The organism is Herbiconiux sp. FW305-C-125, from assembly GCF_058783455.1.
Map to the genome: position 1 here is coordinate 1 of NZ_JBYSYO010000014.1, position 54,027 is coordinate 54,027.

64 protein-coding genes and 1 pseudogene (1 of these 65 only partly in view) are annotated in these 54,027 nt (G+C 64.3%); 38 read left to right on the forward strand and 27 right to left on the reverse strand.

The window, feature by feature from the left end; genetic code table 11:
* From AC3WLB_RS22190 to AC3WLB_RS22210, 5 genes and pseudogenes are all read left to right on the forward strand, one after another.
* The coding region (locus AC3WLB_RS22190) for a response regulator transcription factor (RefSeq protein WP_492509793.1) at positions 1-619 on the forward strand (619 nt) is incomplete at its 5' end.
* 44 nt (positions 620-663) lie between these two features.
* Positions 664-1,572 (forward strand): sensor histidine kinase, encoded by a 909-nt coding sequence (locus AC3WLB_RS22195; protein ID WP_492509795.1) that lies wholly within the window; start codon positions 664-666, stop codon positions 1,570-1,572.
* Positions 1,573-1,654: 82 nt separating this feature from the next.
* Positions 1,655-1,996, forward strand: coding sequence for a hypothetical protein (locus tag AC3WLB_RS22200; RefSeq protein ID WP_492509797.1), 342 nt, complete (start codon positions 1,655-1,657; stop codon positions 1,994-1,996).
* A 187-nt stretch (positions 1,997-2,183) separates the two neighbouring features.
* Positions 2,184-2,837 carry a VTT domain-containing protein gene (locus tag AC3WLB_RS22205; RefSeq protein ID WP_492509799.1) on the forward strand — a complete coding sequence of 218 codons (654 nt, stop codon included), beginning with the start codon at positions 2,184-2,186 and terminating at the stop codon, positions 2,835-2,837.
* Positions 2,834-3,571, forward strand: a pseudogene (locus tag AC3WLB_RS22210) (COG4705 family protein); the annotation flags it as partial. The gene AC3WLB_RS22205 and the pseudogene AC3WLB_RS22210, both read left to right, overlap by 4 nt.
* Positions 3,572-3,655: 84 nt before the next feature.
* On the opposite strand, the gene AC3WLB_RS22215 reads toward AC3WLB_RS22210, so the two are convergent.
* Positions 3,656-4,498 (reverse strand): phosphatase PAP2 family protein, encoded by an 843-nt coding sequence (locus AC3WLB_RS22215; protein WP_492510003.1) that lies wholly within the window; start codon positions 4,496-4,498, stop codon positions 3,656-3,658.
* 161 nt (positions 4,499-4,659) lie between these two features.
* Between AC3WLB_RS22215 and AC3WLB_RS22220 the strand changes: the two genes are divergently transcribed.
* The 4 genes from AC3WLB_RS22220 (at position 4,660) to lgt (ending at position 8,734) form a co-directional block, all read left to right on the forward strand.
* Positions 4,660-5,931: a COG4705 family protein gene (locus tag AC3WLB_RS22220; protein ID WP_492509801.1), complete on the forward strand. Its 1,272-nt coding sequence runs from the start codon at positions 4,660-4,662 to the stop codon at positions 5,929-5,931.
* Positions 5,932-6,249: 318 nt separating this feature from the next.
* Positions 6,250-6,615, forward strand: a complete 366-nt coding sequence (locus tag AC3WLB_RS22225; protein WP_492509803.1) for an ArsR/SmtB family transcription factor — start codon at positions 6,250-6,252, stop codon at positions 6,613-6,615.
* A complete protein-coding gene (locus AC3WLB_RS22230) occupies positions 6,612-7,658 on the forward strand; it encodes a cation diffusion facilitator family transporter (protein ID WP_492509805.1) in 1,047 nt (348 codons plus the stop codon). The genes AC3WLB_RS22225 and AC3WLB_RS22230 overlap by 4 nt, the downstream gene beginning before the upstream one ends.
* A 140-nt stretch (positions 7,659-7,798) precedes the next feature.
* Positions 7,799-8,734 (forward strand): prolipoprotein diacylglyceryl transferase, encoded by a 936-nt coding sequence (lgt, locus tag AC3WLB_RS22235; protein ID WP_492509807.1) that lies wholly within the window; start codon positions 7,799-7,801, stop codon positions 8,732-8,734.
* A gap of 25 nt (positions 8,735-8,759) precedes the next feature.
* On the opposite strand, the gene AC3WLB_RS22240 is transcribed toward lgt, so the two are convergent.
* From AC3WLB_RS22240 to AC3WLB_RS22250, 3 genes are read right to left on the reverse strand one after another with little or no spacing between them, the layout of a single operon-like run.
* Positions 8,760-9,083, reverse strand: a complete 324-nt coding sequence (locus AC3WLB_RS22240; protein WP_492509809.1) for a metal-sensitive transcriptional regulator — start codon at positions 9,081-9,083, stop codon at positions 8,760-8,762.
* Positions 9,080-9,385: a rhodanese-like domain-containing protein gene (locus AC3WLB_RS22245; protein ID WP_492509811.1), complete on the reverse strand. Its 306-nt coding sequence runs from the start codon at positions 9,383-9,385 to the stop codon at positions 9,080-9,082. Before AC3WLB_RS22245 ends, AC3WLB_RS22240 begins: the two co-directional genes overlap by 4 nt.
* Positions 9,382-11,055, reverse strand: a complete 1,674-nt coding sequence (locus AC3WLB_RS22250; protein ID WP_492509813.1) for an FAD-dependent oxidoreductase — start codon at positions 11,053-11,055, stop codon at positions 9,382-9,384. Before AC3WLB_RS22250 ends, AC3WLB_RS22245 begins: the two co-directional genes overlap by 4 nt.
* Positions 11,056-11,129: 74 nt before the next feature.
* Between AC3WLB_RS22250 and AC3WLB_RS22255 the strand changes: the two genes are divergently transcribed.
* Entirely contained in the window at positions 11,130-11,300 is a 171-nt protein-coding gene (locus tag AC3WLB_RS22255) for a DUF8730 family Cys-rich protein (RefSeq protein ID WP_492509815.1), read from the forward strand.
* A gap of 132 nt (positions 11,301-11,432) precedes the next feature.
* On the opposite strand, the gene AC3WLB_RS22260 is transcribed toward AC3WLB_RS22255, so the two are convergent.
* The 11 genes from AC3WLB_RS22260 to AC3WLB_RS22310 form a co-directional block, all read right to left on the reverse strand.
* Positions 11,433-12,413, reverse strand: coding sequence for a hypothetical protein (locus AC3WLB_RS22260; RefSeq protein WP_492509817.1), 981 nt, complete (start codon positions 12,411-12,413; stop codon positions 11,433-11,435).
* 162 nt (positions 12,414-12,575) lie between these two features.
* Complete coding sequence (locus AC3WLB_RS22265; RefSeq protein ID WP_492509819.1) at positions 12,576-13,484, reverse strand: AAA family ATPase; 909 nt, start codon at positions 13,482-13,484, stop codon at positions 12,576-12,578.
* Entirely contained in the window at positions 13,471-14,907 is a 1,437-nt protein-coding gene (locus AC3WLB_RS22270) for a TnsB C-terminal domain-containing protein (RefSeq protein ID WP_492509821.1), read from the reverse strand. Before AC3WLB_RS22270 ends, AC3WLB_RS22265 begins: the two co-directional genes overlap by 14 nt.
* 13 nt (positions 14,908-14,920) lie before the next feature.
* Positions 14,921-15,487, reverse strand: coding sequence for a recombinase family protein (locus tag AC3WLB_RS22275; RefSeq protein WP_492509823.1), 567 nt, complete (start codon positions 15,485-15,487; stop codon positions 14,921-14,923).
* Between the two features lie 159 nt (positions 15,488-15,646).
* Positions 15,647-15,904, reverse strand: a complete 258-nt coding sequence (locus AC3WLB_RS22280) for a hypothetical protein (RefSeq protein WP_492509825.1) — start codon at positions 15,902-15,904, stop codon at positions 15,647-15,649.
* A gap of 28 nt (positions 15,905-15,932) precedes the next feature.
* The gene (locus AC3WLB_RS22285; protein WP_492509827.1) at positions 15,933-16,520 is read right to left on the reverse strand and encodes a hypothetical protein; all 588 of its coding nucleotides are present in this window, start codon (positions 16,518-16,520) and stop codon (positions 15,933-15,935) included.
* A 27-nt stretch (positions 16,521-16,547) separates the two neighbouring features.
* Positions 16,548-16,883 carry a TraR/DksA family transcriptional regulator gene (locus tag AC3WLB_RS22290; protein ID WP_492509829.1) on the reverse strand — a complete coding sequence of 112 codons (336 nt, stop codon included), beginning with the start codon at positions 16,881-16,883 and terminating at the stop codon, positions 16,548-16,550.
* An 85-nt stretch (positions 16,884-16,968) separates the two neighbouring features.
* On the reverse strand, positions 16,969-17,127 hold the full coding sequence (locus AC3WLB_RS22295) for a hypothetical protein (protein ID WP_492509831.1): 159 nt from the start codon (positions 17,125-17,127) through the stop codon (positions 16,969-16,971).
* 66 nt (positions 17,128-17,193) lie between these two features.
* Positions 17,194-18,543, reverse strand: a complete 1,350-nt coding sequence (gene gdhA / locus AC3WLB_RS22300; protein WP_492509833.1) for an NADP-specific glutamate dehydrogenase — start codon at positions 18,541-18,543, stop codon at positions 17,194-17,196.
* Positions 18,544-18,699: 156 nt separating this feature from the next.
* On the reverse strand, positions 18,700-19,326 hold the full coding sequence (locus AC3WLB_RS22305; RefSeq protein ID WP_492509835.1) for a response regulator transcription factor: 627 nt from the start codon (positions 19,324-19,326) through the stop codon (positions 18,700-18,702).
* Entirely contained in the window at positions 19,323-20,507 is a 1,185-nt protein-coding gene (locus AC3WLB_RS22310) for a sensor histidine kinase (RefSeq protein ID WP_492510005.1), read from the reverse strand. The genes AC3WLB_RS22305 and AC3WLB_RS22310 overlap by 4 nt, the downstream gene beginning before the upstream one ends.
* 163 nt (positions 20,508-20,670) lie before the next feature.
* Here AC3WLB_RS22310 and AC3WLB_RS22315 point away from each other — a divergent pair, with 163 nt between their 5' ends.
* The 6 genes from AC3WLB_RS22315 (at position 20,671) to AC3WLB_RS22340 (ending at position 27,432) form a co-directional block, all read left to right on the forward strand.
* Positions 20,671-21,741 (forward strand): FtsX-like permease family protein, encoded by a 1,071-nt coding sequence (locus AC3WLB_RS22315; RefSeq protein WP_492509837.1) that lies wholly within the window; start codon positions 20,671-20,673, stop codon positions 21,739-21,741.
* Complete coding sequence (locus AC3WLB_RS22320) at positions 21,738-22,430, forward strand: ABC transporter ATP-binding protein (RefSeq protein WP_492509839.1); 693 nt, start codon at positions 21,738-21,740, stop codon at positions 22,428-22,430. Before AC3WLB_RS22315 ends, AC3WLB_RS22320 begins: the two co-directional genes overlap by 4 nt.
* A gap of 408 nt (positions 22,431-22,838) precedes the next feature.
* Positions 22,839-23,462: a TetR/AcrR family transcriptional regulator gene (locus AC3WLB_RS22325; protein WP_492509841.1), complete on the forward strand. Its 624-nt coding sequence runs from the start codon at positions 22,839-22,841 to the stop codon at positions 23,460-23,462.
* Positions 23,459-25,153, forward strand: a complete 1,695-nt coding sequence (locus AC3WLB_RS22330) for an MDR family MFS transporter (protein WP_492509843.1) — start codon at positions 23,459-23,461, stop codon at positions 25,151-25,153. The genes AC3WLB_RS22325 and AC3WLB_RS22330 overlap by 4 nt, the downstream gene beginning before the upstream one ends.
* 154 nt (positions 25,154-25,307) lie before the next feature.
* Positions 25,308-26,978, forward strand: coding sequence for a DHA2 family efflux MFS transporter permease subunit (locus AC3WLB_RS22335; RefSeq protein WP_492510007.1), 1,671 nt, complete (start codon positions 25,308-25,310; stop codon positions 26,976-26,978).
* Positions 26,968-27,432, forward strand: a complete 465-nt coding sequence (locus AC3WLB_RS22340) for a MarR family winged helix-turn-helix transcriptional regulator (protein WP_492509845.1) — start codon at positions 26,968-26,970, stop codon at positions 27,430-27,432. Before AC3WLB_RS22335 ends, AC3WLB_RS22340 begins: the two co-directional genes overlap by 11 nt.
* A 438-nt stretch (positions 27,433-27,870) precedes the next feature.
* On the opposite strand, the gene AC3WLB_RS22345 is transcribed toward AC3WLB_RS22340, so the two are convergent.
* The 3 genes from AC3WLB_RS22345 to AC3WLB_RS22355 are packed head-to-tail and all read right to left on the reverse strand — an operon-like array spanning position 27,871 to position 29,685.
* Positions 27,871-28,236 (reverse strand): ubiquitination-like system serine protease family protein, encoded by a 366-nt coding sequence (locus tag AC3WLB_RS22345; protein ID WP_492509847.1) that lies wholly within the window; start codon positions 28,234-28,236, stop codon positions 27,871-27,873.
* Positions 28,237-28,247: 11 nt separating this feature from the next.
* On the reverse strand, positions 28,248-29,444 hold the full coding sequence (locus tag AC3WLB_RS22350) for a DUF6791 domain-containing protein (RefSeq protein WP_492509849.1): 1,197 nt from the start codon (positions 29,442-29,444) through the stop codon (positions 28,248-28,250).
* Complete coding sequence (locus tag AC3WLB_RS22355) at positions 29,419-29,685, reverse strand: multiubiquitin domain-containing protein (RefSeq protein WP_492509851.1); 267 nt, start codon at positions 29,683-29,685, stop codon at positions 29,419-29,421. The genes AC3WLB_RS22350 and AC3WLB_RS22355 overlap by 26 nt, the downstream gene beginning before the upstream one ends.
* Before the next feature lie 151 nt (positions 29,686-29,836).
* Here AC3WLB_RS22355 and AC3WLB_RS22360 point away from each other — a divergent pair, with 151 nt between their 5' ends.
* Together AC3WLB_RS22360 and AC3WLB_RS22365 are read left to right on the forward strand one after the other, a co-directional pair.
* Positions 29,837-30,193 (forward strand): helix-turn-helix domain-containing protein, encoded by a 357-nt coding sequence (locus AC3WLB_RS22360; protein ID WP_492510009.1) that lies wholly within the window; start codon positions 29,837-29,839, stop codon positions 30,191-30,193.
* Positions 30,193-30,756: an ImmA/IrrE family metallo-endopeptidase gene (locus tag AC3WLB_RS22365; RefSeq protein WP_492509853.1), complete on the forward strand. Its 564-nt coding sequence runs from the start codon at positions 30,193-30,195 to the stop codon at positions 30,754-30,756. The genes AC3WLB_RS22360 and AC3WLB_RS22365 overlap by 1 nt, the downstream gene beginning before the upstream one ends.
* Before the next feature lie 133 nt (positions 30,757-30,889).
* Here the strand turns inward: AC3WLB_RS22365 and AC3WLB_RS22370 are convergent, their stop codons facing one another.
* Complete coding sequence (locus AC3WLB_RS22370; protein WP_259536890.1) at positions 30,890-31,066, reverse strand: hypothetical protein; 177 nt, start codon at positions 31,064-31,066, stop codon at positions 30,890-30,892.
* A 699-nt stretch (positions 31,067-31,765) separates the two neighbouring features.
* Here AC3WLB_RS22370 and AC3WLB_RS22375 point away from each other — a divergent pair.
* The 5 genes from AC3WLB_RS22375 (at position 31,766) to AC3WLB_RS22395 (ending at position 37,496) form a co-directional block, all read left to right on the forward strand.
* The gene (locus AC3WLB_RS22375) at positions 31,766-31,996 is read left to right on the forward strand and encodes a hypothetical protein (protein WP_368499913.1); all 231 of its coding nucleotides are present in this window, start codon (positions 31,766-31,768) and stop codon (positions 31,994-31,996) included.
* 314 nt (positions 31,997-32,310) lie between these two features.
* Complete coding sequence (locus tag AC3WLB_RS22380; protein WP_492509856.1) at positions 32,311-33,318, forward strand: hypothetical protein; 1,008 nt, start codon at positions 32,311-32,313, stop codon at positions 33,316-33,318.
* A gap of 665 nt (positions 33,319-33,983) precedes the next feature.
* Entirely contained in the window at positions 33,984-34,688 is a 705-nt protein-coding gene (locus tag AC3WLB_RS22385) for a hypothetical protein (RefSeq protein ID WP_492509858.1), read from the forward strand.
* Between the two features lie 55 nt (positions 34,689-34,743).
* The gene (locus tag AC3WLB_RS22390) at positions 34,744-36,690 is read left to right on the forward strand and encodes a type IV secretory system conjugative DNA transfer family protein (RefSeq protein ID WP_492509860.1); all 1,947 of its coding nucleotides are present in this window, start codon (positions 34,744-34,746) and stop codon (positions 36,688-36,690) included.
* 98 nt (positions 36,691-36,788) lie between these two features.
* Positions 36,789-37,496, forward strand: coding sequence for a DUF3800 domain-containing protein (locus AC3WLB_RS22395; protein WP_492509862.1), 708 nt, complete (start codon positions 36,789-36,791; stop codon positions 37,494-37,496).
* A gap of 427 nt (positions 37,497-37,923) precedes the next feature.
* On the opposite strand, the gene AC3WLB_RS22400 is transcribed toward AC3WLB_RS22395, so the two are convergent.
* Complete coding sequence (locus AC3WLB_RS22400; RefSeq protein ID WP_492509864.1) at positions 37,924-38,871, reverse strand: hypothetical protein; 948 nt, start codon at positions 38,869-38,871, stop codon at positions 37,924-37,926.
* 463 nt (positions 38,872-39,334) lie between these two features.
* Between AC3WLB_RS22400 and AC3WLB_RS22405 the strand changes: the two genes are divergently transcribed.
* From AC3WLB_RS22405 to AC3WLB_RS22435, 7 genes are read left to right on the forward strand one after another with little or no spacing between them, the layout of a single operon-like run.
* Positions 39,335-39,577 (forward strand): glutaredoxin domain-containing protein, encoded by a 243-nt coding sequence (locus AC3WLB_RS22405; protein ID WP_492509866.1) that lies wholly within the window; start codon positions 39,335-39,337, stop codon positions 39,575-39,577.
* Between the two features lie 29 nt (positions 39,578-39,606).
* Positions 39,607-40,044: a hypothetical protein gene (locus tag AC3WLB_RS22410; RefSeq protein ID WP_492509868.1), complete on the forward strand. Its 438-nt coding sequence runs from the start codon at positions 39,607-39,609 to the stop codon at positions 40,042-40,044.
* Complete coding sequence (locus tag AC3WLB_RS22415) at positions 40,041-40,673, forward strand: hypothetical protein (protein ID WP_492509870.1); 633 nt, start codon at positions 40,041-40,043, stop codon at positions 40,671-40,673. Before AC3WLB_RS22410 ends, AC3WLB_RS22415 begins: the two co-directional genes overlap by 4 nt.
* A gap of 3 nt (positions 40,674-40,676) precedes the next feature.
* The gene (locus tag AC3WLB_RS22420) at positions 40,677-40,892 is read left to right on the forward strand and encodes a hypothetical protein (RefSeq protein ID WP_492509872.1); all 216 of its coding nucleotides are present in this window, start codon (positions 40,677-40,679) and stop codon (positions 40,890-40,892) included.
* 42 nt (positions 40,893-40,934) lie between these two features.
* Positions 40,935-41,144 (forward strand): type II toxin-antitoxin system HicA family toxin, encoded by a 210-nt coding sequence (locus tag AC3WLB_RS22425; RefSeq protein WP_492509874.1) that lies wholly within the window; start codon positions 40,935-40,937, stop codon positions 41,142-41,144.
* Between the two features lie 16 nt (positions 41,145-41,160).
* A complete protein-coding gene (locus AC3WLB_RS22430) occupies positions 41,161-41,568 on the forward strand; it encodes a hypothetical protein (RefSeq protein WP_492509876.1) in 408 nt (135 codons plus the stop codon).
* 1 nt (position 41,569) lies between these two features.
* The gene (locus tag AC3WLB_RS22435; RefSeq protein WP_492509878.1) at positions 41,570-41,827 is read left to right on the forward strand and encodes a hypothetical protein; all 258 of its coding nucleotides are present in this window, start codon (positions 41,570-41,572) and stop codon (positions 41,825-41,827) included.
* A gap of 19 nt (positions 41,828-41,846) precedes the next feature.
* On the opposite strand, the gene AC3WLB_RS22440 is transcribed toward AC3WLB_RS22435, so the two are convergent.
* From AC3WLB_RS22440 to AC3WLB_RS22455, 4 genes are all read right to left on the reverse strand, one after another.
* Positions 41,847-42,305, reverse strand: a complete 459-nt coding sequence (locus AC3WLB_RS22440) for a ParB family protein (RefSeq protein WP_492509880.1) — start codon at positions 42,303-42,305, stop codon at positions 41,847-41,849.
* Entirely contained in the window at positions 42,302-43,180 is an 879-nt protein-coding gene (locus AC3WLB_RS22445) for a ParA family protein (protein ID WP_492509882.1), read from the reverse strand. Before AC3WLB_RS22445 ends, AC3WLB_RS22440 begins: the two co-directional genes overlap by 4 nt.
* 109 nt (positions 43,181-43,289) lie before the next feature.
* Positions 43,290-43,529: a glutaredoxin domain-containing protein gene (locus tag AC3WLB_RS22450; RefSeq protein ID WP_492509884.1), complete on the reverse strand. Its 240-nt coding sequence runs from the start codon at positions 43,527-43,529 to the stop codon at positions 43,290-43,292.
* A 238-nt stretch (positions 43,530-43,767) separates the two neighbouring features.
* On the reverse strand, positions 43,768-44,079 hold the full coding sequence (locus tag AC3WLB_RS22455) for a winged helix-turn-helix domain-containing protein (RefSeq protein WP_368499899.1): 312 nt from the start codon (positions 44,077-44,079) through the stop codon (positions 43,768-43,770).
* Positions 44,080-44,442: 363 nt separating this feature from the next.
* Between AC3WLB_RS22455 and AC3WLB_RS22460 the strand changes: the two genes are divergently transcribed.
* The 8 genes from AC3WLB_RS22460 to AC3WLB_RS22495 all read left to right on the forward strand — a co-directional run bounded on the left by AC3WLB_RS22460 (position 44,443) and on the right by AC3WLB_RS22495 (position 52,527).
* Complete coding sequence (locus tag AC3WLB_RS22460; RefSeq protein WP_492509886.1) at positions 44,443-45,636, forward strand: MinD/ParA family ATP-binding protein; 1,194 nt, start codon at positions 44,443-44,445, stop codon at positions 45,634-45,636.
* 17 nt (positions 45,637-45,653) lie between these two features.
* On the forward strand, positions 45,654-45,965 hold the full coding sequence (locus AC3WLB_RS22465) for a hypothetical protein (RefSeq protein ID WP_245741745.1): 312 nt from the start codon (positions 45,654-45,656) through the stop codon (positions 45,963-45,965).
* Positions 45,966-46,028: 63 nt separating this feature from the next.
* Positions 46,029-46,655: a hypothetical protein gene (locus AC3WLB_RS22470; protein ID WP_492509889.1), complete on the forward strand. Its 627-nt coding sequence runs from the start codon at positions 46,029-46,031 to the stop codon at positions 46,653-46,655.
* Positions 46,655-48,049, forward strand: coding sequence for a hypothetical protein (locus AC3WLB_RS22475; protein ID WP_492509891.1), 1,395 nt, complete (start codon positions 46,655-46,657; stop codon positions 48,047-48,049). Before AC3WLB_RS22470 ends, AC3WLB_RS22475 begins: the two co-directional genes overlap by 1 nt.
* Complete coding sequence (locus AC3WLB_RS22480; RefSeq protein ID WP_492509893.1) at positions 48,046-49,695, forward strand: SCO6880 family protein; 1,650 nt, start codon at positions 48,046-48,048, stop codon at positions 49,693-49,695. Before AC3WLB_RS22475 ends, AC3WLB_RS22480 begins: the two co-directional genes overlap by 4 nt.
* A complete protein-coding gene (locus tag AC3WLB_RS22485; RefSeq protein ID WP_492509895.1) occupies positions 49,692-51,188 on the forward strand; it encodes a putative type IV secretion/conjugal transfer ATPase in 1,497 nt (498 codons plus the stop codon). The genes AC3WLB_RS22480 and AC3WLB_RS22485 overlap by 4 nt, the downstream gene beginning before the upstream one ends.
* Positions 51,189-51,192: 4 nt before the next feature.
* Positions 51,193-52,278 (forward strand): hypothetical protein, encoded by a 1,086-nt coding sequence (locus AC3WLB_RS22490; protein WP_492509897.1) that lies wholly within the window; start codon positions 51,193-51,195, stop codon positions 52,276-52,278.
* A gap of 39 nt (positions 52,279-52,317) precedes the next feature.
* On the forward strand, positions 52,318-52,527 hold the full coding sequence (locus AC3WLB_RS22495; RefSeq protein WP_492509899.1) for a hypothetical protein: 210 nt from the start codon (positions 52,318-52,320) through the stop codon (positions 52,525-52,527).
* A gap of 39 nt (positions 52,528-52,566) precedes the next feature.
* Here the strand turns inward: AC3WLB_RS22495 and AC3WLB_RS22500 are convergent, their stop codons facing one another.
* From AC3WLB_RS22500 to AC3WLB_RS22510, 3 genes are all read right to left on the reverse strand, one after another.
* Positions 52,567-52,668 (reverse strand): DUF1508 domain-containing protein, encoded by a 102-nt coding sequence (locus AC3WLB_RS22500; protein ID WP_492510011.1) that lies wholly within the window; start codon positions 52,666-52,668, stop codon positions 52,567-52,569.
* Positions 52,646-53,701, reverse strand: coding sequence for an SURF1 family cytochrome oxidase biogenesis protein (locus tag AC3WLB_RS22505; protein ID WP_492509901.1), 1,056 nt, complete (start codon positions 53,699-53,701; stop codon positions 52,646-52,648). The genes AC3WLB_RS22500 and AC3WLB_RS22505 overlap by 23 nt, the downstream gene beginning before the upstream one ends.
* A gap of 158 nt (positions 53,702-53,859) precedes the next feature.
* Positions 53,860-54,027 carry the 3' end of a TerC family protein gene (locus AC3WLB_RS22510; RefSeq protein WP_492509903.1) on the reverse strand. Its footprint extends 594 nt past the window's final position, so only the last 168 of its 762 coding nucleotides appear in the window; its start codon lies beyond the right edge, outside the window — the gene reads right to left on this strand; it ends in the stop codon at positions 53,860-53,862.

Below are 54,027 nucleotides of genomic sequence, written 5' to 3' on the forward strand. Positions count from 1 at the left end.
GGGCTACCCGGTCGACATTCGGATGACCGCTCCGGATGCGTTGTTCGCGTTCGAGACGGACGTGTACGACCTCGTGATCCTTGACCTCATGCTCCCGGGGATGCCCGGTGGCGGTGTGGAACTCTGCCGGCGCATCCGGGAAACCAACACCGATGTGCCCGTGCTGATGGTGACCGCGATGGACTCAACCCAATCACGAGTGCGGGGCCTGGACGCCGGCGCCGACGACTACCTGATCAAACCGTTCCATCTCAGCGAACTGCTGGCCCGTGTGCGTGCCCTGCTGCGCCGAGCCCCACGCGCGATTGCCCCCGTTTTCACCGTGCGGGACGTCACCCTCGACACGGGGCTACGGCGCGCGTACCGGGGCGGTCGAACCATCCCGCTCACCGCGAAGGAGTTCGCTGTACTGGAGTACCTCATGCGCAACGCCGGCACCGTGGTCAGCGTCTCCGAGCTGATCGATCATGCCTGGGACACCAACAGCGACCGGTACAGCAACGTCGTGCAGACCTACATCCGGTATCTCCGAAAGAAGCTCGACCAACCTGGTGGTGCGGGCGCGGAATTCATCGAGACCCGGCGCGGCGCCGGATACCTGGTGCGGACCCACCTGTGATGTTCCGGCGAGCCATCCGCAGGCTCACCCTCCTTTTCTCTCTCGTGCAGCTCACTGTCTTCGCCACCTTGTCGATCGCGATCTACCTTTTCGTCACGACCACCTTCGACTACGACCCTCCCGAGGGTGATACCGTGGTTGCCGCAAATGCCGCCGAGATCGCGTTCGCCGGGCTCCGCAACGGACTCATTGTTGGATTCGTCGCACTCCTCCTCGTCGTGCCGGCGATCAGCTACCTCATGGCCCGTCGCACCCTGGCTCCCGTCCGACGCGCCTATCTGGCCCAAGAACGATTTGTCGACGACGCTTCACACGAGTTCCGCACACCACTGAGCGTGCTCTCCGGCGAAATCGAACTCGCACTGCTGCGACCCCGAACGCCACCCGAGTACGTCACCGCCCTCGAGCGCAGCCTCGACACCGTGGGCAGGATGGAACGACTCACCAATGACCTCCTTCTGCTCAGCCGGGAGGGCGATCAGCGGATCGAGGACAGCTTCTCCGTCATCCGGATCAAGGAGATCGTGCTCGCATCGCTTCCCCCTCGCCCAAGCGGCAGCAGCAACCGTGCCACGCTGGCCCTCGATTTCGAATCTGACCCTTCGGTGCGCGGCTCCCGCGAGCTCCTCACTCGCGCGGTCGGGAATCTGATCGAGAACGCCCTGAAGTTCACCCCCGCCACCGGCACGGTTCGTGTCCGCGTGGCAGAACGGCTCGGGATGGCAGTCATCGAGGTCGCCGACAATGGCCCCGGCTTTCCGCCCGGTACCGAGCAGCGAGCCTTCGATCGGTTCTGGCGTGCGGACACAAGCCAATCGATCCCTGGGCACGGCCTTGGACTGGCCCTCGTGAAACAGATCGTCGACGCCCACGCCGGCCGCGTCGGCGTCATCTCGTCCACCGGTAACGGCACCGATGCAACCATCGAACTTCCGAAGGTGAATGCGCGCTGAGCGCTCTCACACTCATCTCACACAGCCTTTCGTACGGTTCATGAATCAGGCACCCCGCCTGCCCCACAAAGGAGAACCCACCATGAACAAGCGCATCAAATGGACCCTCGGGTCGCTCGGCACGGCGGCCCTCATCGTCGGCGGCGGCGTCGCGATCGCCATCCCCGCACAGGCCGCCAACACCACCCCGCCACCCTCCACCAGCCAGACCGCAGTCGAGGACGGCACCAACGATGGCGAGACCGCCGACGACGTCACCGGAGTCGAGGACGGCACCAACGATGGCGAGACCGCCGACGACACCACCGCAGTCGAGGACGGCACCAACGATGGCGAGACCGCCGACGACACGACCGGAATCGAGGACGGCACCAACGACGGCGAGACCGCCGACGACACCCCCACCCCCGCTCCCACCAACTAGGCATCCCAGACAGGGGAGTCGGTCACTCGACCGACTCCCCTTGTCGTGCGCCTGGGACTCGCGAACGCACGACGCCCTGGAACTCTGTGAGCACTCTCACGAATCGAGCGCACCCAGGAGGACGTCTTAAGCGCTGAGCTGAATAGCCTGCGACCAGACCACTGCCCATCCCCGTTAGGTGCAACCCTTGCTGATTCAATCCACTGGCCTGCTCGACCCCACCGCTCTGCTGCAAGGCTCGGGGCCGTTCGTGCTACTGGTCATTATGGGCATCATCTTCATCGAGACCGGACTGCTGTTCCCATTCCTCCCCGGCGACTCGCTCATCTTCACCGCCGCGCTGCTCAGCAGTTCGCTGATGATCCCGCTGCCGGCGTTGGTGGTCGCCATCGCCGTGGCGGCGATCCTCGGCGATACCGTCGGGTACGCCATCGGAAAGCGGTTCGGGCGGCGCCTGTTCAAGCCGGATGCGCGCATCCTGAAAACCCGCTACCTCGAGAAAGCGGATGAGTTCTTCGCCAAGTACGGGCCGCACTCTCTCGTGCTGGCCCGATTCGTTCCCTTCGTGCGCACGTTCGTGCCACCTGTGGTGGGGATGTCCCGGATGCCCTACCGGCGGTTCATCCTCTGGAACGCGATCGGCGGCATCTCGTGGGCACTACTGCTCTGTCTTGCGGGCTACTTCCTGGGCCAGATCCCGGTGATCGCGAACAACGTCGACGTGATCGCCGTCATCATCGTGGCCCTGTCGATCATCCCTATCGTGATCGCCGTGTTCCGGGAACGCCGAGCCGACCGCCGCGCCGCCGCGCGGCTGGAATCGTCGGACGCGAACCGATGAAAGCACCTCGGCTGTTTCGCGATCGCGCCCCGCTCGCGAGTAAGGTGCCCGAGATCACCGGGCTGTTCTGGGTGACAAAGGTACTGACGACGGGGATGGGGGAGACGACATCCGATTTTATGGTCACCACGATCGAACCGGTCATCGCCGTGGGAGTCACTTTTATCCTGTTCGCCGTCTCCCTCGTGCTGCAATTCCGCACTCGCCGATACGTGCCCGGGGTGTATTGGCTGACCGTCGTGATGGTCAGTGTCTTCGGCACGATGGCCGCCGATGTCGCCCACGTGCAGTTCGGCGTCCCTTACGAGATCTCGACGATCGGCTTCGCCATCCTCCTGGCTGCCATCTTCGTGGTGTGGCATCGCACCGAGCGGACTCTGTCGATCCACTCGATCGACACTACGCGGCGGGAGGTTTTCTACTGGGCCACCGTGTTGACGACGTTCGCTCTCGGCACCGCCGCCGGCGACTGGACCGCGCACGATCTCGGTCTCGGCTACTTCCAGTCAGGTCTGCTATTCCTGGCCGCGATCCTCGTGCCGGCCGTCGCCTATCTCTTCCTGCGCCTGAACGCGGTGGTCGCGTTCTGGGTTGCCTACATCCTCACCCGGCCGCTCGGAGCATCCTTCGCCGACTGGCTTGGTGTGGGCCCGGAGCGCGGAGGGGTCGGTATCGGAACGGGCATCGTGAGCCTTGTGCTCGCTCTAGGGATCACGGTGTGCGTGGGCGTCCTCACACGGCTACAAGCCCATACCGTGGTCGCGGCGAAAGTGACCGTCGCGGACTTCCCGACCGGAGCGCCCGCCAGCCGTGCAGGGCTAGACAGCTACCGGCGGGTGGGCGCGTCGACGCTCGTGTCGTCGAGTTCGCACCGTCAAGTAGAGACGGTGCGCGGTAACGACCACCGCCAACCAGGCCGCACCGAGCACCCACCCGGCGAGGACGTCGGTGAACCAGTGATGCCCGAGGTAGACGCGGGTCAAGCCGATGGTGATGGCGAACAGCACCGCGGCACCGACCGTGAGAACCCGGGCGCGGGTGGTCTTCTGGCGAAGGATGAGCAGGTAGGCGATGACGCCAACGACGGCGACGGCATTGAGAGTGTGCCCGCTCGGGAACGACGGCGAGAACTCGAAGGGCGGCACAGCATCCGCCAGCGCCGGCCTAGCGCGGCCGATGAGGTCTTTACCGGCGACGGTCATCAGCAGGGAACCCCCGCCAGCGGCGACGATGAGGATGACCGGCGTCCACGACCGGCGATGGATGGCCAGCACAAGCAAGGCGGTCACTGCGATGATCGGCATCCCGATCGGTCCGGCGACCTCGGTGTAAACGACGACGATTGCGTTGAGAAACGGTGATCTGAGCGTCATCGCGAAGGCTAGAAGCGGCTTGTCGAGTCCGGCGGCCCCGTCGGCGTCGGTGACATTGTCGTAGACCTGCGCGGCGGCCACGCTCAGCGCGACCACCAGCAGTGCGCCGAACACGAGAGCGAGGATCAGGGCGCCGTTGGGCCCCAGCCGATCACTGAGCCAGTGCACGAGGTCAGCAAGGTGACGACCGAGGCGGCTGTGCCAGGTCGTGAGGCTCTGGTCGCCGATCCTGGTGTCCTGCGTCAGCTCACCGTCGACCCCTTCGTGTGTCTGGTCCCGGCGGCTCATGCCGCCTGCTTATTCGGTGAGATCAGTCGGCGCCCGGAATCTCACGGGTTGGACAGCGCTCTGCCAGCCTCGCTCAACAGGGGGAGCGTCTGTGAGAAGTTTCAGAACCGAGGAGCGATGCTCGCAGTTCGGCCGAAGCGCCAGCTGAGAACGTTCCGGTTATGAGCACATCTGAGACCGCATCGGCGCCCACCGCGCGACGGATGCTGAGCAAAGTCCCCGAGATCACCATCTGGTTCTGGATCATCAAGATCCTCTGCACCACCGTGGGCGAGAGCTTCGCCGACTGGATCAACATGGCCCTTGGCGTAGGACTCGTAGCCACGGCCCTGATCTTCATCGTCGTCACGGCGATCGTGCTCGTCGTGCAGATGAGGCTGAGGCAGTACCGGCCGGGTGCCTACTGGCTCACCGTGGTGGTCATGAGCATCACCGGGACACTACTCACGGACGTCCTGACCGACCTCGCCGGGGTGCCACTCTGGATCAGCTCCGCAGTGTTCTCTGTCATCCTTGCCGTGGTCTTCACGATTTGGTTCGTGAAGGAGCGCACCCTGTCAATCCACAGCATCACCACCGTGCCCCGGGAAGCCTTCTACTGGCTCGCCGTGCTCGTCACCTTCGCCCTCGGCACCGCCCTCGGCGACTGGACCCTCGAACTCACCGGATGGGGCCCGGGCCTGTCGATCCTGCTGCCTCTCGTCCTGATCGGCATCGTCACCGCCGTCTGGCGGTTCGGCGCCAACCCCGTGCTGACGTTCTGGATCGCCTACATCCTCACCCGCCCACTGGGAGCCAACATCGGTGACTGGCTCGGCCTCACCCCGGAGGAAGGTGGCCTCGGACTCGGCACCTTCACCACCAGCCTGATATTCCTCGCCGCCATCCTCGCCACCGTGGTGTACCTGACGATCAGCAAAGCCGACGTCGTAGAAAAGTACACCGAGAAATCTGAACACCCCGTCTCGCAGTCACGGAGACGAGCCTCGCTAGGAATCCTCGGGGGCGTGGCGGTCATGACCATCGCACTACTCACCTACACGAACAGCCTGCCGCACACCAGTGCGCTGGCCGCGGAAGGCCCGGCGCCGAGCTGCAACGCCGGGACGGCACCGCTCACCCAGACCGAAGCTCAGACCGCCGCCAAAGCAAACTTCCCCGCCGCCAACCTCACCGACCTTCGCACGATCACCTCCGACACCCTCACGCTCGTGCAAAGCGGCGACACCGCAGGCGCCGCGGCACGGGCGACCGACCTCGAAACCGCCTGGGACGACAGCGCGGATGCGCTCACCACAGCCGATTGCCAGGCATGGACATTCATCGACAAGCAGATCGATCCAGTCCTCTCGTCAGTGCGGTCAAGCACCCCGAACCCGACGGCGGAGAAGAAGGCGCTCGACGAGCTCCTGACCACGCTTGGTAGGGCGTGAGTTCCAGCAGACTCCTCGTAAGCCGATCTGTTTGGTCCCTCCGATAGGGGATTGGCTGCCGACCACTTGTCAAAGTGCTAGACCAGCCTGCGACTGTGAATTCGGGATGGCGGCAATCTTCCTGAATCGTGGCGACTCAGGCCATGCAGTGACTAGCAACCGCTCGAGGAAGATGTCAGCGCCGGGATGTCGCGCTCCCTCGTCACCGATCAACTCGACTGCGGTGGGGGTTCACGGCGCTACCGGGCTCGCTGCCGGCTGAGAATACGTCGATGCCACCGTGTTCGGCTCACGACAAGAATATGTAATAATCTGCGTATGGATGCAGATAGCGCGATTTGTGGGCGCCAGCCCGATAGCCAGTTCGTGGAGCTCGCCGTCGAGGTGTTCACGATGCTGGCCGACGCGACGCGGGTCCGGCTGATCCTGGCCCTTCGGGATGGCGAACGATCCGTGAACGCACTGGCTGAGGCGGTCGACAAGTCGCCGGCGGCGGTATCGCAGCATCTGGCCAAACTGCGACTTGCGAGGTTCGTCGCCACCCGCCAAGAGGGCACGCGCGTGTTCTACCGCTTAGAGAACGAGCACGCCAGCCAGCTCGTGTCGGACGCGATCTTCCAAGCGGAGCACTCGCTCGGAGGAACCCCGCGTCACCACCACGCTCGAGCTGAGGCCACGACGTGACCCAGCCACACTCGCACCATGACCACCCCCACGGCCAGCCGCAGCACGAGCACCACGGTGCCGACGGCCACACGCATAATCACTCCGACGAGCACGGACATGCTCATCCAGCCGGCATCAAGGGCTTCTTCTACGGCCTGTTCGTCCCCCATAGCCACGACGCGGCCGACTCCATCGACGATGCCCTCGAAGCGAGCAGCCAAGGTGTCCGCGCGCTGAAGATCAGTCTGTTCGTTCTGCTCGCCACGACGGTGCTGCAGCTCGTGGTCGTCATCATCAGCGGCTCGGTCGCCCTGTTCGCCGACACCATCCACAACTTCTCCGACGCGCTGACCGCCGTGCCGCTCTGGGTCGCCTTCGTGGTCGGTCGCCGCGTCGCCACGAAGCGGTACACGTACGGGTTCGGGCGGGCCGAGGATCTCGCCGGCCTCTTCATCATCGCCGTGGTTGCCCTCTCCGCCGTGGTCGCCGCATATCAGTCGATCGAGCGGTTCTTCAACCCGCAGCCCCTGAACAATCTCTGGTGGGTCATCGCAGCCGGGTTCATCGGGTTCGTGGGCAACGAAATCGTTGCCATCTACCGAATTCGAGTCGGTCAGAAGATCGGCTCTGCGGCACTCGTCGCTGACGGAGTGCACGCCCGCATCGACGGCTTCACGTCCCTCGCCGTCGTGGTCGGCGGCTTCGGGGTGATGCTCGGCTTCCCGCTCGCTGATCCGATCGTCGGGCTGCTCATCTCGGCCGCCATCATCGTTCTTCTCTGGGGCACGGTGCGCAGCATCGGCCGGCGCCTCATGGATGGCATCGAGCCTGAGCTCGTCGACCGGGCCCAGCACGCTATCGAGCACACCCCGGGCGTGCTCGCCGTGTCGCGGGTGCAGCTCCGCTGGGTCGGACACCGGCTGCAGGGCGCAGCGGTCGTCACCGTCGCGAACACCACCGTGGCCGACGCCGACGTGATCGCCCACGACATCGAGCACGAGCTCGCCCACGCTCTGCCCAACCTTGACTCCATCGCCATCACCACCACCGCTCGAACGTGAACCGGCCCCGGGATGCCACGGCACATGATCACGGCCATTGGCTTCTTCAGACCCGAACCGGGTCTACTGAGGGCCGGTCGAGGGGTAGGTCTAGCCTTGCCTAGTCTCATCATTCCTGTTGTTGAGTTGCGGAGGTCATGATGGTGCGGAGCATTCCCAGTCCCGACCCGGCGTGGGCACAATTCCAGCTCGGCCCGCTGACCGTGCACAGCTACGCGCTATGCATCCTCGCCGGTATCATCGCCGCCCTGCTGATCACGCAGCGTCGGCTCTCCCGCCGGGGAGCCGAGTCGGGCGTGGTGCTCGACATCATCATCTGGGCCGTACCGCTGGGCATTATCGGCGCGCGTTTCTATCACGTGTTCACCCACGTCGGCGATTACTTCTACCCCGGCGCGAATCTGTGGGATGTGTTCGCGATCTGGGATGGCGGCAACGCTCTCTATGGGTCATTGCTCGGAGGCGCTGTCGGTGCCTACATCGGCTGCCGCCGCGCCGGAATCCGGTTCTGGTCCTTTGCAGACGCTCTCGCCCCGGCGATGCTCGTCGCGCAGGCCATAGGTCGGCTCGGGAACTACTTCAACCACGAACTCTTCGGACTCCCCACCACCTTGCCGTGGGGGCTCGAGATCGAATCCAGCAACCCCAAATTCCCCGCCAACCTCCCGGATGGCACCTTGTTCCACCCGCTGTTTCTGTACGAGATCATCTGGAACCTTGCAGGGGTGGCAATTCTCCTGCTGCTCGAGCGGCGCTTGCGCCTGCAGTGGGGAAAGCTGTTCGCCCTCTACCTCGTCTGGTACGGGCTCGGACGAAGCTGGCTCGAAGCCATCAGGATCGACCCCACCAGTGACGGATTCCTCGGTATCCCCGCCAACGTGTGGGCTTCGTTTGCTGCGGTCGCCCTCGGAGTGATCCTCTTCATCGTCCAAACCCGCCGGCACTCCGGTGCCGAACCGTCCGTCTACCGAGACGGGCGGACATCACCAAACACGACGGTGACCGATGCTGCGGATGATCCGGCTTCTGAGATCGTGCACGACTCCGCGCGTCCGGCTCGAGATGGATCGCACTGACACGCTCTCGAGCACTCGAAGCATCTCAGGCGAGAGTGAGAAAGAGTTTCTCGAGTTCTGCGACGGTCAGTCGGCCACGCCCGTCGTCGTCGATGTGCTCGTCAGCTCCTGGTCCATCGGTGATGCACTCCCGGAGAGCTGTTGAGATGATGGCGAAGCCGGCGCGGTCGATCGCGCTGGACACGGCGGCGAGCTGTGTCACGACGTCGCGGCAGTCTCCGCCGTTCTCGACGGCCGCGATGACCGCGGAGAGTTGACCTTGCGCGCGTTTCAGGCGATTGGCGACCTTACGCACCGCTGCGGCGTCGTGGAGCCGACCGTCGTCTTTTTCCGGGGTGTCGCCAGTCATGCCTTGTCGCTTTCGGTGGGGTGTCCGTTGTTGATCCAGGCGTTGGTGCCGCCGGTGACGTCGATCGCGTTGATGCCGTTCTCGGTGAGGAATGCTGTCGCTCGAGCGCTGCGGCCGCCGGCCTGGCAGATGACGTGAACGGGTGCGTCGCGTGGAATCTCGCTCATGCGGCCGTGGAGTTCTGAGAGGGGGAGGTTGACCGTGGCGGGTGCGTGGGCGGTGGCGAACTCATCGCGTTCGCGGACGTCGATGAGGACGGGGCTGTCGAGGGCGGCGAGCTGGTCGACGGTGATCTGATTCATGCTGCTGTTTTCATGCTCGGTGTCTGGAGGGATGTGGAGGTGGTGCCGGCTATCCAGGTCAGGTAGCCGCCGTCGAGGTTGGCGACGTCACGCCCGAGCTGGGTGAGCAGTCGTGCGGCGGTATGGCCGCGCTGGCCGACTTGGCAGTGGACGATGAGCGGTCCGTCGGGAAGCTCGCTCTGCCGAGCGCGGAGTTCGTCGAGTGGAATGTTCACGGCGCCCGGGATTGAGCGGGATGCGTGCTCCGCAGGGCTCCGGACATCGATCAGCGTCACGCCCGAGGTCAGAGCCGTGTCGAGTTCGTGCCACTGGATCGTGCGCGTCGTGCCGGTGCGGATGTTGTCGGCGACGTAGCCGGCGAGATTGACGGGGTCTTTCGCTGAGCCGTATTGCGGCGCGTAGGCAAGCTCCAGTCGCGACAGTCCGGAGGCGGTGATGCCCCCGGCCATCGCGGTGGCGATGACATCGACGCGTTTGTCGACACCCTCGCGCCCGACGATTTGGGCGCCCAGGATGCGGTCGTCGTCGGGATCGATCAGCAGCTTGAGCGCCATCTGCTGGGCTCCGGGGTAGTAGCCGGCGTGTGAAGACGGGTGGGTGTGGACGACCGTGTGGGCGCGGCCCGCGGCCCGCAGCCGCTTTTCGCTCCAGCCCACAGACGCGATCGTGAGACCGAGAACCCCCACTATCCCGGTGCCGAGAGCAGGGGCCGCCGCATCAGTGTCTCCGACGGTGCCGGCGATGGCATCGGCCGCAGCACGGCCATGCCGATTGGCCAGACCCGCCATCGTGACCAGAACGGGTCGGCCATCGATCGCTCCCTCCTTCTCGACGCCGTCGCCGACCGCGAAGATCGAGGGATCACTCGTGCGCTGGTGATCATCGACGGCAATGCCTCCGGTCGGCCCGATCACCACTCCGGCCTCGCGAGCCAATCTCGCCTCCGGGTGTACCCCGCTTGCTTCGATCACGAGATCGGTGAGGATCTCAGAGCCGTCCGACAGGATCACCGCCCCCGCCCGCCCGCCCGTGACGGTGACTCCGAGACGGACGTCGACCCCGTGATCACGGAGGACCTGCTCCACGGGTGCTGCCATCTCGACATCGAGTGGAGCGAGCACCTGGGGGCCTCGCTGCACAAGAGCCACCTGTGCACCTCGCGCGAGGAGGTTCTCCACCGCCTCGAGCCCGATGTACCCGCCCCCAATCACCGTCACGCGTGCAGTTCCATCCACGTGTTGGAGCACGTCCATCACGTGATCGACGTCCTCGACGCTCCGGAGCGTGTGAGTGGGGACGATTCCTAGAGTGGGCCCAGGCGTTGTGGTGGAGCCTCCGGCGAGAATGAGGGTGTCGTAGGACTCGGCGAAATGTTGCCCTGAGTCGAGGTCGACCACCCTGACGGCCTTCGCGGAGGCGCCGATCGCGATGACCTCGTGCCGTACCCGAACATCCAGAGCGAACCGGGCGGCGAGCGACCCCGGGGTCTGCAGCAGCAACGAGTCACGATCCTTGATGACACCACCGACGTAGTACGGCAGCCCGCAGTTGGCGAACGAGACGTAAGAACCACGCTCGAACACGACGATCTCCCGCCGTTCGTCGAGACGCCTCAGGCGCGTGGCGGCGGACATGCCGCCTGCGACACCGCCCAGAATGATGGTCTTCATGGAGAAGATAATACCCCCAGGGGTATTGTGATGTCGATCGGTATCACTGGGATGGCGTCGAGGAGGAGAATCACATGTGCAGAGCGGTCACGTGCCGGACGTGCGGCAAAACGACGTGGGCCGGCTGCGGCCAGCACGTCGACGCAGTCATGAGGAATGTCCCGCGTAGCGAGCGTTGCGCTGGGCACGAGAAGGCTGCGCCTGAAGCTCGCAGCCTTCTTTCTAGACTGCTGGGCAGGCCGTGAGTAGCGCGTGTGCTTGAAGCCGCGTTCGGTCTCGATAGGGGATCGCTCACTGGAGGCTCTGACAGCGGAGCTCACCACGCCGACTGTCGCGTCTCGTTTGACCTGTCCGGTGAGGAGTTCGTTGAACGGGCGTCATACGGACGATTGAGCGCCTTGTGCCGTGTTGCCACGGACGTGGGAATTCAGGACTGAGCGCCGAGCCGCGCGCAATTGAGCTGGGGTTTGAGGAGTCGGCTCGGATGCGTCCTCGGGCTGCGCCCATGCGGCTTTAGACCGCTGCCCGTATAAGCGAAGGGCAGTCTCGAGTGCTTCCACCGACCTCTGCAGCGCTAGTGCAATCATGACTGTCGAAGACGTCATTTTCACGTGAGCACTCTCGTCTACAGAGTCGACCACTGCGTCGCTTCGTTCCAGTGCTGCGATCAGTGACCACTGTTTGCCATGACTCATTCCAGACATGAGCTGCCACCAGGCCAGGAGGGGCATTCCTTCGTTGGTCGGGATCGAGGGGTCGGCAGCTATTGCTTCGTCTGCCAGCGCCACCATGTCATCGTATTTGGGAGCGCCCAGCTTTACGGCTTTGGGGGATCCTAGGCTGGGCCGGCTCTTTATGAGATTTAGGATCTCGGCCTTGGACCGCATCCGCGTTACCCATGCATTTTCTTGTCCGAGCGTGGTTGCGAACACGCAGCGCCACTTCGCGTCGTCATCTGCTACCTGGTAGGTGCGTACTAGCCGAATGTCGCGTGCAGCTGGTGCGAGGAGGTAAATGGCTAGCGCGCTATTCTCTACCGCTGCCCGCAACAGAGGGTATAGCGCGGTCATGGGCACCTCGTTGGTTTCGAGAATGGCGCGAATTGTCCTGAGCGCGTCGGCTGCTGTCGCCATTGCTCCGCGGTGGAGTCCGCCTCCACGCCATGATCCGAGGTAGCGATCATCCAGTCGCAGGCTTGAGCGCTCTTCCACGACGGCTGTGTACGGGCCGTCTAGCTTTGCTTGGATCTCTGTTATGCGTGGGAACATCAGCCGCCACAGGGTCACTCCCTGCTCTTCGGTATGGGCATCGAGAGCGCGGTTGAAGTTGAACGGTCTTGATTCATCCGACGTGGTCATACTTCTCCGAGTGGTCGAGCTCACGGTATCGCGGCCTCCACCGCTTCGATAGTTCGACGGATCTGACGTCTCACAACCCTAGGGATACGAGGTGTTTCACCATCGTCCCGCAAACCGCTGGGCTGTGAGTCGCAGCGATAAGTGGCCGGAATCTGATCGCGGTTAGTGGCCGATCAAGAGGGCCTCGCGTGCAGCGTCGACGACCTCGGGTGTGACTTCGGTGAGCTCGTTCAGCGCAGTGACTCGTTCGATCTGCGTCAGGAGCCGGTCGACGAGGCGGAAGTTGCCACCGGTGATACGAACGATCCTAGCGACGGCGGTCGCGTGGGCGATGCCGCCGTCGGTCGAGTCCGGCGCGAGTGGTAGCCGGCTAGTGAGTACGGCGGTGAGTTCGTCTGGCGTGAGAGGTTTGAACTCGTGAGCGAAGCCGATCCGGCTGTAGAGCTGGGGGTATCTGGCGAGGCGTTTCTCGATGCCGGGCATGCCGATGAGGATGACGCCCATGTGGTGTCGGTCGAAGTAGTCGCGGACCTGCTCGAGACCGGTTGTGTTCAAGCGGTCGGCTTCATCGATGATGAGCAATTCGGTGCGGCCGCTCGAGCGGGACTCGGTGTGGACATATGGGTCAACTTCGCGGTGCTCGTCGTAGTCGACGGCGAAGGAAATCGCTTGGCACACTCGCGGGAGGCCTTGATCGATTTGCCGGACGGTGGCGGCGACGGTCGGTGTGAAGAATGCGGTCCGCGCCTCTAGCACCCGGTGGGGTACGGGCCCGAGGTCGTCATTGGTGAAGATGGATTGCCATTGTTCCCACTCCTCGGTGCCGGCGTACTGTCGAGCGGAGAGAGTCTTTCCAACGCCGGGCGGCCCCCAGCAGAGTCCGATGTAACGGTGATTGCGGACGGTGTCGGCGAACTCGCTGAAGCGCCGATGTTCGCGTGTGATCTGGAACGGCGGCCGGTCCGGTGGCGGAGGCGCGGACACGTTCACTTCGCCGAGTTCGCCAGAGAGGAACCGGCGTCCGTCGTCGCCTTTATGGAGGAGCGTGTGCTTGTCGTTAATCGGTCGCATAGAGTCGCAATCCGTGTCGAGGTGGAGTCTCTTCGGTGGGTTCGGCATCCGGCTCGGGTGATGCCGCGGGCGCGTAGCGGGTGTCCTCGGGTAGGGAGTCCGCGAGGCTGCGTCGGCTCCGCAGTTGCTGCCTGAGGTCGCGCCGGCGTCGTGCTCGAGCCGACTGCAGCTGCTGAAGCGAGACGGAGTCGGCAGCGAGCTCGGGGGCGATTGCGCGGCAGAGGAAGGCGTCGTTGAAGTAGACGCGGATTTCGCCGATGTCGCGTGGATCGAACCGCACGGTGACGTCTTCTCCGACGTAGGCGGCCAGGATCGGGGACACGTAGCGGGTGGAGGCGAATTGGATGCCGTCGCGCTGCACCCTCCGCGATGCGGCTGCAGTTAAGAGGAGAAGGTCGAGATCCTCGGGATGGGCGGGCGCTCTTGGAATGAACCCCGTCGAGCTCCACCGTTCGACTGGGGTCTGTCGGGTTTCGGAATGCTGGCGGCTGTTGTATCCGTCGACGATGAAGTGCTCGATGATGCCGTCGAGTTGCTCGAGGCTGAGCGCAGGATCGGTGAGTGGCTCCCCGTTGGTGCCGTGCGGGATGAATCCGGCGAGGTGTGGGAGGAGTTCGGTGGTGATGGTGCGGTAGAACCGCTCGATCTTCCCGCGACCCTGCGGCACTCCGGGCCGGGAGTGGATGAGTCGAATGTGGGTGTCTAGGCAGACTCGTTCCAGCCGGACCGAGGTGAAGTCGGAGCCGTGGTCGCTGTAGAGGACATCGGGCAGACCTGAGATCGGCCAGGCCTGGTTCGTCTTCCGGTTGATGGCTTGGTGCAGCGCGAGTGCGGTCTGCTCAGCATTCGGTGCACCGAGGAACAAGGTGAAGCCGGCGACTGCGCGGGAGTAGTCGTCGAGTACGATCGTGAGCCACGGACGCACCGCGGCACCGCCCTTACCAAGCACAGCGACGTCGAGGAGAGTATGGTCTGCTTGCCATTGCTCGTTCGGCCGCTCAGCGTTACGTCGGAACACGAGCTCGAACCGGTCACGGTACGCGGCATCACCTTTCGTGGCCAGCACGCGCAGGCCCGGGTCGAGCGCCTGCACGGTGGAGCGGATGCTGGAGTAGCTCGGCGTCGGCAGGCCGCGGTCGCGGGCGATGTCACTCACCCGGCGGTGAATGTACGCGGTCGTCGGCGTCGGATGACGGAGCGCGAGAGCTTCGACCGCCTCGATCAGCTCGGCTGGCGTGCGCCGCTGCCCTTTGTCGCTGCGGGCCGGCCGCCGCAGCGACGTCGGATCAGCTCGGTACGCGGCCGCCCACCGCCGGAGCGTGCGAGCTGGCACTCCCGAGTCCGCGGCGATCTTGACCCAGGGGACGCCGTCGTCGTGTTCGCGCAGCAGTGCCAGTTTCTCCTCGACACTGTGCTGCGCCACGACTCACCACCGGCTAGGCCTGACCGACCTCGGACTGGAGGTGACGGTAGATGGTCGGCCGGGAGACCCCGAAAGTGTCCGCAATCTCTTGGACAGTGTGATTCCCGCTGTCATACATCGACCGGGCCTGCCGGATCTTGTTCGCAGTCATCTTGAACTTCGGCCCACCCTTCCGGCCCCGGGCTCGAGCAGCGGCGAGTCCGTCGTGGGTGCGTTCGACGATGAGGTCGTGCTCGAACTCGGCGATCGCAGCGAGCATATGGAAGAACAGCCGACCCCCCGGGGTGGTCGTATCAATCCCCTGAGACAGTGCCTTCAACCCGATTCCGCGCTGCTGCAGTTCGTCGGCCACGTGCTTGAGGTTCCGCACCGATCGGCCGAGCCGATCGAGCTTCGTCACGACGAGCGTGTCGCCGTCGCGCAGATACGCCAGCGCATCCGCCAGGGCCGGTCGCTTAGCGAGTGTGCCCGATGCGTGTTCGACGAAGATCTTGTCGCAGCCAGCAGCCTCGAGCACGTCGGTCTGTCCGTCGGGATTCTGATCCCGGGTCGAGACGCGCGCGTAACCGATCGTTGCCATGCCTCACTGTAACGCGAACGCCGCTTCCATTACATAGATTGCGAACACGAGTCATGAGACACGACACGCCGATCTCGGATCGAAGGGCGTCGACCGTCTCGCGAACGTTCGTTTCTGGACCATCCGCTGCGGTTCGCGACTGAAGGTGATCTGGGCCGGTCAGTACGCGTGCCTGAAGAGGGGCATCGTGGCCTCGGGGGGCAGCTGTCGGATGGTGTGAACGGTGGCGGTGAGTGCGTCGAGTTGTTCGGTGGCGAGTTCCGCACTGATGGCGTTAGCGTCGACTTGTTTGATGATTCGGAGGAGTTCGAGTCGTTTCAGTGCCAGGGGCCGTCGTGCTGGACCGCCAGCGTCGAGCGCTTGTTCAGCGCGCAGCCGGGCGCGGAGCGCGCAGGCTGTCCATCGTGTCTTTTCCATGGTCGGTTCCTTCGGTCTGGGGCGTGGTTTAGACGTAGTAGTTCGCGGCGGTGAGTCTGATGGGCTCCTTCTTAAGGGCTTCCCAGGGGAGGGTCATGGTCGCGTCGATGCCTTGGGGTTGGAGTGCTCGGTGGTGGACGCGGTGAGCGAGGAGGTCGGGGTTGTCGCAGCCGGTGACGAGCAGGATGGTGAGGATGACGTAGGTGCCGCAATGTTGTTCGATGTTTCGGTGGATGCGGTCTTCGACTGATTCACAGATCCGCTGCAGCACTGATCCGGGCACGGTTGTCGGTCTTTCGATGATCAGAATGAGACGCTTTATGGACGGTGTCTTGGCGCAGATGTTCGCGCAGAACGGCACCTGGGCGCGCAGTTTGGCACCGAGTTCGGTTCGATCGGTGACGGCCGATAAGTCCATCCCGATGACCGCTGCCGTCGGCCGGCCACGTATGGATGTGCCGCGGGGTTCAGTCGTGACGCCGGGGAGGGATTGGAAGGTGCGAAGGCAGTCGATGGTGTCTCCAAGGAGAACGATCGGCCGCCCTCTTTCAGAGCTCTGTGGCTCTGGTGCGGCGGACTGGTGTGCGCGCCTGTCGTGGTGTTGCGTGATCGTCATGATCTCGCCCGTCACCCGTCGGGCGGGTCATGATGTGCCGTCGGTGTGGCAGGGCACGCAGGTGTCGGCGTAGGGGATGATCTCCAACCGGGCCTTGGCGATCGGGCCGGCGCAGCGACTGCATGTACCGAAGGTGCCCGCTTCGATGCGGATCAGTGCCGCGTTGATCTGAGCGACGACCTGGAGAGCGGACTGGCTAGACGCCCAGGCCACGATGTCGATGTGAGGGGCCGCTCGCGGGTCGATCTCGGCGATGAATGCCTCCCGCTCACGGAGTTGTTCTTCGAGCTGCCGGCGGAAGCTCAGGAGGTCGTCGTCATCATCGGTCACGTCGACAGGGCCGGGGGTTGGCAGGGTGGTCATGGGGATTCCTTCGCGCTTAAATGACAAAACGCGCCGCAACTGCGACGCGCTCCTGGTACCGGACTGATCCGAGTGGTGTGGATGATCAGTGCGGTGGAGCGCGCGTGAGCGACAGGATGAGGAGAACACGACCTGCCCGGTCGAACTGGCGGGCAGGAGTGACACCGGTGCCCGGCTGGTTGAGGTACCCGGGCAGCACACGGGTGCGGTGACCGCATCCGGATGTCGCGCGAGGGGTAGGCATGCCATCACCATAGCCGTTACCCCAGTAAAGGCAAGCCGGCCCCGTGTACGGTCCGGGCGGCGGGCGTTAGATCACGCCGAGGGCGAGCATGGCGTCGGCGACTCGGGTGAACCCGCCGATGTTGGCGCCTGCAACATAGTTTCCGGGCGTGCCGTATTCGTCTGCCGTTTCAAGGCACCGGTCGTGGATTCCGCGCATGATCTCCGCGAGTCGATCCTGGGTGTGCTCGAAGGTCCACGAGTCTCGGGACGCGTTCTGCTGCATCTCAAGGGCGCTGGTCGCGACTCCGCCGGCGTTTACCGCTTTCCCGGGCGCGAACCGCACACCGGCGTCGAGCAGGAGCCGGGTGGCATCCGGGGTGGTTGGCATGTTCGCGCCCTCGGCCACGATCAGGCAGCCGTTCCGGATCAACGCGGTCGCACCGGCGGTGTCGAGTTCGTTCTGCGTCGCGCAGGGCAGAGCGATGTCACATGGCACATCCCAGATGCTGCCGCCACTCACGAAGCGTGCCTGCCCGCCGCGCAGGTCGGCGTAGTCAGAGATTCTGCCGCGGCGGACATTCTTCACGTCGGTGAGGACCTCCACGTCGATGCCGGACTCATCAACGACGTAGCCGGAGGAGTCAGAGCATGCGACGACGGTTCCGCCGAGCTGATGCACCTTCTCGATCGCGTAGATCGCGACATTCCCCGACCCGGAGACGACGACCTTCTTGCCGTCGATGCTGTCGGCTCGGGAGCGGAGCATCTCGTCGACGAAGAACACGGTCCCGTACCCGGTGGCCTCGGTACGGACCTGTGACCCGCCCCAGCTCAACCCCTTGCCGGTGAGGGTTCCTGACTCATATCGGTTGGTGATCCGCTTGTACTGACCGAACATGTAGCCCAACTCCCGGCCGCCGACACCGATGTCGCCGGCGGGAACGTCGGTGTATTCGCCGAGGTGACGGTACAGCTCGGTCATGAACGACTGGCAGAACCTCATCACCTCCGCATCCGTCCGACCCTTCGGATCGAAATCAGAGCCACCCTTGCCGCCACCGATCGGCAACCCGGTGAGAGCGTTCTTGAAGATCTGCTCGAATCCGAGGAACTTCACGATGCCCAGGTAGACGCTGGGGTGGAACCGCAACCCGCCCTTATAAGGGCCGAGGGTGGAATTGAACTCCACCCGAAAACCACGATTGACCTCGATCTTGCCCGTATCGGTCACCCACGGCACCCGGAAGATGATCTGCCGCTCCGGTTCACACAGGCGCCTGATCACCGCCGAATCAGCGTACTGAGGATGCTTGGACACCACCGGTCCCAGGCTTTCGAGAACCTCCCGAACAGCCTGGTGAAACTCCTTCTCGCCCGGGTTACGACTGAGTACTTCCTCGAACACGGGAACAAGTCGCTCGTCAAGAACAGGCACAGGTCAGCCTCCATCGCGATGTGGTGAGCCGAAAACAGATGGTTCGCGTCGCGACGGAATCCGGCTACTCCACCGTATCGGCTCGCGCAGCTCCCACTACACGTGTCCGTTCTAAGACGTCGCAATGCAGTGCACCAGAGGCGTTCGGCCGGGCATTCAGCGGAGAATTCCTTGGCGGCGGGCGGCGGAGACGGCAGCGGTGCGGGAGGTGACGTTGAGTTTGGAGAAGATGTGCGCGAGATGGGACTTCACGGTCGTTCCACTGACGAAGAGCTCCTCGGCGACCTCGGTGTTCGATCGGCCTGCCGCGACGAGTTCGAGGACTTGAATCTCGCGGACACTGAGACTGATCTGCGGTGCACGCATTCGGTTCAGTAGCCGGGACGCGATAACCGGGGCAAGAGCGCTCTCGCCGGCCGCGGCTGCTCGGACGGCGGCGATGAGTTCGTGGGGCGGGGCATCTTTGAGGAGGTAACCGCTGGCGCCCGTTTCGACGGCGCTGAGAATGTCGGCGTCGGAGTCGTAGTTCGTCAGAACGAGAACGTACGGGGGTGCTTCGAGGGCGCGGATGCGACGGGTCGCGTCCGCTCCGGTGGCTTCCTGCTGAGCCCCGAATTGGAGGTCCATCAGCACAACGTCGGGGTTCTCGCGTTCCGCCAAGGCGACCGCCTCATCCGGCGTGCCGGCTTCGGCGACAACCTCGACGTCATCCTCGAGGCTGAACAGGGCGATGAGGCCGGCGCGGACGATGGGGTGATCGTCAGCGATCACGAGCCGGATCACGCGTGCTCCGTCAACTGAAGGTCGACGGCCAGGGTCGTCCCACGCCCGGGTGCAGCGTCGATGGTGAGAGTTCCGCCGAGTTGCTGCACGCGCTCCGACGTGGCCCGGAGCCCGAACGAGTCTGACTTCTCAGCGAGTTCTCTCACCGCCCGGTGGGGGTCGAAGCCTGTTCCGTTGTCGGAGACCGTGAAGCGGAGCTGGTCGCGATCGGTGGCGATGGTGATGGTCGCCGTGCTGGCGTGAGCGTGCTGGATCGCGTTCGCGATCGCTCCTTGCGCGATGCGCAGAAAAGCCGTCTGCAGGTGCATCGGCAGGGGGATCGTGTCGGAGACCCGTACCTGCACGTCGAGTCCCTGGGCCGCCCACTGGGTGCGCGCCAGCCGGCGGAGTGCCCCGCCGAGGGTCTGATCATCAAGCTGGGGTGGGGTGAGTTCGCGGATGAATCGGCGCGCCTCGACGAGGTTCGCGGCAGCTGTTTCGCGGGCGAGGCGGATGTGCTCGATTCCGGGGCGGCCGGGGTCGGCGCGTTCGGCGGCGTGCAGGAGCATCTGGATGCTCGAGAGACCCTGAGCGAGAGTGTCGTGGATCTCTCGGGCGAGCCGTGCCCGTTCGGCGAGGACACCGGATTCGTGTTCGGTCGCCGCGAGTCGTCCCTGGGTGGCGAGGAGCTCTGTCACGAGCGCTTCACGCTGTGCGGCTTCGCGGGCGAGAGCTTGATAGCCGAGCCCGATCAGGAGCGCGACACCGGCGCCGACGAGAGGGCCGACGACACCGCCGACGGTCCAGCCGCTGTGGATGCCGAGGGCGCAGATCGCGGTGATCGTGGATACCAGGATCGCAGCCGCCCCCCACCAGCGGCCGAGGAGATGAAGGTAGAGGAAGAACAGCGGGAACACCAGGTAAGCGGCATCCGGGCTCAGCCACAGCAGAACGACCCATTCCACGGTCAGGGCCGCCAACCAACCCAACCGCAGTGACCCTCGTGCCCGAACGGTTCGGGTCAGAACAGCGCCGAGTGCATAGGTCAGCCCGAGGATCACCGCGACAACGATCACGGTGATGCTCGTGTCGGTCGGAGCCAGGATCGCGCGGGCGATGACGAGCACGGTGAGAGCGATGAAGAGGACGTGCAGGCCGGTGCGCAGACCCACGAAAACGGGGGTCAATGCGGTGTGCGGCATGGCCTGAACTCTACGCGCCGTCGTGGTGCCGGTCATCGTCCAAATGGACGACTTGAGGCTACGTACTCCGGGCGGAAAACGGGGTCCGGATAGCCGATGACCCGGCCGTCGCGGACAGGGAGAGTGGAGTAGTCGCCGCATCCGGTGGCAGGAAAGGAACACCATGTTCGTCGCGTTACGCGATCTCCGCTTCGCCCGCGGCCGGTTCATCCTCATCGGCTCCGTCGTGGCTCTCATCACCGTCCTCGTCGGGTTCCTCAGCGGTCTGACCGGTGGGCTCGCCACCCAGAACATCTCGGCCGTCCTCGCGCTGCCCGGGGACCGTGTCGTTTTCTCTGCCCCCACGACGGGAGCCAGCAGCGCCAGTTTCTCCGACTCCAGCATCACCCAGCAGCAGGCAGCGGACTGGATGGCGACGGCCGGCGTCACCGCCGCCGAACCTGTCGGCATCAGCCAGACCCGCGGCGAAGCAGGCGACCTCCGCGCAGCGATAGCCGTGTTCGGTGTGAACCCCGGGTTCGACGCCACCGCACCCTCAGCAGACGGCCGCCTCGGCCTGTCCGATCCCGCCGCCGAAGCCCTCGACGTGACCAGCGGAGACGACGTCACCATCGCCGGCACCACCTACACCGTCGAAACGATCGGTGGGGACGGTTGGTACAGCCACACTCCTGTCGTGGAAATGACCCTCCACGACTGGCAGGCGTACTCGGCGGCGACCGGCAACCCCGATGCCTATGCCACTGTTCTGGCCATCACCGGCAGTCCGGATTGGGATGCCGCCGACACCGCGAACACCACCGTGTCCGAGACCACCCTCGGCAGTTTGATGGCGCTGAGCGCGTTCCGGTCCGAGATCGGATCGTTGCTGCTCATGGTCGTGATGCTGTTCGGCATCTCCGGGCTCGTGATCGGCGCGTTCTTCACCGTCTGGACCATGCAACGAAAAGGTGATGTCGCCGTTCTCAAAGCTCTCGGCGCCAGCACGCGATCCCTGATCCGCGACGCACTCGGACAAGCGCTGATCGTGCTGCTTCTGGGCATCGGAATCGGTCTAGGACTCGTCACCATCTTCGGCGCCCTCGCCGGCACCGCACTGCCGTTCCTGCTCAGCCCGATCACCACTCTCCTACCCGGGGCGATCATGATCATCCTCGGCCTCGCCGGGGCCGCGTTCGCGCTCCGTTCCGTCACCTCCGCCGACCCCCTCACCGCCCTTGGGAGCAATCGATGATCCGCCTGAACACCATCACCCTCACCTTCCCCGACGGCGACACCCGCGTCACCGCCGTCGACGACGTCTCCCTCACCGCCCACCCCGGAACAGTCACCGGGATCACCGGGCCCAGCGGGTCCGGCAAATCCAGCCTCCTCGCCGTCGCTGCGACCCTGATCCACCCGGACGCCGGACAGGTCCTGATCGACGACATCGACGCCACCCTTCTCAACCCCGGCGAAGCGACCGAGTTGCGCCGGAGCAAGATCGGGATCGTGTTCCAGCAGTCGAACCTGATCCCCTCACTCACCGCCCGTGAGCAACTGACTGTCATGAACGAGCTCGGCGCCCGACACAGCCGACACCACCGCTCCGATGCGATGGCACGAGCAGACGCGCTCCTGGACGCTGTCGGTCTCACAGATCACAGCGACAAGAGACCGCACCAGCTCTCCGGGGGTCAACGTCAGCGCATCAACATCGCCCGCGCCCTGATGAACGACCCCAGCGTCTTGCTGATCGATGAGCCCACCAGCGCCCTCGATCAGGAACGAGGTGCCAGCATCATCGACCTCATCCTGCGACTGACCGACGAGCTCAACACGTCAACCCTCCTCGTCACCCACGACCTTGTGCACCTGCCCCGCATGCACGGAGTCGTCCACCTCGTCGACGGCCGACTCGTCGACACCCTCGCCGCCGCGTAACGTCACTGACCCGCCCGCTCGCCCAGGAACCCTTCCCGGAGACTGCTTTCAGCATCCTGCACGTCGCTTCGGCTGTGTTGATCGTCGGGCCCCTCGCGATCATGCCGATGGCAGCACTCCGGACCGGCGACACCAGACGCGCGGCCGCGTCGGAGCCGTCCCGCTCAGTCTCACACTTCCCCAAACCCCGCGACACGGTTCGCAAGCCGCGAAGCTCCACCAGACGAAGAACGAATGCCTCGCGAGGTGCAGCGGGACTGGCGGAAGACTCGGCATTCGTGGTTTCCCAGGAACCCTATCGGCGACTCGTATCCGAGAGCCCTCGGCTTTGTGCGCGATAGCTCGACGTTTGCTGCGCATATGCAAACTTGCCTGTCCGCAACTTTGCGGGTGTGCAATGATTTAGCCATGGCTGAACAATTAGGGCTCCGCGAGCGTAAGCGTCTCGAGACCCGCGCGCGCCTCGAAGAGGCGGCCGTGGGCTTGGTTATCGAACGCGGACTTGAGAACGTGACCGTTGACGCGATTAGTGATCGGGCTGACGTCTCTCCGCGAACCTTCTTCAATTATTTTGACAGCAAAGAGGATGCGATCCTCGGGCTGTATGACTTCGATCTGACTGATGAGACGATGCGCCAGCACGCGGCCCGCTACGACGGCAGCGACCTGGTCACCTCGGTTGTCGGCCTGTTGTTCGCCGCGCTCGGAAGCTCGATCATCGACTCGACGATGCGCGCCCGGCGTATGCAGGTTGTGAAAACGCATCCGGAACTTCTCGAACGGCACATCGTGCTGATGACGCGCATGGGTGAGAAGCTTACCGCCGCCATCGAGACTCTTGCCCGACAGGCCGCGCCCGCAGACTCCTCCGGCGATTCGTTTGCCTGGTCGGAGCTTCTGCTTTCCCTCTGCGGCGGAGCCGTGCGCTTCGCCGTGAAGGAATGGATTGCCGGTGGCAGCACCGAATCAACCGACCTATTGGAACCGCGAGCCGTCGAGCTCGTCAGAGAGGTATTGAAGAAACTCGCATGAGCGCATCCACACCAGCCACGTCCGTCGTGACACCCGCCGTAGGCCACGATCCGGCAAAGCGCCACATCCTGCTGGTCTTCGCGGGCCTGATGGTCACGATGCTCCTAGCATCGCTGGATCAAACCATCTTTTCGACGGCCCTCCCCACGATCGTGGGTGAGCTCGATGGCGTCGACCACATGCTGTGGGTCACCACCGCCTACATTCTCGCTTCAACCATCATGCTTCCGGTCTACGGCAAGCTCGGTGACCTCATCGGCCGCAAAGGCCTGTTCATCGGGGCGATCTCGTTGTTCATTGCGGGCTCCATCGTGGGCGGCCTCGCGCCGGACATGACCTGGCTGATCACCGGCCGGGCCATCCAGGGTCTCGGCGGCGGCGGTCTCATGATCTTGTCGCAGGCGATCATCGCCGATGTTGTTCCCGCTCGAGAGCGTGGAAAGTACATGGGCATCATGGGCGGTGTCTTCGCCCTGTCCTCCGTGGCCGGTCCACTGTTGGGCGGCTGGTTCACTGAGGGCATTGGGTGGCGCTGGGCGTTCTGGATGAACCTGCCGCTCGGCGCGCTCGCGATCCTCACGGCCGTGTTCTTCCTGCGTCTGCCGAAGGTCAGCAACGCCACGAGGCCGAAGCTCGACTTCGCCGGCATGGGGCTCCTGGCAATCGCCTCGACCTGCCTGGTGCTCGTCACCACCTGGGGTGGAACCACCTATGACTGGGATTCGTTCACGATCATTGGCCTGATTATCGGCACCGTTGTCGCCGCTGTCGCGTTTGTCATGGTCGAACGGCGCGCCGCCGAGCCGATCATGCCCCTGCACCTGTTCAAGGACCGCAACTTCAACCTCACGACCGTGGCTGGCCTTATCACCGGAATCGCGATGTTCGGCGCGCTCGCCTACATCCCGACTTACCTGCAGATGGTGACCGGTGCGAATGCCACCGAGGCCGGTTTCCTGATGATCCCCATGATGGCGGGCCTGCTCGTCGCCTCGATCGTCTCCGGCCAGCTGGTCTCCCGCACTGGGCGTTACAAATGGCTCCCGATCACCGGAACGATTATCGTCGCCGGCGCCCTGACCTTGATGTCGACCATGACGCCGACCACACCGATCCCGCTGCTCTGCGCCTACCTCGCCCTCATGGGCGTCGGCCTCGGCATGAGCATGCAGATCCTGATCCTGATCGTGCAGAACTCGTTCCCTGTGAAAGAGGTCGGCACGGCGACCGCATCGAACAACTACTTCCGCCAGATCGGCGCATCGCTCGGCTCCGCGATCGTGGGAAGCCTGTTCGTCGCCAAGCTCACGGGGCTACTGTCCGAGCGCATGCCAACCGGCGCGGGTGGCGCATCCGGAGACGGCTCCAACTCTTTCACTCCCGCAATCGTCAAGCAGCTGCCGGCGGAACTGAAGGACGTCATCATCGGCTCGTACAACGACGCGCTCACTCCGGTTTTCCTCATGATGGTTCCGCTCGTTCTCATCGCCGTCGTCTTGCTCTTCTTCGTGAAGGAGAAGCCGCTGGCCACAACGATCGAACGTGACATTCCGGCCGAGAGCCTCGAGATCGATGGAGCGAACCATGTCTGGCTGGCCGACGGCGCCAAGGCCGCTGGCACACACGTGGGGGACGCTGACGAGCTGGCAGCCGCGAACGACGGCGATCGGGAGCCTGGCGCGCGAGGCTGACACCATCCACCACAGGGCGGTCGGTCACATGACCGACCGCCCTGGAATTCGCATGGTGATACTGTCTGGGTCGCAGGACTATAGTTGACTTTGGTCACCTATTCGGTTGACCGCTGTCAACCAATTGAATGGATGTGTCGTGACGTCGGCCCCTATGCCTCTCGAGAAACGCACCAATCGCCAGATCCTGATTGCCCTGTCCGGTCTCGTCATGGGGATGTTCGTCGCTGTACTCTCGGGCACGGTCGTCTCGACCTCCCTGCCGCGCATCATCTCCGACCTCAACGGCGACCAGACCGCGTACACCTGGGTGATCACGGCGAGCCTGCTCGCGACCGCTGTCTCGACGCCCATCTGGGGCAAGCTCAGCGACCTGCTCGACCGCAAGCTGCTGCTCCAGCTGTCGCTGATCCTGTTCGTCGTGGGAACCGCCATCGCTGGTTTCGCCCAGGACACGACGATGCTGATCGCCTTGCGGGTGGTGCAGGGTATCGGTGCCGGCGGGCTCATGTCGCTGGTTTTCGTCGCGATCGCGCTGATCATCAGTCCGCGCGAGCGCGGCAAGTACATGGGCCTCGTGGGAGGCGTCATGTCGCTCGCGACGATCGGAGGCCCACTCATCGGCGGCGTGCTCACCGACGCCTTCGGCTGGCGGGCGAACTTCTTCGTCGGCATCCCGTTCGCCATCGCCGCGATCATCATCATCCAAAAGACCCTCCACCTGCCCCGCAGCACGCGCACCACGGTGAGCATCGACTACCTCGGCGCAGCACTGCTCACCATCGGCGTGTCCGTGCTGCTGATCTGGGTGTCCCTCGGCGGCAATCAGATCGAGTGGGATTCGATGGGAAGCTACGTCATGCTCGGTGGCGGCGTGCTTGCGCTGCTGGCTTTCGTGTTCGTGGAGTTCAAAGTCAAAGAGCCCATCATCCCGATGACGCTGTTCAAGAACCGCACGTTCACGATGGCAGTCGTGGCCAGCATCGCCGTGGGCGTGTCGATGTTCGCTTCCGCGGTCTTCCTGGCCCAGTACTTCCAGCTCGCCCGCGGGGCCAACCCGACCGAATCGGGTCTGCTCACCATCCCCATGGTGCTGGGGCAGATCCTCGCCTCGATCGTGGTCGGCCAGATCATCAGCCGGTGGGGGAAGTGGAAGCGCTGGATGATCATCGGCTCTGTTCTGAACCTGGTCGGCGTCACTCTGATGTCGACGATCCGCTTCGACACGGACTTCATCCTGGTTGCCCTCTACATGATCATCCTCGGTGCGGGATTGGGCATGGTGATGCAGAACCTCACGCTCGTCGTGCAGAACGACACCCCCGTCGCGCAACTCGGCGCCGCCAGCGCCAACGTCAACTTCTTCCGCTCCGTGGCCGGCGCGATCGGCGTTACGGTGATGGGCAGCATCCTCGCCAGCCAGGTGGGAACCCACCTCTCGTCGTCGCTCAGCGAGTTCGTGCCGACGTCACAGGCCGAGGTCGATGCGCTCGGCACCCTGGCGTCCGGGACCGTCCCGCATGTCGCTGAGTTGCCTGACGCCATCCGGGTCATCGTCGAGGGAGCATACGGGCTCGGGATCGGCGAGGCGTTCCTCGTGGCGGTGCCACTCGCGGTGCTCAGTCTGCTGGCCATCATCTTCCTGCCCAACAAGTCCCTCTCCACCAAATCCGCGACCGAGACGTTGGCCGAACAGGCCGAGGAATCCGCCATCGGCCTGGCCGAGGCGGAGATCGGCTCTCCGATCACCGGGTCGATCGATCTCATCGAGGGGAGCCGTGAGGAACGCGAACACTCGAGAGGGTCTGCACGCGATGACGGTTGACGTCGGACTCGTCGCTCTGTCGACGGGGATGGATGCGGCGATCGCGGACGTCGAGCAAGAACTCGCCTTCGCGACCGGTCGAGCCCGGCAGCTGTGGAAGGAGGCGGCGATCCGTGTCCATCCGGAACTGCAGCCGGCCGGTTACAAGCTGCTGCGCACAGTCATCCACCTGGAGGGAGCGAGCGGACACATCTTGGCTGCCACGCTTGAGATGGACAAGAGCGTCATCAGCCGCCAGGCGCGCCTCCTCGAAGCCTGGGGTTTGATCACCACACGCAAGGACGATACCGATCGCCGTGCACGCATCCTCCAAGCCACCCCCTACGCGATCGAGCGGGTGAAGTCCGTCAGGGCCGAGCAACGAGGGCGACTCCACGACTACCTGCAGAGCCGCCCTGAAGACGAGGTGCGGGGGTTCGCCACCCTGCTCCGGGTCCTCAACGAAGGCCTCTGAGCCGAATCATTGAGCTTCCCCCTGACACGGGATGAATGTTCGGTGTTTCGCCAGACCGTGCCGTCACAGGCCAAGCGACCTCGGGAGGAAAGCCACTGACGGACAGCAGCTTTTCCTCCCGACGTGGTCGCTTACGCTATAGACCCGCCGATCGCGTTGACATCGCGTACGAGACACGCGTCTGCAGGATTCTTAACATCAATGTTTCAGAGGAGGCTGTGGCCACGTTGGCGGCGTGAGCGCATACGCCAACCGCAGCTAACAAATTTGCTCTGCCGGTCGGCCATTTACCGCCGCCTGATATCGGTCGTTCTTGGCTGGGGCTCACAGGAGTGGTCGGCCAAGCGCGCCTTCGATGTCTCGTAAATCTTTTGTTTTCTGAGACCTGATCAGTGCCCTGAATAGTGCACCTCGGCGGGCCGTCCCAGCCGGATAGCACTAACTGCGGTGAAACAGTCGCTGCCACCACTTCCGCCGTACCGGGGGCCGTTGCGCTTCGAGTACGCGCTCATCTGCGGTTTGATTGCGGCGGATCTCGTCATGAGAAAAGTCGCGCGCCCATCGAATGCTCCCATGGTCAATTACGTAGTGCGATTGGCATGGAAGCGTCCAGCTGCCGATCGATGGCCAGAGGGAGGCGGACCCGTCGAAGGTCAGCACCCACTGGGCTGGCGAGAGTGGTGTGATTACCTCTCGCCCGCATCCACAAGCGCAGCTGTGGGCGGCGGTCGAGAAGTGTGATGAGACATAAAGCACTTCTAGCTCCAGCTGCTGAGGGAATGACTTAACGAACTGAACGTCCATTTGGCTCGCCCTCACGCCTGAACCTCCTTGGTGTCGGTGTTCGCGTTGCTGATGCCGTTCCGGATCGTGCCAGAGAAGAGTTTGTAAACGGATTCGCCGATGGAATCAGCGCTTGCGTAGTATCCCAGGCGCTTTTTCCAGTTGACGACAGCGAGCATCGCGTTCAGGCTATTCAAGTCGGCAACCTGGATGTTGCGGTCGTATTCGTTGGGGCCGCCGGGCGACGCGGAGGTGGTCTGCTCAGCAGCTTCCGGATAGTGGTTGACTACTGCGAGGAGTCCGGAGAGGTGACCGTCTTCGTCTCGGATTCCCATGCCGACTTCGATCGCGGGGATTCGCCGCTCTCGAAGCCAGGTCAAGATCAACGGCTTCTCGTTCGCGTCGGCCGCAGCCATGAAAACGAACGTGCATGAACTGAGATCATCGAGGTTCTCGGCGTTGACAAACACCGGGTGCGCGCTGATTCCAGTGTGCATATGGGAGTACTGGCGCGCGAAGTAGTCCGCCTTATTGGGTCGCAACTGCAGCTCCGCTACATCCGCGGCACCGGGAGCCCTATAAGCATTGTGGTTGTCGAACGTGTCGCCGTCGAAGAGGTCGATCGCATCGACCCAGGTCTTCGCAACCTGATCGAGGATGTAACTGCCGGTTCCGCCAAGTCCGATGATCCCGATGCGCTGGCCGCGGAATACAGCGTTCATTTCCGCAAGGCCTGCGCGTGCTGTGCCAGTGTCGGGATAGACGAAGGGCAGGTCATCAGGGATCTCCGTCCAGCCGGCGCCAGGCGTAGCGGTCACGGCCCCATCGAGAAGTTTTGCGGGGTGGCTGAGGACGCGAACGTACGAAGTGACCTTGTCGTAGACAGAGTCGAATGTGCCCGTGTTTCTTGGCTTACTGGAGATCATGAAATCCGCGATGAGTTGAGGCGTAATCGCATGTGGCTCGGGTGAGGGTCCAGGTAACGGATCGCCGAGTTCGTCGCACGGCTGCTGGCCAATAAACCAAATCCTGTGGTCTCCGGCGCCGTCCTGGACGAGAGTTCCACTCAAAACAATGGGTAGGGCGAGCCGCCCGTACGCCACGACCTTGTCCGCCGTCACGTACGGAACGTGCTCGACGATCAGATGGTTCCCTTCCACCGTCAGGCAGAAGTCCTCATCGAGCAAACGCCTCGTGGAGGGGTCAGCTGCGAACAGTGACGTAGACATCGAAGACCATGTCCTTCTTCACGTTGACCTTGCCACCCGGCTGGAGAGCGCCAGCTCCGCCGCCGTTGTGCCCACGCGCATACTCCACACGCACGACGTCCCCGTCATTGAGGGGCTCATTCGGGAAAGCGAGCGCATAGACCTGTTCGAACGAGATCTCCTTCTGATCCCAACCAAACTCACGCGTGTTGACGAAGATCATCGTCGCCGGCTTGCCAGGCGCCTTGTCTTGCTCGTTCATGTTCATTCTCCTTCGGCGCTGCCTATGCCCGAACCAAACGCGCCACATGCGGTACGGTGCTCGAAATGTCGAGCAGTAGTAGACTATCACGTGTGATCTACATGTCGAGCAGTGTGCGAAAAGCGAGGCGCCGGTGACCGAGGAACTGAAGGTGGACGTCCAGTTGCTTCATTCCGCATTAGATAGAGCGCGGGAGAGCCGCGGTCTATCTTGGCGGCAGCTGGCAAAGGAGATAGGCGTGAGCGCTTCCACAATCTCTCGCATGGCGAATGGTCTGAAGCCAGATCTAACTGCTTTCGCCGCCATGACAATGTGGTTGAAGATGCCCGCTGAAGACTTCTATGTCGGTGGCGCCGCCTCTGGAGAGCAACCGGACCTGGTTGCCCAGCTAGTGCCACTCCTGCGCGCACGGAAAGATCTCACCAGTAGCGACGTCGATTATCTTGAGGATGTCATTGCAGCTGCGGCTCGCAGATTCCGTGCAGGAAACGAATCACGGAGTAACTAGTGATCCGTTGGACCCAGAAGCTCATGCGTGAGGTAGCGCAGGAGGAGCGCCAGGCGCTGGGCCTTGTCCCTACCGACAAGTTCGACCCTTATGAACTGGCCGCAGAACACGGTATTCCTGTCTATTCGCTGTCGGAGCTGGTGGGCTGGGATCTCAGTGAAGAGGCGCACGATCACTTCTTTACGAATAGGACAGGTAACTGGTCGGCGGCGCTTGTTCCCCTAGGCCGGGGCCGGCTAATCGTGGAGAACGACGGGCACGCGGAGGTGCGGCGTCGAGCGAGTATCGCCCATGAGCTTGGGCACCATCTGTTGGAGCACGAATTCAGTGAAGCCCTGATGGGGGACCATAATCTGCTATTCGACGCCGCTAAAGAGAAGCAGGCGACGTTCATGGCTGGTGAGCTGCTTGTGCCGGACTCTGCGGCGTTCAAGGCAGCCTATGCGGGATGGAGCAATGCGGAAGTCGCCCATAGTTACGGCGTCAGCGAGCAATTTGCTCAAATGCAGATGAAAGGGCCGCGAGTTGTAGCTCAGCGCTCGGCGAAGAAAGTGGGCGCATAGGGGCGGTTCTCCGCTTGACTTCTCTTTACATAACGTCCATTATCCGCTATATCGCGACTGTTCTAAAACAGTCGTTAGAGCTGATTTTGGGCAGACTCCTCCCTACCCAGGGAGGATGCGATTTTCGAGAGCGCTACGCCTTGGGCGTGCGGCGCAGCAGGTTGGCGAACCCGTTGACGATCATCGTGATGCGCTTCGCCGGCTTGTCGCTCTTGCCGAGGATCGTGATGTACACGAGGGGTGCGAAAACGAGCGCGATCAGGATGTTGGGGTTCACCTCCCCGAGCTTCTCGAGCAGCAGGTCGAGCATTCGAGCCTCCGCTGGGTGAGGGCGCGCGAGCGCGCCGGTGACACCACGCCTGGTGACGTGGTGAGCTGGAGCTGCGGACGAGCCGCAGCAGGGTGTCTGAACAAGGAGGGGGCCGAGAGAGCGGATGGTGCTCAATCTGGGCATAAAAAAAGCCGGATAAGAATCCGGCGGCCTGGCGCGCACATAACAGGCACTTTCGAGTCTGAGTGTCACATGCCGGGGCTGTCAAGCCCGTTCGGACAGTGTTTCCGGGCAAGAAAAAAGCCCCGAACAAGTTCGAGGCACAGCCTTAGAGCGCATGGGCAGTCTAGCTCGGTAGCCGCGCACGGGATGAGCGACACGCCAAACGAGAAATGCCCCGGAATCCTCCGAGGCGCGGCCCTAGTGGGCAACAGCCTAGCGACTCGAAGCCTCGAATGATCACCGCGAAGACGATCCAGCTCGCGCAGCTGCAGCCTTGGCTGCCGTTGATGATCCCCCTGGGCTCTAGGACTCGCGCAAAGGACTGTCTCGTCTGTGTCCGCTGGGATGATCAGTACGGAATCGATCAGTTTCAGAGGTTCCGGGTCGACCAGACTGCGTTCGAGTAGCAACGAGAATCCCGCTGTCATGCACGGGCGGCCGGAACTTTAAAGCTAGATCTAGCATCAGTGGCGTGTCAGACGTGGTTAAGGCTAGATACATCTCTAGCCTCAGTCTATGGCTCCCCGTCGATTACCTCGTGGCACACGAGTGGATGCGGTGTCGCTCGGCTACAAGATCGAGCGGCCGCAGAAAGAACGCCTAGACGCGATCGCCCGCAATGCCGGCGTATCCAGTGCAGTTCTGATCGAGAAGATGATCGATCACCTGGAGCTGACTGACCAGGGCATCCCCGTTTGGTGGGAGCCCCTTCCGCGCGATGGGGAGTTGCCTATCGACTCGGCTTAACGAGAGAGGCCCGCCAGAGGCGGGCCCGAAGCTCTGGCTCCCTACCTCGGGAAAGTTTGGCGACTGACGAGGTGTGGAGCAATCCCAGTACAAGAACCCGGTAGAGCCGGGAGGCTCTTCCGCGTCTTCAAGGAGACGTGTCGATCGTACCTCACGTGGGACTTACAGTCCCGTTTTCGCGCGCAAACACGCCTGTCGGCGTGTCAGATCACTTCGACGACCCGATTTCGGGGCCACAGGATGCCCCAGGAGCGACGAGTCCGAGGCGGTCGGGCTCATGGAGCCTGGAGGCCCCTCCGGGGGCGTATGCGGCTGTGCCGGCCTGGACGAGCGGCGCCGCGTGGTTCGATGCGGTGATGGATGCTTTGCGCACTCCGGAGGGTGAGGAGCTGCGCCGGCGGGTGTCGATCGCGCCGGACACGCTGCTGCGGATTGCCCACGCGGATATGCTCGCGGCCGACGTCGACACGGGCCGCGGTGTGAGTACCGCGCACGAGACGGTGGCCGAGGTGACAGGGGTGTGTAAGAAGACGGTGCAGCGCGCCCGGGGGCTGCTGGAAGCGCTCGGGCTGGCCGTGACTGTCGTGGAGGGCCGCTACCTCACTGTGGCCGAGCGTGAGGCCGCGCAGGGCGCTCACGGGGGGCGTCAGATCAAGGCTGCGTCGGTGCGTGCGCTGACGATGCCGAAACGGTGGGCTGTGGAAAATGTCCATCTACCCCGTAGGGGTGACCTTGGTGTTAAAGCTCCTGATTTAGAAGTTAAACCAACGCGCGCAAGCGCGCGCGAGTCGGCCGCTTCGCGACCTCCAGCAAAGACGAAAGGATCACCCCGCCACGGATTCCAGAGGTCGGGTCAGCCGAGGTCGATTGGTGTGCAGCGGTTTGCTGCAGGGCTGGTGGCGCGGATGCGGTGGTTGGCGGATGGGCGGCATATCGGTCAGGTGTGCGCGATGCTCGAGCGCTGCGAGATCGACCCGGACAGGTGGACGATCGACGCATTCATGGATGCTCTCGCCACGGGCAACAAGCGTGCAGGCTTCACCGTCGCGGAGCCTGCCGGGCAGCGTGATCCGGTGGCGTATCTGGGGTGGCAGATCAAGAATGCGATCGACCCGAACGAGCCGACGCCGGCCGAGGAAGCGCAGCTCCGGGCGATCCAGGCGCGGGCCGAGCTGGAGGCCCGCCGGCGCGAACGCGAGGTCGAAGAAGTACGGTGGGCGTCCCGCGACCAAGCTGCGATTGACGAGGCGATCGCCGCGATGCACGAGCAGCAGCGATCGTGGGAACGTGCCCGCCCGCATCCGGGCGGAGGTGCCAAGTGAGCGCACGAGCTTTCACCTCAGCTGCAAGGTGCTCAGTAGACAGTCGGCGCCAGCGGTTACGGAGCCGATCGGATGTCGTGAGAGGCGACCCGGTTCGTCGACGTCGAGCTGCAGCCGAGGCGACTGCCTCACGGGCGTGGCCACGTGCTCGAGCACGGTGCGGTGAGGGGTTTGAATCCAGCGTCGGGTCGCCTATCGTGCAGGGAACGGCTTCTGAATGCCGAGCCCACGCCGCATAGCGCCGGCCACACACCCCCAGCAGGGCGGTTCGTAAACCTATTCACCGAGCGCGAATAGGTTGGCGAACGGTTAGGGCCTGTTTTCCCGCACCACTCCACCACCCCCGGGCTGTGCCCGCTTCCCAACCTCCCCCAACTCAGCGATGCAGATTTGATGGAGGTTGGGAAGTAAAGGGGGTGGTGGAGTGGTGCGGGAAAACAGAGAGAAAAAGAAAAGAGTAAGTGAAAGTGAATAGGTAGTGGTGGGGGTGGTGGAGTAGTGAGTTTGTGGTTCTTCGGATGATGGCGTGCGGGGTGTGCGGGCTGAGTTCGAAGAGAGAGCGTGGTGCTGCTGCGGTGACGCGGTGTGACTCGTTTAGGGGGTGTTTGTTCAACGGTTGTCGCGGGCGCAACGTAGGGTCGAATTGAAAGGCTCTAGGGGGTTGTATGCGGTTGACCGAGCGGGATGAGCAGATGTTGGCGTGGCTGGATGTGGTCCGGTTGTGCGATATGGATGCGATCCGGTTCGCGCTTGGAGGCTTGTCTGGGGCGGGTGAGCCGGTGAGTTTGCGGAAGGCTCAGCAGTGGGTCGCGAGGGTCGCTGAGGTCGGTTTGGTCGACCGGCAGCGGCTCACGTTCCGGGATGGGTCGATCGTGTGGGCGACGCATCAGGCGACCGGGAAAGCGGCCCCGAATCTGTACAGGCAGACGACGCGGCACGAGATCGTGGTGGCGTCGGCCGCGGCCCGGTTCCTGTGTCGCGGCTACAGCTGGGAGCGTGACCGGAAACCTCAGAATAGGAACGATCACCAGGCCGATGGTGTCGCCATCCGGGACGGTGTGCGTGAGTTGGTCGAGGTGGAGCTGACGCCGAAGACGGGTGCCCGGTACGGGAAGATCATCGACGATCATGCCCGCCGGCTCGAGCGCGAAGGCTTCGCCCGGGTGATCTACTTCGGCACACCGGTGGCGCTGCGCGCGGCCGGCGCCGACGAACACACCAGAGCACTCGGATCGCTCCGCACTAGGTTCCTGTGGCTGCCACTCTTGGACGCTCGTGGGCAATGGCCGAAGGACGACGCGGCGGCCTGGCAGACGATCGCAGATCAGGCCGTGGCCGTCGAACTGGAAGGCGCGCGTTCGAGTCATTGACACCTACGTGTCAACGACCGCGGCGCACCGATGACCCGATGAAGGGGACACGAGGATGAGCAACCCGCAACAGACCGACCAGCCCCAAAGCGACCCGGGCGGCGACGCCCTCACTGCCGTCGTCGCGCTCGCGTTCAAGGTGGTGCTGGCGCTCCTGTTGCTGCCGCTGTTGGTGCCGTTGATTGTGGTGGCGGTGTCGGGTGAGATCGTTGCGACCAAGACCCGGTTCTGGATCGTCTCGCCCTGGCGGTGGGTACTCAACACCGTCGGCGTGCTCCTGGTCGTCGCCCTCCTCACGGTGGAGGTGGTGCTGCTGGCCGGGTGGTTCAGCTCCGGCCAGGCCGAGGCCTTCCGCAGCTCCCCCGACTGGGGCGATCAGATTCTCCCGACGTTCCTGCCGTGGGCTGTCGCCAACCTCGCCTCCGGCGTGTTCCTGATCCCGGTCGCGATGTCGGTCCACCGCCGCCGGATCGCCCGCCGGGTGCGCACCCGCCGCATTTCGGACGTGCTGCGGCAGACCCAGATCGAGCAGGCCCGGAAGCGTGCCGCGGACGCGGCCGCAGCGCGCCGGGTTGGTGTGCAGCTCGACGCCGAAACCGGCGCCATCGCCGGCACCTCCGACAAAGCCCTCACCGCTCCCCTGCCCGGCCCACACGGCCGGCAGGGGTTCGGGTTCGTGTCACGCGCGACGGTCAGGAACCTCGCGGAACGGTTCTACGACGTGCGCCGGGTGCGGGATTGGACCGACGACGAGGGCAAGCTGATGATGCTCCCCGCGGACGCGGCCAGCGTGCGTGCGCTGCTGATCGCCGAGTCCGGAACCGGGAAGACGGTGCTGTTGTCGGCCCTGATGCTGTGTGCGCTGATGTATGGGTGGCCGGTCGTGTTTATCGACGCCAAGGGCGACCCTGCCGACGCCGAAAAGCTGCAGTCGATCGCCCGATCGTTCGGCCGCACCGCCGAGGTTGGCGGGCCGTGGAATCTGTTCACCGGCACCGCCGACCAGGTGACCTCCAAGCTGATGCGGCTCATGCCACCCCCGGATGGCGCAAACCAGCACTACCTCAACGAAATCCGCGGCGTACTGCAGGTCGTGCAAGCGACGTCGCCACTGGCCAGCGTCGACGACCTCCGCGAACGTCTCACCCGGCCGGAGAACTTCATCGATGACCGCGTCGACCTCGGCATCGTGCTGCACAAGGTTGATCGCGACGGCACCACCGCTGGCGAACGGGCCCTATCGAGTTTGCTCGTGGAGCTCCGCCCGCTGCAGCAGTGGATCGGCCCCGACGGATGGTCCTACGACAACCCGCAGGCTGACATCCGGATCGTGCCCCTCTCCCCCATCAGCGAGACTCAGGCGCGTTTGGGTGATCTGCTGCTGCTCGACCTCCGCAACTACCTCGCCACCCGCCTCGAGCGCCGCGACAAGACCCCCACGCTCGTCGTCGTCGACGAGTTCCCCCAGCTCGTCACCGGCACCACCGACCCCGGCGACACCGCCACGAGCCTGTTTGAGACGGCCCGCAGCGCCGGCATGGGCCTCATCCTCGCCGCCCAATCCGTCGCCGGCCTCTCCCGCGACGAAATCTCCCGCCGCCGCGCCCTCTCCTCCGGGGCCGCACTGATCTTCGGGCGATCCAAAGACCCCGAAGACGTCGTGCAATACGCCGGCACCATCATGCAGATGGAAGCCTCCGGCGCCGCCACCGGTGAAGAGCTGAAATCCGGCCGCGCCCAACACACTTTCCTCGTCCCGCCCCAAGACGTCCGGGAAGCCGCCGATGGTGCCTTTTGGATCATCCAGGCCGGCGGAATCGCTCCGTTCCGAGCGCTCCCCACACGACGAGCCCAGTTCCTCCCCCAGTCGGTGACGACCAACGCGAACATCCCGGCACCAAAAGCAGCGGAAATCGCTGTTGACGAGGCCGACGCGTCGAAGGTCAGCAATGTTGGTCCAGGCCTCGCTGATGCTGGAGGGTCTGATCACAGCGACGCTTAGGCCCACCCTGCCGACTCAAGCCGCGTCTCTCTGATTGTGCAGCGGGTGGGCGCCCTGTATAAGAGGTTTACCCGCCACGAGCGGCAGAATGGGCCGTGATGCTCATTGCCTATGTTGACGAGTCCTACAACAAGGACCATTACTACATTGCCGCCGCAGTGGCCCACCAGGATGCCTGGGACCGAGTCGACGACGGCCTGACACAGATCCGCACAACAACGTCAACGCTGCATGGCACCCCGCCGGACGCTGAGCTACACGGGCACGAGATCATGGGCGGCGCCGGCGAATGGAAACCCCTCCGCGGCAAGCACCGCGAAGCCGCCGGCATCTACCGGGCAGCACTCCGAGTCGCCCGCGATGCGGGCGTTGTGTACCTGTTCCGCGGCTTGGACATCAACCGCCTCAATGCCCGTTACTCCTACCCCGGACAGCCGCACAGCATCGTGTTCGGCCATCTCCTCGAGCGCATCGATGAGTACGCCCGGCGTACCCAGCAAACCGAGCCCGTGATTGTTGTTGCCGACGAAATCGCTACTCAGGACGTCCACAAAAAGCAGTTCGAGAGCTACCAGCAGATCGGCACGCCCGGCTACCGGTCGAGCCAACTCACCCGCATCTCGGCGCCAATCAACTTTGCGTCATCCCGCTCGAGCGCAGGTCTCCAGATCGCTGACCTCGCCGCCTATGTCCACCACCGCCGAAACACGGTGACGGAAACGCACCCGGCGGCGGCCGCGACGATGCGGCGCCTGACCGGTGAGATCGATCTGAACACGGCCCATAACTGGACGTGGATTCCGTAATCGCGGGTTAAAGAACGAAGACCCCGCAAGCGGGGCCTTCGGCTGGCAACGTCCCGGTAACCGGTCCGTCGTACATCAATTCTCTCACTCTCGCCGCCGGCACACAAGCTACTCAAGAGGTACCCCGCTGCTGGCGGGCCATCGCTGGCATCGCGTAGTGCCCGCTGTGAGTAGATCAATGAGGTAGGCACGATTTGCGACCAAGAACCCGGCCTCGCCAAAGGAGGGCAGGCGAGGGCCGGACGTGGTGACGGTGAACGCAGCGATCGACGACACGGAGCGAGCTCACAAAGCCGAATTCGCCGGATTCCGGCGGCACCTGTCAAGTGCCGCCGCCGAGTCCATCCGTTCATCGTCTTCGAACAGTCTCTGCAAAGGCAAACGAAAGCATGATCAAGGAGCGGCTATGAATGTGGGCGGCGGGTGACTAGGACAGGAGCGTATTTCGGGTTACTTGGCAGTGGCCGACGTCGACGGCGGTGAAACCGTTTGTGTTCATGGCTGCGCAGTCCGCGATGACGTTGGGGAAGCCCAGGAACTGGGTTTGTGGCCCGGCTTCAGCGAACTGGCCAGCGGGGTTGTTGGGGGTCTGCTTGCTGCCGTAGACGATGGTGATCGCGAATTTGTCGTCCGGGGGCATGATCCACGCGCTGTCCTGTATTCCGGGTGCAACGGACGCGGAGTTCGGGGAGGAGACCGGTGTGGCGCAGGTTGCCGCGATCACTGGCTCGTTCGGCTGGGACATAGTCGCTGCCCCTACGGCGCCGCCGATGAGTTCGATCGGGCCTGCCCAGGTGAGCCCGTTGACGCTGGGGTATTCGATGATCCCGCTGATTTCCACCGCGTGCGTGAGGTACGTGCTCTGATACTCAAGAGCAGGGCACGCCGAGGTGTCGGGCGCGGATACCTCGGCCCATCCGGTGACGACGACCACGGCTTGGAAGCCATCGCTGTTCGAGATCGGTACGCGAAGCAACTCCGATGGTGCGGGTGCTGCGGTAGCCGCGTCGACGTCGAAGTGGCTACCGAAAATTGCTGAATCGAGCGTCGCGTCGGGATTGGTTGTGCAGTACTGGATCACCGGTCCGGGGCCGTTGGAGAAAGCATCTCTGGTCTCGGCAATCGCCTTGATGGCCTTGGCCTGCTCGTTCACGGAGAGTGCCTTTAGTTCCGCGCAGGTGTTGTTGACGTCCAATATCAGGACACTGGCAGCCTCAGGGGTCGGTGTGCTTGCCGGTTCAGGGGTCGGGCTCGAGCAGCCGGCCAGCACGATCGTCGCCACTACGGCGACCGCCATCGCTGCCTGTTTCGTCCAGATCCGCTTCTTGTTATCGAAGCCGGATGATGTGGTCGTCCACGCGGTCTTCTGCCTCACAATGATTCCCCTCAGAACTACTTGGGAGAATCGTATCGGCGACCAAGTGTCCACACGATGGGGACCTCTCACCTCACCACAACGGGGGTCAGATCATTAGCACCCCTTTGGCTGAGCCGGACAGCAAATCACTTGATGTCTCCGTTCATGAACGCCGCTAAGAATGGTGGAACAGAAACCGCCCACCCATCAGGCGTGGGTTTGGCGCTCCGCGGTGACGATCCCGAAACCTGGCCGGCCAGGCAAATAGGGCCGGCCTGCCGGCCGCTGTCTCTTTCCCGCTGCGCTCGACATCTCCGGCCAAACCCTCGCTCACACGGTAGTTCGCTCCCGGCGCTCCGTTCCGGACTTCTCGGACGCGCCCCTTCGGGGCTTATTTCGCCCGAGAACTCCGGCACTGCGCGCCTCCCGCTCACTGCCATGCACGTGAGGGTTCGACCCGAGAAAAAGTTTGGAGAGCACCATGACAACCACCATCACGACGAAAGTCACCGTCTATAGCCGCCCGGGCTGCGTGCAGTGCACCGCCACGTATCGCGCGCTCGACCGCAAAGGCATCACCTACAAGCCTGTCGACGTCGACCAGACGCCCGGAGCTGACGAGCTGCTGCGCGAACTCGGCTACCTGCAGCTGCCCGTCGTGATCGTCACCGGCACCTGGGATGGCTGGTGCGGATTCCGCCCCGACTGCATCGACGCACTCTGACCCGACCGCTCTGAGAGAGGACGACAGCCATGCTCACACTCACCATCCCCGACGGCACCGCGATCACCGCCGACACCGACGTCGAACTTGCCTCGAAATGGCTCGACCACCAGCACGGGAAGAACTGGGGCACCGGACTCATCCCCTTCGACCAGAACGACATCATGTATTCCACCCTCGACGAACTCGCCCTGATGCGCGACGGCATCCTCACCGGCTACACCGTCACAGAGAGCACCCCCATCGACACGGCCATCCTCGATCGATTCGTCGACGCCTTCACCTGGGACACCGCGGGCGACGTCGCCGCGACCCTCAACTGCGGCGAGATCGACGCTCTAGCCGATCTTCTCCGCGCCGCTGGAGCCCCCGACCGGGCAACCCTCTGGATCGAGCGCCACGCCGAAGGCGACGAAGAAGGCGACGCCCACTATCTCAGCGCCGACGACCAGGAGGCAGGACGATGACCACCACAACCATTACCGTGCCGCTCGTGGCCGCGATCGAAGGAGCCTGGGCCGCGATCCAGGAACGCCACGAGGACGTTCCCGAGGTCGTCGTGACCCTCGCCTCCGGCAATGGCCGCGGCGGCATGGCCTTCGGTCACTTCGCCGCCTCGCGCTGGGCTCGCGGCGACGCCCTCGTGCACGAGCTGCTGGTGGGCGGTGAAGGACTCCAGCGCGGCGGCCGCGCGGTGCTCGGCACCCTCATCCACGAAGCCGCCCACGCGGCCGCCGAGGCCCGCGGGATCAAAGACACCAGCCGCCAGGGCCGATTCCACAACACCCGCTTCAAGGCCATCGGAGAAGAGTTCGGGCTCACCCTCACCAAAGACCCCTCGATCGGCTGGTCGATCACCGACGTCCCCGACACCACCGCCGACAGCTACCGGCACGTCATTGACGCTCTCGACGCCGCGATGGTGGCCTACCGCCTCACCGACATCGGAGCCGTGACCAAGAAGACGAACAACGGTGTGGTGGCTGTGTGCGAGTGCGGGCGGAAGCTCCGCGTCAGCCGCTCCACGTTCGAGGTCGGCCCTATCGTCTGCGGTGTGTGCAACGCTGAGTTCGAAGCTGAGGACGATGAGGGGTGAACCATGCAGGCGCTACAGGCGGCAGGCTTTGTCGTCTTCGCCTGTGGCGCCGTGCTGTTCGTACTCCCCCGTGTGCTGCCGATCCGCGGCCGCGGCCGCCGCGGAATTACCCGCGTATCCCTCGCCGCATTCGCGCTCGGGCTGATGCTCATCATCGGCCCTCTCATCGTTGGCCTGATCGGCCACGCGATCCTGTATCAACTAGGTGAAAACATCTAGTCCCCCTTGATGTTTACTATCTAGGGGGACTAGACTAGTCTTATGACGAAGCCGCAGAAGTACCGGGACGTTACCAGGTTCCTGCGATCGAAGGGCTGGGAGTTCAAACGCCAAAAGGGCAGCCACGAAATCTGGGGGCCGTCCGAATCCGGCATGATCTTCTCACTCGTCGCTCACAAGGGCGAGGTTTCGGTCGGAGTGGTTCGACAGATTCAGCAGATTTTCCCGGATGCGCCTCGTGAATGGAATTGATGTGAAGACAAGCCAGATGCCCCGTACGCTCCAGGCACGCGCCTACCGTGACGCTGGCAAGTGGTGGACGATCGAGATTCCCGAACTCACCTCCACCGGCCCCAACGGCTCCACCATCGTCGCAATCGGCGGCGCCGTCGCGTTGAAGGACGTCGACCAGGCCGCCCGCGACCTCGCCGCCGTCTGGCTCGACGTCGACGACGACGAGATTATGGTTGAGGTGACCGTCGAGCTCCCCGAAGCCGCGGCCACGATGTGGGCCGAAGCCAACGAGAACGAAGAGCACTCCCGCGAAGCGGCAGCAGCGGCCGCGCGCCTTCGGCGCGAGGCCGTGCAAACCCTCAAGAAAAGCGGACTCACACAGGCCGACGTCGCCCGAGCGCTCGGCCTCTCCGCCCAACGAATCAGCCAGCTCTCGCACTGACATGAACCCTCAACCCGCCGGTGCCAACGACATCCGCCTCAACGTGCGCGAGTCGCTGCAGCAACTCGTCGAACTTCGCGAGCAGGGCCGTGTCGTCATGACACAAGACCGGTACAACACTGACTGGACCGACTCGCGCCAAGCACTCGATGCCGCTATCGGCTCGCTCGAGCAAGCACTCGACGCGATGCTGTGGATGGAAACCCTTCCCCATGCAGACGGCGGTTACCCACCCCTGGTCGAAGAAGCGACCGACTGACACAGGAAACGCTTCGAGTTCACGAGCCGAAGGGCCGCCCCTGCCGGAAGGCTCCCCCGTTGGGGGTGAAGGCCTCTCCCCCGTTGTACTCGTCCGCCAGCCGTTGTAGTTCGCGCTGAACGGCACCCTCGACCAGTGCCGAGAATGATTGGTACCCATCGGGAAGCCCAGCCGTTCGCAACACCGCCGTCTCAGCAGTCTTCTTAATTGACCGCCGTAGCGTTACGGTCACAGGCGCCTTAGCGTCTTGTGCGGCATCAGTGGCCACTGGCGCGGGCGGGGCAGGCGATCCGACGGGCTTCCGCCGTGGAGTCGATGCCTTCTGCCTGGGCGGTGAGGAAGGAGCGCCATTCGTGGCCGTGGCCGATTCCGACGGAGTCTCCGTGGGCGCTGCCGCTGGTGTCTGCACCGGCTCGACTATTGGCACAAGCTTGATGGGGCTCGCGCTGCCTGGGCGTCGTCGCTGAGGCTGAGTCATGCGTTTGCTCCCGTCGGAATCAGTTGGTCGATGAATCGCGATGCGAGTGCGTCGTAGAGGGCCACTGTCTTTCGCGAGTTTCGATCGTTGTATGAGTTCAGCGATGCTGCAGCCGCGTCGGCTTCGGTAAACCTCGACCACTCGGGGATGTACGGAGGATTGACTGTGACTCCCCCATCTGGCCAATGAACTGGGCCCTTGAGATTCCAGACCAGATCACCGAACTGTTCTTCGATGCCCTGGATTTGGAAGTCATGCTCTGCAGTCGGTTTGCGACGAGTGACGACAACGCCGGCGACCCTGAGGTCTGGATTGACCAGGTCGACGGCGTGGCGCTCGACGAAGTCGCGGACGCGTATAGCCGCCTCGATGGAGTCGTACGCCGGGTCGGTCGGGATGAGGATGGTGTCGGCTGCGGCAAATGCCATCTGCACCAGGTGCCCGAGGTCCGGACGGGTATCGATCAGGATGACGTCGTAATCATCGATCCAGCCTGTGAGTGCTCGACGGAGTCGACGGACGGCACCCAGTACGGCAGCCTCGGATTCGCGATTGATGAGGTCATAGCGTGAGGGAAGAACGTCAATCAGTTCTGACTCTCGGGTGGGGTTCCCGTCGCCGTCGACCCAGCCGCACGCGAGAACGGCTGACTCCCCCGCGCCGTCTTCGCCCGACTTGATGACTTCCGACATTGTCACAATCGCGTTCTGCGGATCGATGTCGATCCCCAGCCGTCGCGTTGTGTTGGCTTGCGGGTCGAGATCAACAACGAGGATTCGCAAACCGCGGCGCGCTAGAGCCGCAGCGAGCTGCACAGTGAGGTGCGATTTGCCCACCCCGCCCTTGTTGTTCGCGATCGTCGTGATGTGCGGCATTACTCCTCCTAGAAGTATTGCATTTACGTTATCGCAATAGTTCACATATAACCAATACTTTAAAGTATTGTATTCACATACTTTACGGTAACTATTGGAATGCAATAATCTATTGCATTCCAATACATAGACGTGCAAGCGGGACAATCAGGTCAGGGCGAAAGCCAGACCAGTGAATTGGGCCAGCGATCACCACGGGGAGCTGTTGGTGGCCGAGGGAGCGCAGGAAGCTGCCGGATTCAGGCAGCTCATCGACGTCGAGGTACTGGTGGGTGACGTCTTTGATCTCAAGGGTTCGGATTGTGGCGTCGCATTGCACGCAGCCGCTTCGTCCGTAAACGGTGACCATGATCTGTTCCTCCTAGACGTTTCGAAATGCCTAAACCGGCAAGAGCATCGAGAGTGAGCGGGAGGCGCGTGGTGCCGGACTTGTCGGGCGAAATAAGCCCGTCAGGGCGCGTCCGAGAAGTCCGGAACGGAGCGGTGGGAGCGAGCTACGATGTGGCGGCCGGTCTTGGCATTGGGGTGACCGCGTAGCGGGGGAGTGGGGTTGACACGTAGGTGTCAATCAGCTCGAGCTGACGGAGTCAGCGAACCATCCAGGACCACAACAGGCTGAGGTCGTCGACGAACTTTCCGCGATCAGCGGAGTATCGGACGGTGCGCCCGTTGCGTTGGCCTTCGACGTCGGCGGTGACGTAGCCGGCCTCTTCTAGGTCGGTGAGCGAGACGCGCGCGGATGCGGGGCTCACCCCTGTCGCGTCCGCGATCGCGGCCACTGTCGACTTGGGGTGGTCGAGGAGGAAGCGCAGCGTCATCATGCGCGAGCTGCCGGAAATCGAGCGATACGCCACTTCGGCTCGCTCGGGCATGTCTGTCGGGTCGCGACGGCTCGGCATGGCTCCATTGTGCCTCGGTGCCTGACGGACCGCCGTGTGGCCTGAAAGGTCAGGCAGCGGGTCATTCATGGGATCAGATCTCCTACCTTGGATTTCAATTACAAGGTAAGCCAATGTGGCTTGCCGTCGGAGGTTGGGGGTAGCCTACTGATCACGTGACCATTACGGGGGTAGAAGAGCATGAGCGATCTGAGTCGCATTGGCTCAATCCCGCGGGTTGGTGTCGTGCAGGCGGGAGTCAGGAAGCGTCTAGCTGATGGTCGGGCAGCGCGCTGTGAGTCGTGAGATTCGCGGTGTGTGTAGTCAGCCTTTCCGGTTGTCTATAACTTTCATGCACACGAAATGAGACTGGGAGTCCCAAAGATGAGTTCAGAACCTGTCGGTGAGTCGCGTACATCCCACTTCTCGGGGGCCTACCAGGCCGCCGGCTACGTCGAGGACTCGGCCCCGCCTGCTGGCCTCCGGGCCGTCGGCGGGGGAGTGGCAACCGAGGTCGCCCCGGCCTCACTGCCGGCCGAGGTCGTTATAGCAGTCGAGGTCAACGAGGAGCCCGGACGCGCTGTCGGGGCTCACGCGGCACCGATCACGGATGCAGAGTTCCAGGCGGAGCTCGCGCCCGAACCACTGGACGACCTGGCAGTCATCAGCACAATTGAGAAGGCGCCCACGGCCACCCAGGGGTGGCGCGGGCTGATGAGTCGACTCGGGTTGAAGATGGAGCCGGGCGAGGCGGAGAAGCAGCAGCTGCAGGCGGCCGCGCAGCTTGGGCAGTGGGAGACGGTGATTCGGCAGTTCGTCGGCACGGAGGCCGTCGGGGTCCTCGTCGCGAACCCGAAGGGCTCGAGCGGCAAGACCCCCACGTCGATCGTGCTCGGCGGGTTGCTCGCCACGATCCGCGGCGGATCGGTCGCAGTCCTCGAGGTTTCCGACGACCGAGGAACGCTCTCCTTCCGTGCCGAGGGCAACCCGTCGCGTGGGGTGGCGGAGCTGGTGCGGGATGCGGAGGGTATCCGCAGTGCTGGCCAGCTTGCCGGCTATACCGCCCCGCAGACCAGCTACGCCTCGATCATCGGTTCCGTCGGGAACCGTGCCCCGTTGACCCACGACGATGTTGTGTTGGCGGCTCGGGTCATTGATGAGTTCTACGCCATCCGGGTCATGGACTCCGGGAACCAGCCGACTAGCTCCGCATTCGCCGGCGCGATCGAGACAACGGATGCGCTCGTCGTGCCGGTGCTGAACTCGGCCGACGTGGTGCTCGAGGCCGTCGCAATGCTCGACCGGCTCCGCTCGGAGAGCCCGAAGGGTGCCCAGCTCGCGAACACGGCAATCATCGTGCGCCTGGTCGACGGACGTCCGGAGAACCCGCAACTCGTGGCGCGGCTCGACAACATCATCGACCGCGCCGGCGTCGGGGGAGTGTTCACCATCCCCTACGACGCCCACATCGCAGAACGCGGCCAAATCGCCCTCAGCAAGGTATCGCCGGCTACCCGGGCCGCATTCACCGCGGCCGCGGCCGCCGTCGTTCACACCATCCAGAAGAACACCAAGTAGGCCAGAAGGAGACAATCATGAGCCTCACCACCCGCGTGCTGGCGATCGACAACCCGATCGACGGCATCATCCCGGACTTCGCAATCTTCGGCGCCGAGTTCACCGCCCTCTGGCAGAAGCTCCTCGCTGGCCTCTGGGGCTTGGCGATCGTTGCCGCGGTCGTGTTCCTGATCGTCAACGTTGCGTCGATGGCGACCGCCTCCGCCGGCAACAACCCGATGGAGTACAAGACCAGCCGCACCCGCGCACTCGTGTCGGGAATCTCCCTCGGCATCCTCGCCGCCCTCGCAGTTATCGTGGGGGCGATCCTGGCCGTCTTCGGGAGCTGATCCATGCGAGCCGAAGCGCGACCACCGCGCCGCATCTGGCCCTGGTTCCTCGCCGGCGCCGCCGTGATCGCAGCCGCGGTCGTCGTGCTCGTGATCGCCCTCCGGCCGGCACCGACCAACCAGGTCGACGCCGCACCCGTGCCGACCCCCACGCCGAGCACCACGGTCGTGACAGACCAGGAACCGACAGGATGCCTCGGCGGGCCGGAGCGCGACGCAGCGATGCTGCTCGCGGCACAGGCGGCAGCGCCTCACACGACTAATGGGGCAGTCGAAGTGGCCGCAGCAATGGTGCGTTTTACCTTCCGTGACCCGGCTGTGTCAGCCGATGAAGCAGCACAGGTCGAGCCGATCCTTTTCGCCTCTACCGCCACACCTCAGTTCCGCGACTTGACCGGCGCTCTGCCCCAGGGACAGAACAATTCGTCGGGCGTCGTGCCGAACGGCACGCCGTTCTACCTGTCGACTGTCCCTGGGGTCTGGCACGTCGAGTCGGCCGAGCCTGACCGCGTCGAGGTATCAGTTGGCGCGGGGTACGTCGTCGACGGCGAGCTGAGTGCCCAACTGCGATCGTCATCAACGCTGGCGCTCGTCTGGGAAGACGATAACTGGAAGCTCGAGAGCGGCTCGATCTCGCGCACGACGCAGGACCTCTACGCGATCGGAACCACCTTCACCGGAGGCTGCTGATGGACAACGAGTGCCAGAACTGGATCGACTGCGCTGCAGGCGGTATCGGAGACGTCATCAACGGCGGTGGTCAGGTTCTCGGGTTCTTCCAAGACCCGTGGGGCAAGACGTTCGAGGCGATGCGGGACGCATCCAAGAGCCTCGCCAATGACCTGCTGCCAGCGTTGACGTCGGCGACCCTGCCCGACCTGTCTGTCGACTGGTTCCTGAGCGCCTACGCGATTTCGTTCGCGACGGCGATCCTCGTCATGGTCGTCATTCTGCTCATGCAGCTCGTGCGCACAGCACGCGGCCAGCAGTCGGGCCGGGCACTGGCCGAATCGCTCGGCCTTTACACGCCGCTGTTCCTCGGCGGGGCGATGTTCGGGCCGCTGATCGGCCTGCTGCTGGTGAACTTCTTCCACTCGCTCTCGAGGGTGTTCATGAGCTGGGGCATCACCGGCAGCATCGACGACACCATCAACGGGTTCCAGACGATGCTCGACGAAGCTGACCCGGTCGGCATGGCCGGCGGGGTGCCCGTCGCCGCGATCTTGATGATCCTGATGCTCATCGGCTTGCTGCTGGTGCTGTGCATCCTGATCGTGCAGCTCGTCGCGCTGTACTTCATGGGCGTCATCGTGCCGCTCGGGATCGTGTGGATCATCGACGAGAACCACCGCCGATTCGGGCTGCGCGTCATCGGCCTCTGGGTCGGCATCCTCGCCGCCCACCCGCTGCTGTTCCTGCTGCTGGGGGTCGCGTTCCAGATGATGGGTTCGAGCGTGAACACCTTCGGCAACAACGCCTCCCTGCAATCGCTTGTCGGGCTCATCGTGGCGGTGATTGCGCTGTTCATCGCCGCATTCTCACCGCTGTTGTTGAAGAGCTTCGCGCCCGTGATCCCGCTGGGCACAGGCGGCAACAACGGTGCCGGGAAGGACCCTGGCTCGTGGGGCTCGGACAAGCTCACCTCCGTCGCGGAGAAGCAGCACCCCGAATCCACTCAGCAGGCGCGTCCCACGAGTGAGTTCCAGGGCGCATCCGGGGTCGCGGACGAGCTGCCGGCCTCGAGCGCAGGTGGTGGAGGGCTCGGCGCGGCAGCCGCCCAGCGAGCCAGCATCGGAACCGCAGGCGCAGGTAGCGGCGCCGCTGCTGGTGCCGGTGCAGGGGCCGGCGCATCCGGTGCTGCAGCGGGCATGGCCGGCGCAGGTGAAGGCATCGCTGCGGGAACTGCGGCGGCCGGGGCCGGGGAGTCCGCCACGGGCGTCGGCGCCGTGATCGGTGTTCCGACGCTGGTGGCCGCCGGTGCGATGGCGGCAGGAGCGAAGGTCGGGGAGAAGGCGATCGAGTACACCGACGCGGCCGCGCAGCAGTCGCTGGACACGATGGATGACGAAGGAGCCGGCCAGTGACCACGGAACAACTCCACAGTGATGCCGCCCGCCACATCGGCGGCGAGAGCGGGCACCGCTCGTTCTTCGGCGGCACCGTCTCCAAGACCCGCATCGTGGGCCTCCTCGGCGCGTTCCTCGCCATGCTTGTCCTCACGCCTATTCTCGGCATCTGGGGCCTTGCGCTCGGCCTCGGCGTGGGCCTGGTGGTGTTCTTCCTGACCCAGCGCACGCACCGCGGGTCGATCCTCGACCGGCGCACCCGCCGGGCACGGTGGCGAGCACGGGTGAAGACCGGAACAGATGCGTTCGAGCCGTTCGATGTCGCCGAATGGGACCAGCGCGAACAAGCCGCAGCGCAGGCCCACGGCCGCACCGAGAAGTGGGAGGCCGCCCGGCAGCTCACGATCATGCGAAGCCACCCGGACGGCGCCGACGGGATGGGCTGGTTGCAGTGCGGCCACAACGAGCCCGGGATCGCCTGGCACGCTCCGCTCGGTGAGCAGCCGTACCTGTCGGTCACGTTTACCGCGACCGGGCAGGTATCCGGGTCAGAGTCGTCCGCGAAGCTCCGCCGCGCGGCTGAGGCGTTCGGTCTGTTCCTGGCGTCTCGGGCAACGCCAATGAACCTGGTCAGCGACGTGCAGATGACCACCCGCGTACTGCCGGCAGATTCGGCGATGCAGGAGTTCTGGGTGCTCAGCTCCCTTGACCCGGACGCACCGGCCGAGGCTGTGCGTTCTTACGAGAACGTGCTGCGCCTCAATAGCGAAGACGCGATGGTGCAGCGGCACTTCTTCACCGTCTCCTGGCCGATCACGGCCGCGTTCCATGACGCGGCCGCGAAGTACGGCCAGGGCCGTGACGGGTGGCGCGGGTTGATGCGGCAAGAGATCGCCTCGACGCTCCGCGGCCTCACCGAGGCCCGCGTCGGGCACGTCGACGTGCTCACCGCACGCCGCCTGGCCGCGGTGATGCTGCACCAGCAGAACCCATCACGACCAATCGACCTCGTGAAAGGCGTCGACCCGGCCCGTCTCGGTGTCGCGTCGCACGATGAGTTCTCAGCGCAGATCGTCGAGGACGTCGACCCGATCATGGGTGGCCAGGTGCAGTGGTGGCACCGCACGGCCGCGATCCGATCGGAGAACATGGCGATGGGCGCCCGCGGCCAACTCTGGGCGCTTGACCTCCTCACCGGCTCCGACATCCGCTTCATCCGCACCCTGTCGTTCCACCTCCACCTCGTACCGAAGGGCGAGGCGAAAGCCGCGACCGCGAAAGACGTCACCCGCGACCGCGCCGACCGTCTTGACGACGCCCAGAAGGGCCGAGTCGAGAACGACGAGACCGGAGCCAACCTGTCCGCAGCTCGCCGGCGGGCGCTCGATCTCGCCCACGGGTCGCCTCACCACGGCGGCGCCTGGGTCGGCTACGTGACGATCTCCGAACGAGACCGGGACGCACTCATGCGCGCCTCCCGCGCGCTCGAGGAAACGTGCGCGACCGGGCTCGGGATTGAGCGGCTGGAGTGGCAGGACTCCTACCAGGCGGCCTCATCCGGCACGACCTGGCCGATCGGCCGCGGCCTCACCCCCGGCCGCTCGTCGTTCGGGTCGAAGTTCATCAACGCCCTCGCGGGCAAGAGCGAGAGGGAGGCGCTGTGAGCGCACACACCGCAGACACCGACAAGCGCCGGAAGACCGAACGCAAGGACGCCGCGAAGGCGTGGCACACGATGCCGGTGCTGCGCGCGTTCGCACCGCCCGTCGAGACCGCGTCGCAGGTCGACGAAGTTACCGGCGAGGCGCGCGAGATCGTGCCGTGGACGATGCCCGGGACGCGGCTCCGCACCAAGCTCAGCGCGGCCCGCCGCGGCTTCTACGCACCCGCACTGCCAGGTGCGCCGACGTCGACCCGGCAGGCTGAAATCCTCAACACGGCGATCATCGGGGCACCGACAGGCACCAACGGGGTGGTGATCGGCCGGGACGTGCTCTCGCGCACGATGATCGCCCACGACCCAGTCACCGCCTACAACGCATCCCCCCGGCTCGTGTCGAGCCCCAACGTCGTCGTGATCGGCGACGTCGGCTCCGGGAAGTCATCGCTGACGAAGACCGTCTACGTGATCCGGCCGCTGCTGCTGAACAAGCGGCGGGCGTGCACGTTCGACAAGAAGGATCGCGGGGGAGAGGGCGAATACGGTGAGCTGGCGCGCGCTTACGGGCACGAGCCGATCAAATTCGCCGTCGACGGTTCCGGCACACGCCTCAACCTTCTCGACCCGATGATCAGCCGCGGCACCGGCATGGTTGGGCAGATGCAGCTCCTGAACGTCGTCGCCCGGCTCGCCCGCGAAGATCAAGCACTCAACGAATGGGAGGAAGAAGCCCTCCGGGCCGCGCTACGCCGCACAGTCGCCGAGCACCAGGAGGGCCGCACGCCGACCCTGGCGGATGTGCTGCCAAACCTTTCCCGGGTCGCCGACATGGACGACTACGCCGGCCTCTCACCTCAAGCGATCGACGCCCTCCACCAGGCCGGCCTGTCGGTACGGTTCACGCTCAACACGCTGCTGCAGGACTACGGCGGGCTCCTCGACGGCGAGACGTCGAAGAACGTTGACCTTCGGGGCAAGCTGACCGTGTTCGACATCTCGCAGCTCCCCGACCAGGGGCCGGCGGTGCCGGCGGTCATGGCGATCGGGCACATGTGGCTCCTCGGACGTCTCCGCGAAGATCGCGGGTGGGCGACGAACTGCATCTACGAAGAGGGCTGGCACATCGCCGCCGGACCCTCCGCCCAGCTCGCCCGCTCGAACCAGAAACTCTCCCGCGGGCTCGGGCTGTCGAACGTGTTCGTGTTCCACAAAGGCACCGACATCCCACCCGGATCGCCCGGCATGGCCATGATCCAGGAAGCCCAAACCGTGCACGTGCACCGGCAAACCCTCCGCGAAGACGCCCTCTGGGCGGCCCGTACCTTCGCGTTCGGGACCGATACCGCGCAGCAGATCGAGCGCCTGGCCGACGGGCACCACATCTTCAAATACGCCTCCCGGCCCGAGACGCTGGTGCAGCACATCCGGTCCCCGTGGGAGACGCAGATCACCGACACCGACGAAGCATTCAAAGCCGCCGCCGGCATCCAGGGATAACCAGATGGGCTGGAAACTCCCCACGATCGCCGCCGCCACCGTTGTTGCCTTCACGGCCACCGCGGTGCTGTTCGGCATGGCACCCGACGCCCGCGCCGGATGCGGCGGCGGCGTCGTGAATGCGGGCGCCGCCGGCAGCCAGTCCATTGCGGGCTTCTCCGGAGAACAGCTCGAGAACGCCGCACAGATCATGAACGCGGCCGCGGAGCTCCAACTCCCCACCGAGGCACAAACGATCGGGGTGATGACCGCGATCGGCGAATCGACCCTCCGGAACCTCGACCACGGCGACAACGCCATCAACCCCGACGGGACCATCGCTGACTCCGTCGGGCTGTTCCAGCAGCAGGAACGCGGCTACGGGCCGCTCGCCGATCGGATGGACCCGTTCAAGGCGGCGACCGCGTTCTTCACCCGCCTCATGGGGGTGCCCGGGTGGCAGACGATGGAACCCACGCTGGCCGCGCACGCGGTTCAGATCAACCTCGACCCGAACTACTACACGCCGTTCTACGCCCCCGCCACGGCCATCGTGCAGGGGCTGATCTCGACCGGCGGTGCCGGGGCGTGCGCAATCAGCGGGGATGCGGTGCAGCTCGCGCAGCAGCTCGTCGACGCCGCCGACCAAGGACGACTCATCGGCTCCACCCCCGACCACATCAAAGAAATCCGATGGATCGCGCAGGGGCAGGCGGTGCCTGACTGCGGCGTCGACGTCCGCATCCTTCAAGTGCTCGTACTCTCACTCCAGGTTTTTGACCAGGTTGGTGTCTCCGACATCAACCGGAAGTGCACCGGCCAAATCGAAGGCGCCGGCACCGCCTCATCGCACTACTTCGAGGGCGGCGGGCTCGCCGTCGACTTCTACCGACTCAACGGGCAGGGACTCACCGGCGCCGACGGGAACTCGCTCCGCCTCATCAGCGCCCTCGACCCCGTCATGCCCGACGGCGCACGCGTCGGCCAAATCGAATGCCGGGCCGAAGCCGGAACCACGATCGCCACGACGCACTTCACTCAGTTCGATGACACCTGTACCCACCTGCACATCGACGTCGGATTCACCGACGGCACCCTCACCGCCGGTTGACACCTACGCGTCAACCAGCTCAAGCAGAAAGAAGCCCCCGTGATCTCCAGCGGCTTCAACCTCTCAGGGATCCTCATCGCCATCCTCGCCTACGCCATCCCCATCGCGATCGTCCTATTCGCCTCCTACTGGGTCATCCGCTCGGCGGTGCAAAGCGCTCTACGGCGGCACCAGCTCTGGCTCGAAGCGCGCGACCTCGACAACCGCCGCGGCCCCACCGGCGCCATCGGAAACGACCCCACCAACTAACCCACACCATCGAGGGCAAGCGCCCCGCGCGCGGCAGCCCTACGACAGATCAACAACCTCAGCATCCGCAGCGTCTTTCTTCACGGACTCGATGCCGTTCTTCGCCGACGAAGGTCCATCAGGGCTCGTCGTCCACGGGATCGAGCGGCATGTGAATGACGTAGATGGTTGGCGACTCGGAGATTTCTCCGGTGCTGATGCCCGTTCTGTCGGCATCGTCTCTCGCTCCCGGTGAGATAGCTCGCGGCAACGAGCCGGGTTGTGATGCTGAATCGGCAGAGAGGCCCCAACGAGAGAGTGGAATGTACCCGTCGATCGATTCATCCTCAAGCTCTTCGTCCGTGAACGGCTTACTCGCGCGCTTGCGCATCCGCTTCGACGCTCGGACCCGCTCTTCCGGGTCGTCGATGTTCAGCCGACGGTACTCCTTGCGGATGGCGAGTCCGAGCGCCACGAAGCCGATCAGGGCAAACAGCAACCATTGCCCCGCGTAGGAATAGTGAGTTCCGACGTCTTTAATAGGCGGCGTCGTCTGGATCGGGGTGAGCCCCGTTTGCGCGGCGGGCGACTCGCTGTCGAGCACCCCGTACGCCCCGGTATAGAGGCGCCCGTCGATTTTCTGTTGGACGGTGGAAAGAGTGATCGACCCGATCTGGTCTCCCGCCGGAGTTCCAGATCCTCGTAGCGTTTCGCTCGGCCGCAGTTGAGCGACGATCTTCACCGTTCCGGGCGGGGGCTGGGGTATGAAGTCGGGGGCTAGTGGGTCATCGGGGGCGGGGGCCACCCAGCCACGGTCGACCACGAAGATTGAGCCATCGCTCAGCTGCAGAGGCGTGAGAACTTCGAACCCGTTGTTGCCGCTGTTGGGCCGGTTTCGCACAACGAGTTCGTCCTCGGCGCGGAAGACACCCGTGACGGTGACGCGTTGCCAGTTCTGGTCGGGGTCGTAGGTGTCAAGGGTGGTTAGGGCTTCTTCGATCAGGATCGGGTCGGCGAAGAAGTTCGCGGCGACAATCGCGTTATCGGCCGTTGCCTGCCGGCCGCGATCAAACTGCCAGTTCGAGAGAAGTGCGCAGACGACCGCGAAAAGGAGGGCCGAAGCGATATATCCGACCCACCGCCATGTGCGCAGGAATCGCCACCCGGTCATCCCTTCGGTGACGGTGTCGTACACCGCGACAGGGCCCCCTGGCCGGGCCATCCGAGTAGCGAGCTCTCTGGCTTTCTGAGGCTCGAGATCAGCCCGGGTTCCGGCCCTGATCGCCGAGCCGTCCACTTCCTTTCCGTCGCCTGGTCTCATCGGGGCTCCCTGACGGCTACTGGGTTCGTTGGTCACTCTTCGTAGAGCTTCACCGGTTCGCGGCTTGCACCGTTGTGCTTGTCCTGGCGTCGCTTGTACGCGAGGTTCAGGGCCTCGACGATGATGGCGAAGGCGATCGGACCATAGATGAGGGCCTTATCGATTTTGACCTCGAATCCGTCAGCGATGAGGAAGGCTCC

Bases quoted from the DNA above. Each gene is read 5' to 3' on its own strand.
- AC3WLB_RS22290 (WP_492509829.1), bottom strand. From the start codon at position 16,883: ATGACCACCCTGCCAACCCCCGGCCCTGTCGACGTGACCGATGATGAC.
- AC3WLB_RS22450 (WP_492509884.1), bottom strand. From the start codon at position 43,529: ATGGTCACCGTTTACGGACGAAGCGGCTGCGTGCAATGCGACGCCACA.
- AC3WLB_RS22440 (WP_492509880.1), bottom strand. From the start codon at position 42,305: ATGACTCAGCCTCAGCGACGACGCCCAGGCAGCGCGAGCCCCATCAAG.
- AC3WLB_RS22325 (WP_492509841.1), top strand. From the start codon at position 22,839: ATGGCTGAACAATTAGGGCTCCGCGAGCGTAAGCGTCTCGAGACCCGC.
- AC3WLB_RS22355 (WP_492509851.1), bottom strand. From the start codon at position 29,685: ATGAACGAGCAAGACAAGGCGCCTGGCAAGCCGGCGACGATGATCTTC.
- AC3WLB_RS22430 (WP_492509876.1), top strand. From the start codon at position 41,161: ATGCCCCGTACGCTCCAGGCACGCGCCTACCGTGACGCTGGCAAGTGG.
- AC3WLB_RS22490 (WP_492509897.1), top strand. From the start codon at position 51,193: ATGGGCTGGAAACTCCCCACGATCGCCGCCGCCACCGTTGTTGCCTTC.
- AC3WLB_RS22415 (WP_492509870.1), top strand. From the start codon at position 40,041: ATGACCACCACAACCATTACCGTGCCGCTCGTGGCCGCGATCGAAGGA.
- AC3WLB_RS22250 (WP_492509813.1), bottom strand. From the start codon at position 11,055: ATGAAGACCATCATTCTGGGCGGTGTCGCAGGCGGCATGTCCGCCGCC.
- AC3WLB_RS22285 (WP_492509827.1), bottom strand. From the start codon at position 16,520: ATGACGATCACGCAACACCACGACAGGCGCGCACACCAGTCCGCCGCA.
- AC3WLB_RS22320 (WP_492509839.1), top strand. From the start codon at position 21,738: ATGATCCGCCTGAACACCATCACCCTCACCTTCCCCGACGGCGACACC.
- AC3WLB_RS22245 (WP_492509811.1), bottom strand. From the start codon at position 9,385: ATGAATCAGATCACCGTCGACCAGCTCGCCGCCCTCGACAGCCCCGTC.
- AC3WLB_RS22255 (WP_492509815.1), top strand. From the start codon at position 11,130: ATGTGCAGAGCGGTCACGTGCCGGACGTGCGGCAAAACGACGTGGGCC.
- AC3WLB_RS22420 (WP_492509872.1), top strand. From the start codon at position 40,677: ATGCAGGCGCTACAGGCGGCAGGCTTTGTCGTCTTCGCCTGTGGCGCC.
- lgt (WP_492509807.1), top strand. From the start codon at position 7,799: ATGGTGCGGAGCATTCCCAGTCCCGACCCGGCGTGGGCACAATTCCAG.
- AC3WLB_RS22225 (WP_492509803.1), top strand. From the start codon at position 6,250: ATGGATGCAGATAGCGCGATTTGTGGGCGCCAGCCCGATAGCCAGTTC.
- AC3WLB_RS22220 (WP_492509801.1), top strand. From the start codon at position 4,660: ATGAGCACATCTGAGACCGCATCGGCGCCCACCGCGCGACGGATGCTG.
- AC3WLB_RS22455 (WP_368499899.1), bottom strand. From the start codon at position 44,079: ATGCCGAGCCGTCGCGACCCGACAGACATGCCCGAGCGAGCCGAAGTG.
- AC3WLB_RS22240 (WP_492509809.1), bottom strand. From the start codon at position 9,083: ATGACTGGCGACACCCCGGAAAAAGACGACGGTCGGCTCCACGACGCC.
- AC3WLB_RS22345 (WP_492509847.1), bottom strand. From the start codon at position 28,236: ATGGACGTTCAGTTCGTTAAGTCATTCCCTCAGCAGCTGGAGCTAGAA.
- AC3WLB_RS22310 (WP_492510005.1), bottom strand. From the start codon at position 20,507: ATGCCGCACACCGCATTGACCCCCGTTTTCGTGGGTCTGCGCACCGGC.
- AC3WLB_RS22425 (WP_492509874.1), top strand. From the start codon at position 40,935: ATGACGAAGCCGCAGAAGTACCGGGACGTTACCAGGTTCCTGCGATCG.
- AC3WLB_RS22385 (WP_492509858.1), top strand. From the start codon at position 33,984: ATGCGGTTGACCGAGCGGGATGAGCAGATGTTGGCGTGGCTGGATGTG.
- AC3WLB_RS22350 (WP_492509849.1), bottom strand. From the start codon at position 29,444: ATGTCTACGTCACTGTTCGCAGCTGACCCCTCCACGAGGCGTTTGCTC.
- AC3WLB_RS22435 (WP_492509878.1), top strand. From the start codon at position 41,570: ATGAACCCTCAACCCGCCGGTGCCAACGACATCCGCCTCAACGTGCGC.
- AC3WLB_RS22330 (WP_492509843.1), top strand. From the start codon at position 23,459: ATGAGCGCATCCACACCAGCCACGTCCGTCGTGACACCCGCCGTAGGC.
- AC3WLB_RS22375 (WP_368499913.1), top strand. From the start codon at position 31,766: ATGGCTCCCCGTCGATTACCTCGTGGCACACGAGTGGATGCGGTGTCG.
- AC3WLB_RS22265 (WP_492509819.1), bottom strand. From the start codon at position 13,484: ATGCGACCGATTAACGACAAGCACACGCTCCTCCATAAAGGCGACGAC.
- AC3WLB_RS22405 (WP_492509866.1), top strand. From the start codon at position 39,335: ATGACAACCACCATCACGACGAAAGTCACCGTCTATAGCCGCCCGGGC.
- AC3WLB_RS22275 (WP_492509823.1), bottom strand. From the start codon at position 15,487: ATGGCAACGATCGGTTACGCGCGCGTCTCGACCCGGGATCAGAATCCC.
- AC3WLB_RS22335 (WP_492510007.1), top strand. From the start codon at position 25,308: ATGCCTCTCGAGAAACGCACCAATCGCCAGATCCTGATTGCCCTGTCC.
- AC3WLB_RS22315 (WP_492509837.1), top strand. From the start codon at position 20,671: ATGTTCGTCGCGTTACGCGATCTCCGCTTCGCCCGCGGCCGGTTCATC.
- AC3WLB_RS22280 (WP_492509825.1), bottom strand. From the start codon at position 15,904: ATGGAAAAGACACGATGGACAGCCTGCGCGCTCCGCGCCCGGCTGCGC.
- AC3WLB_RS22200 (WP_492509797.1), top strand. From the start codon at position 1,655: ATGAACAAGCGCATCAAATGGACCCTCGGGTCGCTCGGCACGGCGGCC.
- AC3WLB_RS22215 (WP_492510003.1), bottom strand. From the start codon at position 4,498: ATGAGCCGCCGGGACCAGACACACGAAGGGGTCGACGGTGAGCTGACG.
- AC3WLB_RS22370 (WP_259536890.1), bottom strand. From the start codon at position 31,066: ATGCTCGACCTGCTGCTCGAGAAGCTCGGGGAGGTGAACCCCAACATC.
- AC3WLB_RS22340 (WP_492509845.1), top strand. From the start codon at position 26,968: ATGACGGTTGACGTCGGACTCGTCGCTCTGTCGACGGGGATGGATGCG.
- AC3WLB_RS22260 (WP_492509817.1), bottom strand. From the start codon at position 12,413: ATGACCACGTCGGATGAATCAAGACCGTTCAACTTCAACCGCGCTCTC.
- AC3WLB_RS22475 (WP_492509891.1), top strand. From the start codon at position 46,655: ATGGACAACGAGTGCCAGAACTGGATCGACTGCGCTGCAGGCGGTATC.
- AC3WLB_RS22395 (WP_492509862.1), top strand. From the start codon at position 36,789: ATGCTCATTGCCTATGTTGACGAGTCCTACAACAAGGACCATTACTAC.
- AC3WLB_RS22410 (WP_492509868.1), top strand. From the start codon at position 39,607: ATGCTCACACTCACCATCCCCGACGGCACCGCGATCACCGCCGACACC.
- AC3WLB_RS22465 (WP_245741745.1), top strand. From the start codon at position 45,654: ATGAGCCTCACCACCCGCGTGCTGGCGATCGACAACCCGATCGACGGC.
- AC3WLB_RS22295 (WP_492509831.1), bottom strand. From the start codon at position 17,127: ATGCCTACCCCTCGCGCGACATCCGGATGCGGTCACCGCACCCGTGTG.
- AC3WLB_RS22445 (WP_492509882.1), bottom strand. From the start codon at position 43,180: ATGCCGCACATCACGACGATCGCGAACAACAAGGGCGGGGTGGGCAAA.
- AC3WLB_RS22390 (WP_492509860.1), top strand. From the start codon at position 34,744: ATGAGCAACCCGCAACAGACCGACCAGCCCCAAAGCGACCCGGGCGGC.
- AC3WLB_RS22460 (WP_492509886.1), top strand. From the start codon at position 44,443: ATGAGTTCAGAACCTGTCGGTGAGTCGCGTACATCCCACTTCTCGGGG.